47 protein-coding genes (1 of these 47 running past the window's edge) are annotated in these 57,671 nt (G+C 65.1%); 27 read left to right on the top strand and 20 right to left on the bottom strand.

What is annotated here, in order from left to right:
• Window positions 1–544: the start of an AMP-binding protein gene (locus ABIE57_RS14400; protein WP_354539729.1), read on the bottom strand. It extends 1,400 nt beyond the left edge of the window; only the first 544 of its 1,944 coding nucleotides appear in the window; its start codon is at window positions 542–544; its stop codon lies off the left edge, out of view.
• A 230-nt stretch (window positions 545–774) separates the two neighbouring features.
• On the opposite strand from ABIE57_RS14400, the gene ABIE57_RS14395 reads away from it, so the two are divergent.
• The 5 genes from ABIE57_RS14395 to ABIE57_RS14375 all read left to right on the top strand — a co-directional run bounded on the left by ABIE57_RS14395 (window position 775) and on the right by ABIE57_RS14375 (window position 7,480).
• Window positions 775–2,679: a hybrid sensor histidine kinase/response regulator gene (locus ABIE57_RS14395; RefSeq protein WP_354539728.1), complete on the top strand. Its 1,905-nt coding sequence runs from the start codon at window positions 775–777 to the stop codon at window positions 2,677–2,679.
• Window positions 2,676–3,392 (top strand): response regulator transcription factor, encoded by a 717-nt coding sequence (locus tag ABIE57_RS14390; protein ID WP_354539727.1) that lies wholly within the window; start codon window positions 2,676–2,678, stop codon window positions 3,390–3,392. The genes ABIE57_RS14395 and ABIE57_RS14390 overlap by 4 nt, the downstream gene beginning before the upstream one ends.
• Window positions 3,393–3,666: 274 nt before the next feature.
• Window positions 3,667–4,128 (top strand): (2Fe-2S)-binding protein, encoded by a 462-nt coding sequence (locus tag ABIE57_RS14385; protein ID WP_354539726.1) that lies wholly within the window; start codon window positions 3,667–3,669, stop codon window positions 4,126–4,128.
• Between the two features lies 1 nt (window position 4,129).
• The gene (locus ABIE57_RS14380) at window positions 4,130–6,367 is read left to right on the top strand and encodes a xanthine dehydrogenase family protein molybdopterin-binding subunit (protein WP_354539725.1); all 2,238 of its coding nucleotides are present in this window, start codon (window positions 4,130–4,132) and stop codon (window positions 6,365–6,367) included.
• A gap of 42 nt (window positions 6,368–6,409) precedes the next feature.
• Window positions 6,410–7,480, top strand: a complete 1,071-nt coding sequence (locus tag ABIE57_RS14375) for an AbrB family transcriptional regulator (RefSeq protein WP_354539724.1) — start codon at window positions 6,410–6,412, stop codon at window positions 7,478–7,480.
• On the opposite strand, the gene ABIE57_RS14370 is transcribed toward ABIE57_RS14375, so the two are convergent.
• The 11 genes from ABIE57_RS14370 to nrdR form a co-directional block, all read right to left on the bottom strand.
• Window positions 7,443–8,276: an ATP-binding protein gene (locus ABIE57_RS14370; RefSeq protein ID WP_354539723.1), complete on the bottom strand. Its 834-nt coding sequence runs from the start codon at window positions 8,274–8,276 to the stop codon at window positions 7,443–7,445. The two genes, ABIE57_RS14375 and ABIE57_RS14370, sit on opposite strands and share 38 nt — an antisense overlap.
• A 3-nt stretch (window positions 8,277–8,279) precedes the next feature.
• Complete coding sequence (gene tatC, locus ABIE57_RS14365) at window positions 8,280–9,197, bottom strand: twin-arginine translocase subunit TatC (protein ID WP_354539722.1); 918 nt, start codon at window positions 9,195–9,197, stop codon at window positions 8,280–8,282.
• Complete coding sequence (gene tatB / locus ABIE57_RS14360; RefSeq protein WP_354539721.1) at window positions 9,194–9,619, bottom strand: Sec-independent protein translocase protein TatB; 426 nt, start codon at window positions 9,617–9,619, stop codon at window positions 9,194–9,196. The genes tatC and tatB overlap by 4 nt, the downstream gene beginning before the upstream one ends.
• 7 nt (window positions 9,620–9,626) lie before the next feature.
• Window positions 9,627–9,848: a twin-arginine translocase TatA/TatE family subunit gene (locus ABIE57_RS14355; RefSeq protein WP_354539720.1), complete on the bottom strand. Its 222-nt coding sequence runs from the start codon at window positions 9,846–9,848 to the stop codon at window positions 9,627–9,629.
• A gap of 117 nt (window positions 9,849–9,965) precedes the next feature.
• Window positions 9,966–11,093: a peptide chain release factor 2 gene (gene prfB / locus ABIE57_RS14350; protein WP_354539719.1), complete on the bottom strand. Its 1,128-nt coding sequence runs from the start codon at window positions 11,091–11,093 to the stop codon at window positions 9,966–9,968.
• Window positions 11,094–11,161: 68 nt separating this feature from the next.
• On the bottom strand, window positions 11,162–13,666 hold the full coding sequence (locus ABIE57_RS14345; RefSeq protein WP_354539718.1) for a penicillin-binding protein 1A: 2,505 nt from the start codon (window positions 13,664–13,666) through the stop codon (window positions 11,162–11,164).
• 91 nt (window positions 13,667–13,757) lie between these two features.
• Window positions 13,758–14,984 (bottom strand): N-acetylmuramoyl-L-alanine amidase, encoded by a 1,227-nt coding sequence (locus ABIE57_RS14340; RefSeq protein WP_354539717.1) that lies wholly within the window; start codon window positions 14,982–14,984, stop codon window positions 13,758–13,760.
• Between the two features lie 106 nt (window positions 14,985–15,090).
• A complete protein-coding gene (locus tag ABIE57_RS14335; protein ID WP_354539716.1) occupies window positions 15,091–15,831 on the bottom strand; it encodes a YebC/PmpR family DNA-binding transcriptional regulator in 741 nt (246 codons plus the stop codon).
• Between the two features lie 81 nt (window positions 15,832–15,912).
• Complete coding sequence (locus tag ABIE57_RS14330; RefSeq protein ID WP_354539715.1) at window positions 15,913–16,731, bottom strand: TIGR00282 family metallophosphoesterase; 819 nt, start codon at window positions 16,729–16,731, stop codon at window positions 15,913–15,915.
• Between the two features lie 45 nt (window positions 16,732–16,776).
• The gene (ribD, locus tag ABIE57_RS14325; protein WP_354539787.1) at window positions 16,777–17,847 is read right to left on the bottom strand and encodes a bifunctional diaminohydroxyphosphoribosylaminopyrimidine deaminase/5-amino-6-(5-phosphoribosylamino)uracil reductase RibD; all 1,071 of its coding nucleotides are present in this window, start codon (window positions 17,845–17,847) and stop codon (window positions 16,777–16,779) included.
• A 28-nt stretch (window positions 17,848–17,875) separates the two neighbouring features.
• A complete protein-coding gene (gene nrdR / locus ABIE57_RS14320) occupies window positions 17,876–18,349 on the bottom strand; it encodes a transcriptional regulator NrdR (protein WP_354539714.1) in 474 nt (157 codons plus the stop codon).
• Between the two features lie 334 nt (window positions 18,350–18,683).
• Between nrdR and secG the strand changes: the two genes are divergently transcribed.
• Together secG and pyrG are read left to right on the top strand one after the other, a co-directional pair.
• Window positions 18,684–19,052: a preprotein translocase subunit SecG gene (gene secG, locus ABIE57_RS14315; protein WP_354539713.1), complete on the top strand. Its 369-nt coding sequence runs from the start codon at window positions 18,684–18,686 to the stop codon at window positions 19,050–19,052.
• Window positions 19,053–19,214: 162 nt separating this feature from the next.
• The gene (pyrG, locus tag ABIE57_RS14310; protein WP_354539712.1) at window positions 19,215–20,858 is read left to right on the top strand and encodes a CTP synthase; all 1,644 of its coding nucleotides are present in this window, start codon (window positions 19,215–19,217) and stop codon (window positions 20,856–20,858) included.
• Here the strand turns inward: pyrG and ABIE57_RS14305 are convergent.
• On the bottom strand, window positions 20,844–21,428 hold the full coding sequence (locus ABIE57_RS14305) for a hypothetical protein (RefSeq protein WP_354539711.1): 585 nt from the start codon (window positions 21,426–21,428) through the stop codon (window positions 20,844–20,846). The two genes, pyrG and ABIE57_RS14305, sit on opposite strands and share 15 nt — an antisense overlap.
• Before the next feature lie 164 nt (window positions 21,429–21,592).
• Here ABIE57_RS14305 and ABIE57_RS14300 point away from each other — a divergent pair, with 164 nt between their 5' ends.
• The 5 genes from ABIE57_RS14300 to ABIE57_RS14280 all read left to right on the top strand — a co-directional run bounded on the left by ABIE57_RS14300 (window position 21,593) and on the right by ABIE57_RS14280 (window position 29,343).
• On the top strand, window positions 21,593–22,033 hold the full coding sequence (locus ABIE57_RS14300; protein ID WP_354539710.1) for a tellurite resistance TerB family protein: 441 nt from the start codon (window positions 21,593–21,595) through the stop codon (window positions 22,031–22,033).
• A 724-nt stretch (window positions 22,034–22,757) separates the two neighbouring features.
• Complete coding sequence (locus tag ABIE57_RS14295) at window positions 22,758–26,306, top strand: Hint domain-containing protein (protein ID WP_354539709.1); 3,549 nt, start codon at window positions 22,758–22,760, stop codon at window positions 26,304–26,306.
• 298 nt (window positions 26,307–26,604) lie between these two features.
• Window positions 26,605–27,984, top strand: coding sequence for a DUF2927 domain-containing protein (locus ABIE57_RS14290; protein WP_354539708.1), 1,380 nt, complete (start codon window positions 26,605–26,607; stop codon window positions 27,982–27,984).
• Window positions 27,981–28,151, top strand: a complete 171-nt coding sequence (locus ABIE57_RS14285) for a hypothetical protein (RefSeq protein WP_354539707.1) — start codon at window positions 27,981–27,983, stop codon at window positions 28,149–28,151. The genes ABIE57_RS14290 and ABIE57_RS14285 overlap by 4 nt, the downstream gene beginning before the upstream one ends.
• Before the next feature lie 7 nt (window positions 28,152–28,158).
• Window positions 28,159–29,343 carry a vWA domain-containing protein gene (locus ABIE57_RS14280; RefSeq protein ID WP_354539706.1) on the top strand — a complete coding sequence of 395 codons (1,185 nt, stop codon included), beginning with the start codon at window positions 28,159–28,161 and terminating at the stop codon, window positions 29,341–29,343.
• A gap of 32 nt (window positions 29,344–29,375) precedes the next feature.
• Here the strand turns inward: ABIE57_RS14280 and ABIE57_RS14275 are convergent, their stop codons facing one another.
• Window positions 29,376–31,397 carry a PhoX family protein gene (locus ABIE57_RS14275; RefSeq protein ID WP_354539705.1) on the bottom strand — a complete coding sequence of 674 codons (2,022 nt, stop codon included), beginning with the start codon at window positions 31,395–31,397 and terminating at the stop codon, window positions 29,376–29,378.
• A gap of 134 nt (window positions 31,398–31,531) precedes the next feature.
• Between ABIE57_RS14275 and ABIE57_RS14270 the strand changes: the two genes are divergently transcribed.
• Window positions 31,532–33,139, top strand: a complete 1,608-nt coding sequence (locus tag ABIE57_RS14270; protein WP_354539704.1) for a peptide chain release factor 3 — start codon at window positions 31,532–31,534, stop codon at window positions 33,137–33,139.
• 26 nt (window positions 33,140–33,165) lie between these two features.
• Here the strand turns inward: ABIE57_RS14270 and ABIE57_RS14265 are convergent, their stop codons facing one another.
• From ABIE57_RS14265 to ABIE57_RS14245, 5 genes are all read right to left on the bottom strand, one after another.
• Window positions 33,166–33,759 (bottom strand): NapC/NirT family cytochrome c, encoded by a 594-nt coding sequence (locus ABIE57_RS14265; protein WP_354539703.1) that lies wholly within the window; start codon window positions 33,757–33,759, stop codon window positions 33,166–33,168.
• Between the two features lie 75 nt (window positions 33,760–33,834).
• On the bottom strand, window positions 33,835–34,551 hold the full coding sequence (locus ABIE57_RS14260; protein ID WP_354539702.1) for a c-type cytochrome: 717 nt from the start codon (window positions 34,549–34,551) through the stop codon (window positions 33,835–33,837).
• A 178-nt stretch (window positions 34,552–34,729) separates the two neighbouring features.
• Window positions 34,730–37,084: a TRAP transporter large permease gene (locus tag ABIE57_RS14255; protein WP_354539701.1), complete on the bottom strand. Its 2,355-nt coding sequence runs from the start codon at window positions 37,082–37,084 to the stop codon at window positions 34,730–34,732.
• Window positions 37,085–37,098: 14 nt separating this feature from the next.
• Complete coding sequence (locus ABIE57_RS14250) at window positions 37,099–37,989, bottom strand: TRAP transporter small permease subunit (RefSeq protein WP_354539700.1); 891 nt, start codon at window positions 37,987–37,989, stop codon at window positions 37,099–37,101.
• 87 nt (window positions 37,990–38,076) lie between these two features.
• The gene (locus tag ABIE57_RS14245) at window positions 38,077–39,159 is read right to left on the bottom strand and encodes a TRAP transporter substrate-binding protein (RefSeq protein ID WP_354539699.1); all 1,083 of its coding nucleotides are present in this window, start codon (window positions 39,157–39,159) and stop codon (window positions 38,077–38,079) included.
• Window positions 39,160–39,376: 217 nt separating this feature from the next.
• Here ABIE57_RS14245 and ABIE57_RS14240 point away from each other — a divergent pair, with 217 nt between their 5' ends.
• The 8 genes from ABIE57_RS14240 to ABIE57_RS14205 all read left to right on the top strand — a co-directional run bounded on the left by ABIE57_RS14240 (window position 39,377) and on the right by ABIE57_RS14205 (window position 52,396).
• Window positions 39,377–40,639 carry a SulP family inorganic anion transporter gene (locus tag ABIE57_RS14240; protein WP_354539698.1) on the top strand — a complete coding sequence of 421 codons (1,263 nt, stop codon included), beginning with the start codon at window positions 39,377–39,379 and terminating at the stop codon, window positions 40,637–40,639.
• A 50-nt stretch (window positions 40,640–40,689) separates the two neighbouring features.
• Window positions 40,690–42,111, top strand: coding sequence for a cache domain-containing protein (locus ABIE57_RS14235; protein WP_354539697.1), 1,422 nt, complete (start codon window positions 40,690–40,692; stop codon window positions 42,109–42,111).
• Complete coding sequence (locus ABIE57_RS14230) at window positions 42,108–42,749, top strand: response regulator transcription factor (RefSeq protein WP_354539696.1); 642 nt, start codon at window positions 42,108–42,110, stop codon at window positions 42,747–42,749. The genes ABIE57_RS14235 and ABIE57_RS14230 overlap by 4 nt, the downstream gene beginning before the upstream one ends.
• Before the next feature lie 160 nt (window positions 42,750–42,909).
• Window positions 42,910–46,755, top strand: coding sequence for a hypothetical protein (locus ABIE57_RS14225; RefSeq protein WP_354539695.1), 3,846 nt, complete (start codon window positions 42,910–42,912; stop codon window positions 46,753–46,755).
• Between the two features lie 280 nt (window positions 46,756–47,035).
• Window positions 47,036–48,172, top strand: a complete 1,137-nt coding sequence (gene dprA, locus ABIE57_RS14220) for a DNA-processing protein DprA (RefSeq protein ID WP_354539694.1) — start codon at window positions 47,036–47,038, stop codon at window positions 48,170–48,172.
• Window positions 48,173–48,255: 83 nt separating this feature from the next.
• Entirely contained in the window at window positions 48,256–50,928 is a 2,673-nt protein-coding gene (gene topA / locus ABIE57_RS14215; RefSeq protein WP_354539693.1) for a type I DNA topoisomerase, read from the top strand.
• 125 nt (window positions 50,929–51,053) lie between these two features.
• Window positions 51,054–51,767, top strand: coding sequence for a CoA transferase subunit A (locus tag ABIE57_RS14210; RefSeq protein WP_354539692.1), 714 nt, complete (start codon window positions 51,054–51,056; stop codon window positions 51,765–51,767).
• The gene (locus ABIE57_RS14205; RefSeq protein WP_354539691.1) at window positions 51,767–52,396 is read left to right on the top strand and encodes a 3-oxoacid CoA-transferase subunit B; all 630 of its coding nucleotides are present in this window, start codon (window positions 51,767–51,769) and stop codon (window positions 52,394–52,396) included. Before ABIE57_RS14210 ends, ABIE57_RS14205 begins: the two co-directional genes overlap by 1 nt.
• A gap of 46 nt (window positions 52,397–52,442) precedes the next feature.
• On the opposite strand, the gene ABIE57_RS14200 is transcribed toward ABIE57_RS14205, so the two are convergent.
• Window positions 52,443–53,258 carry a lytic transglycosylase domain-containing protein gene (locus tag ABIE57_RS14200; RefSeq protein ID WP_354539690.1) on the bottom strand — a complete coding sequence of 272 codons (816 nt, stop codon included), beginning with the start codon at window positions 53,256–53,258 and terminating at the stop codon, window positions 52,443–52,445.
• Here ABIE57_RS14200 and ABIE57_RS14195 point away from each other — a divergent pair.
• From ABIE57_RS14195 to ABIE57_RS14170, 6 genes are all read left to right on the top strand, one after another.
• Window positions 53,257–53,529: a hypothetical protein gene (locus tag ABIE57_RS14195; protein ID WP_354539689.1), complete on the top strand. Its 273-nt coding sequence runs from the start codon at window positions 53,257–53,259 to the stop codon at window positions 53,527–53,529. The two genes, ABIE57_RS14200 and ABIE57_RS14195, sit on opposite strands and share 2 nt — an antisense overlap.
• Window positions 53,530–53,625: 96 nt before the next feature.
• Complete coding sequence (locus tag ABIE57_RS14190) at window positions 53,626–53,829, top strand: Flp family type IVb pilin (protein WP_354539688.1); 204 nt, start codon at window positions 53,626–53,628, stop codon at window positions 53,827–53,829.
• Window positions 53,830–54,006: 177 nt separating this feature from the next.
• Window positions 54,007–54,198: a Flp family type IVb pilin gene (locus tag ABIE57_RS14185; protein ID WP_354539687.1), complete on the top strand. Its 192-nt coding sequence runs from the start codon at window positions 54,007–54,009 to the stop codon at window positions 54,196–54,198.
• 195 nt (window positions 54,199–54,393) lie between these two features.
• Window positions 54,394–55,263 (top strand): Flp pilus assembly protein CpaB, encoded by an 870-nt coding sequence (gene cpaB, locus ABIE57_RS14180; protein ID WP_354539686.1) that lies wholly within the window; start codon window positions 54,394–54,396, stop codon window positions 55,261–55,263.
• Between the two features lie 195 nt (window positions 55,264–55,458).
• A complete protein-coding gene (locus ABIE57_RS14175) occupies window positions 55,459–56,901 on the top strand; it encodes a type II and III secretion system protein family protein (RefSeq protein ID WP_354539685.1) in 1,443 nt (480 codons plus the stop codon).
• A 13-nt stretch (window positions 56,902–56,914) separates the two neighbouring features.
• A complete protein-coding gene (locus tag ABIE57_RS14170) occupies window positions 56,915–57,568 on the top strand; it encodes an OmpA family protein (RefSeq protein WP_354539684.1) in 654 nt (217 codons plus the stop codon).
• Window positions 57,569–57,671: the final 103 nt, after the last annotated feature.

Genomic DNA, 57,671 nt, shown 5'->3' with positions numbered 1-57,671 from the left:
CGCAGACGCTGTCATAGGTCAGCCGTTCGCGCCGCGCCTTCAGATCCTCGATCCATTCGTAATAGGCCGCGCGGCCCTGCTCCTGAATGTCGATGAAACGGTGCAGCTTGTGGTGGTCGTATTTGCGCAGGCCGCGGGGATCGACATAGATGATATGCTCAAGCTGATGCAGCCGTTCCTGCACCTCGATGAGCTTGTCGACCTGCTCCTGATCCTGCACGATGGCAAAGCGCGCGCCGCAATGCTCCATCACGTATTCCATCTCGGGGGCGGCGGCGTCCTGATAGAGCGGCACGGGGATCGCCCCCACCGATTGCGCGGCGACCATCGACCAGTAGAAATAGGGCCGGTTGCGGCCAATGATGGCGATGAAATCGCCCTCGTTCACGCCCAGATTGATCAGGCCCAGCGCCAGCGCCTCGATTTCCTTTTCCGCCTCGGCCCAGGTCCAGCTTTGCCAGATGCCGTATTCCTTTTCGCGGTAGGCGGCGCGGTTCGCAAAGCGCGTGGCGTTGCGTTGCAGAAGTGCCGGGATGGAGTCCATCCCCTCCGTCGGTTGTGACGGTTGTGCCAAATCCCATTCCTCCCTTTCGCCCGTCCCCTCCGACGGGCCGCACCCAAGGCGCGATTCTCATTGCCTCAAGGGTGCGCGTTTATGGTTGGCGGTCAACTTTTTCCTGAACATGTCGCAAAACTTACGAATTGTAACAGGCCGCGATAGGGTCTTTGCGTGCCAAGGGGGCGGTGCTAGCGAAGAAGGCGGAGGAGATGGAGATGAGCGCCAACCACGCCGACCGCGACGCCATGACCATGGCCGGGCTGAACCTCATTCAGCAGGCCCTGACCATCTATGACCGCGAGTTGCGGCTGGCCGTGTGCAACAGGCGCTTTCAGGAGATATTCGCCCTGCCCGATGCGCTGGTAACGCCGGGGGCCGATTTCGCCGACACCATCCGGTATCTCGCCACGCGCGGCGATTATGGCGACGTGGGCGACGTGGAGGGCTTCGTGGCCAGCCGCGTCGAAATATCCCGCGCGTTTGAGCCGCATTACATGGAGCGCACCCGCGCCAATGGCCGCACCATTTCCGTCGAGGGCACGCCCCTGCCGCAGGGCGGCTGGGTCACCGTCTATACCGACATCACGCCCGCCAAACGCCAGGAGGCGCTGTTGCGCGCCCGCTCCGAGGAGTTGTCGGACCAGATCCTGACCTATTCCGAGGACCTGGCCACCGCCAACCGCGAGTTGCAGGCCACCATCACCGCCCTCGAAGAGGCCAAGCGCCAGATCACCGAGGCCGAGGCGCGCACGCGCCTCACCGCCGAGATGATGCCCGCCCATATCGCCCATATCGGGCCGGACCGCCGCTATACCTATTCCAACCGGCGGCTGACCGCGATCATGCCCGGATCGCGCGCCGATCTGATCGGCGTGCACGCGGCAGAGGTTCTGGGGCCACAGACATGGGCGGTCCTCGACCCCGAACTTGACCGCGCCTATGCCGGGCAGGCCTCGGTCTTTGAATTCACCCATGAGCCAAGCTCGCGCCGTATCCGGGTGGCGCTGACGCCCGACCCCACCAGCGGCGGCGTCTATATCCTGTCGATGGACATCACCGAGGAAAGCCAGACCCGCGCCGCGCTGCAACAGACGCGGCGGCGCGAGATGGCGGCGCAACTGACCAGCGGATTGGCGCATGATTTCTCCAACCTGCTGACGATCATTCTGGGGATGCAGTCGCGCCTTGCCCGCATGGGGCCTGCCGCCGAGGCGCGCGCGCTGATCGACGCCACCATCGCGGCGGCGCGGCGCGGCGGGGGCTTGCTCAACCGTATCGCCGACATGACCGGCCCGCGCGAGCACGAACCGGTGCCCACCGACCTTGCCGCCTTTCTGGCCGATCTCGAAACCCTTGCGCGCTCGGCTCTGCCCTCGGGTGTCGCGCTCAGGGTCGAGGCCGAGACGGGCGGGCGCTACCTGCTCGATGCGGGGATGTTGCAGGATTCGCTGCTCAACCTCATCCTCAACGCCCGCGACGCCTGCGCACCCACGGGCCGGATCACGCTCTCGGTGCGCCCGCTTCAGGGGACATGGCTGGAATTCATCGTGCGCGATACCGGGCCCGGCTTCTCGGAAGAGGCGCTCGACCATGCGCTTGATCCGTTCTTCACCACCAAGGGCGGCGAGGGATCGGGCCTTGGCCTGTCGATGGTCTATGATATGACCAAGCTCGCGGGCGGGCGGATCGTGCTCGGCAACACAAGTGAGGGCGGGCAGGTGGTGCTGCGCCTGCCCCTGCGGCCTGCGGGGGACGCGCGCCCGCCCGGTCTGGTGCTGCTGGTCGAGGACAGCCCCGACCTGCGCTCCACCCTGCGCGACATGCTGCGCAGCGCGGGCCATAGCGTCATCGAGGCGGCGAGCGTCGAGGAGGCCGCCGAACTTCTGGCGGACCTGCCCGAAATTTCCGCCGTGCTCTCGGATGTGGTGCTGGAGGGCGCGCGCACCGGGATCGACCTTGCCACCCTGCCGCGCCCCGCCGCCTGCGCGCTGGTGCTCATGACCTCGCTGCCGCCCGACGACCCGCTTTACCGGGCCGCTGCCGCAGCCGCGCCGGTGCTGCGCAAACCCTTCACCGCAGCACAGCTTGACGCCGCCCTCACTGCCGGAGACCGCCCATGACCACGCCCGCCGCAACCGCCCCGCTGGTGACCATTCTGGACGACGAACCGGCCATTCGCACCATGCTGGCCGACGCGCTGAACGAGGCGGGGTTTCGCACCATGGCCTTTGGCCGCGCGACCGAGTTCGAGGCCGCGCTGCGGACCACAACGCCCGATGTCTGTCTCGTGGACCTGTCGCTGCCCGACCGCGACGGGCTCGGCCTCGTGCATCGCCTCGCGCTCGAACAGGGGGCGACGGTGATCATCATTTCAGGAAGAGCGCAGGTGCAGGACCGGGTCACGGGGCTTGAGCTTGGGGCGGATGACTACATCATCAAGCCGTTTGATCCCGCCGAGGTGGTCGCCCGCATCCGCGCCCGCCTGCGTCGGGGCACGCCCAGCACCCAGACCGGCGAGGTGGCGCGCTTCAACGGCTGGGTGGCGCATTTCGACCGCTATGTGCTGGAGGATGACAGCGGCACCGAGACACCCTTTTCCCATGCCGAGGGCGAGGTGCTGCGGCTGTTTCTGGAACGGCCCAAGCGGCTTATATCCCGGCAGGCCATGCAGGAGGCGCTTGGCGGCGCGGCGGGCGAGAGCTTTGACCGGGCCATGGACGTGCGCATCTCGCGGCTGCGCACCAAGCTGCGCGAAGACCCCAAGAACCCGCGCCTGATCAAGACGATCTACGGCGCGGGCTATATCTTTCTGGGGGATGTGGGGTGGGGGTGACGCGGCCCGCAAGGGGATCGCGGCCCGGGCGGCTTTTGACCTGAAGCGGACTTTCGGTTGCTGCTCCCGGCGCGGCATCAAGGCCAAAGGCGGCAGACTGACCGGTGGACAGTCTGAGGCAAGAACGGGCGGCGCCCGATACAGGCCGGCACATCATCTTCGCTGGCACCCATCAGGTCGGCCAGTCTGTGCCAGCGCCCGGCCACGCCGAAAATCCCGCTTTACACCTGAACCGAACGGTTTATCTTCCGCCACAGAACAGGAAGGAGCCGCCATGCCGCTGACCGTGAACGGGGCCGATTTTCCCACCGAAGGGCTTGATCCCGACATGCCGCTTCTGTGGGTGCTGCGCGATGTGCTGGGCCTGGCAGGCACGAAATACGGCTGCGGGATCGCGCAATGCGGGGCCTGCACCGTGCATGTGGACGGGGTCGCCACGCGGTCCTGTCAGGTGGCGCTTGGCGATGTCTGGGGACCGGTCACCACCATCGAGGGGCTGGGCACGCCAGCGGCCCCGCACCCGGTGCAGGCGGCCTGGATCGAGCGCCAGGTGGCGCAATGCGGCTATTGCCAGTCAGGGCAGATCATGCAGGCGGCGAGCCTTCTGGCCGAGGTGGCAGAGCCTTCGGATGCCGAGATCGACGACGCCATGTCGGGCAACCTGTGCCGGTGCGGCACCTATCCGCGCATCCGTGAGGCCGTCCGGGCCGCTGCGCGCGCGATGAAGGGGGCCTGAGATGGGGCGCGCGAAAACCATCGCCCGGCGGGCATTTCTCATCGGATCAGCGGCCATCGCGGGCGGCGTGGCCTTTGGCGTCTGGCGGTTCAGGACGCCCTATGCGAACCCGCTCCTGCGCGACCTGCCGGAGGGGGCGGCGGCGCTCACGCCTTATGTGATCATCACCGCCGAAGCGATCACACTGATCACGCCGCGCGCCGACAAGGGGCAAGGGGCCACCTCGGTGCAGGCCGCGCTCATCGCCGAGGAACTGGATGTCGACCTTGACCAGATCATGATAGATCCCGGCCCGCCGGACCGCGCCTATTGGAACACGGCGCTCTCGTCCGAGGCGGTGCCGTTCCGCGCGACCGACGAGGGCTGGCTGGCCGAGGCGGCGCGCGGCGCGATGGCCGCCCCGATGAAGTTTCTGGGGATGCAGATCACCGGCGGATCGACCACCGTGCCGGATGGCTATGAGAAACTGCGCCGCGCAGGCGCGGTGGCGCGCGAGACGCTGAAGGCGGCGGCGGCGCGCCTTCACGGGGTCGAGGTGGCAAGCCTCACGACCGAACGCGGCGCGGTGATCCTGCCGGATGGCACGCGGCTCAGCTACCGGAGCCTGGCCACCGAGGCGGCGCGGACCGAGCCGGTGACCGAGGTCACGCTGCGCGACCCGGCCGATTGGCGGCTGCTGACGAAGCCGATGCAGCGCATTGATATCGTGGCGAAATCCACCGGAACGCAAGGTTATGGCATCGACGTGACGCGGCCCGACATGCTCTATGCCGCTGTGAGGCTGGCCCCGCAGGGCGCGGCGTTGCGGGGCTATGACGCGACCCGCGCCGAGGCGATGCGCGGGGTTGAAAAGATTGTCGCGCTCCCCGCTGGCGTGGCCGTCGTCGCCACGAGCACATGGCACGCGATGCAGGGGGCGCAGGCGATCACGCTCGATCATGGCCCCACCCCGTTTCCGCCCGGCATGGCGGGGCATTGGCAGGCGCTCTCGGACAGCTTTGACAGCGCGCGACAAGACAGCCAATTCCGCGATGCCGGCGATGTGGCGGCCGCGCTGGCCGTATCAACGGATGTCGAGGCCGAATACCGCGCGCCCTATCTGGCCCATGCGCCGCTCGAGCCGCTCAATGCCACGGTGCTCCATACGCCCGGGCGTGTCGATGTCTGGACGGGCACGCAGGTGCCGCGTTTTGTCCAGACCAACGTGGCCGCGATCACCGGCCTTGGGCCCGAGGCGGTGCATGTCCACGCGCAGATGATCGGCGGCAGCTTCGGGCACCGGCTGGAGGATGAGGCGGTGCGCCATGCCGCGCGCATCGCCATGGCCGTGCCGGGGCGTCCGGTGAAGCTGACCTATTCGCGCGAAGAGGACATGGGCCATGACTTTCCCCGTCAGATCGCCATGGCGCGCGGGCGGGGCCGCGTGGCCGGGGGACGGGTCGAGGCGCTCGATCTGGGCATCGCCATGCCCTCGGTCATCGCCTCGCAGATGGGGCGGCAGAACATCCCCGCCCCCGGCCCCGATCTTCAGATCGTGGCGGGGGCCTGGGATCAGCCCTATGCCATACCGCATTACCGGGTGACGGGCTATCGCGCGCCGGAACTGGCCCCGATTTCCTCGTGGCGCTCGGTGGGGGCCTCAACCAACGGATTTTTCCACGAGAGCCTGCTGGACGAGGTGATCCACGCCGCCGGGGCCGACCCGCTGGAAGAGCGCTTGCGGCTCTGCGATCACGCGCCCTCGCGCAAGGTGCTGGAGGCGGTGGCCGAAATGTCGGACTGGGGCGCGCCCATGACGGCGGGGCGCGGGCGCGGCGTGGCGCTCTGCCTGTCGTTCGGGGTGCCCTGCGCGATGGTGGTGGCGGTGAGCGCGACCGGGGAGGGCATCCGCCTCGACCACGTCCATGTGGCCGCCGAGGTCGGGCGCGTGCTCGATCCGGTGAATTTCGACGGGCTGGTGAAGGGCGGCGTGGTCTTTGGTCTGGGGCACGCGATGCATGGCGCAATCACCTATGAGAACGGCGTGACCGAACAGACGAATTTTGACACCTTCCGCGCCATGCGCCTCTATCAGTGCCCCGAGATCACCGTGCGCGGGCTGGAAAACGGCGAGCGGATCCGTGGGGTGGGCGAACCGCCCGTGCCCCCCGCCGCGCCGGCGCTCGCCAATGCGATCTTTGCCGCGACCGGGAAACGGCTGCGCGAAATGCCGTTCGACACGCATATCGGCTTTGTCTGAGCGCCTCTTGCCCCCGCCCGCGCGCGGTGCTTCAAGAGGGTCATGCCGACGCTTGTGACCACCCTCCTGCTTCTGGCGATTGCGGGCCTTTCCGGGGTCGGGGCGCAGGCGGCAGGCTTTCCCCTGCCCTTCCTCATCGGGCCGCTTGTCGTCTCGGCGCTCATTGCCACCGTGCTGCCCGAGCGGCTGCCGGACGGCTATCGCTTTCCCGAGCCTGTGCGGCTCGCGTTCATCGCCATCATCGGGCTGATGATCGGCGCGCAGGTCACGCCCGCCCTGTTTTCCGAAGCCCACAATTATGCGCTGACGCTGGGGGCGGTGACGCTCTTTGTGGGGCTGGCCCATGGCCTCGGCTACGGGGTCTTCCGCTGGTTGGGGGGCTATGACAGGGTGACGGCGTTTTACGCCAGCACCCCCGGCGGCCTCTATGAAAGCATCGAGATGGGCACGGCGGCGGGGGCGGATGTCACGCGGCTGATGATGCAGCAATTCCTGCGCATCATCGCGGTGGTGACGCTTTTGCCCTTTGGCCTTTCGCTCTGGCTGGGTGCGCCGGTGGGAAGTGCTGCGGGCATGAGCCTTGCGCGCGCAGAGGTGCCGTGGTCGGACCTGCCGCTGATCATGCTGGCATGTCTGGGCGGGTTGGCTTTGGGCCGGGTGCTGCGCCTGCCGGCGGGGCAGATGACCGGACCGATGGCGGTGGCGGCGGCGCTGTCACTCTCGGGCTTGCTGGGGTTCGAGATTCCGCAATGGCTGGTCAATCTGGCGCAGGTGATCCTTGGCACCGCTCTGGGGATGCGGTTCACCGGGCTGAACCGGGGGCTGATGCTGCGCGGGGCGGGGCTGGCCGTCGTGTCGGTCGCGGGGATGCTGGCGGTGGGTGTAGCACTTGCCGTTGGACTGCACGCCGTGACGGGAGAGCCGGTCGATGTGCTGGTGATCAGCCTGGCACCGGGGGGTGTCACGGAAATGGCGCTGGTCGCGCTCAGCCTCTCGGCCAACCCGGCCTTTGTCACGCTGCACCACATTTACCGCATCCTGCTCACCGTGCTGGTGATCGGCACGGTGACCAGGCTCAGACGCGGACCCCGTGCCGCCCCGCCAGATCGGTGAAGAACTGCCACGCCACGCGGCCCGAACGCGCGCCGCGCGTGGCCTGCCATTCGATCGCCTCGGCGCGCAAGGCCGCGTCGTCGATCCCGACCCCGTAAGCCGCGCAATAGCCCCGGATCATGGACAGGTATTCGTCCTGATCACAGGGATGAAAGCCGAGCCAGAGCCCGAACCGGTCCGAGAGCGAGACCTTTTCCTCGACCGCCTCGGAGGGGCTGATCGCCGAGGAGCGCTCATTCTCGATCATGTCGCGGGGCATGAGGTGGCGGCGGTTGGAGGTCGCGTAGAACACCACATTATCGGGCCGCCCCTCGATCCCGCCATCGAGCACGGCCTTCAATGATTTGTAATGCTGGTCGTCATGGCTGAACGACAGGTCGTCGCAAAACAGCAGGAAGCGTGCCTGCGCGCCGCGCAACAGGTTCAGCAGGCGGCCCACCGAAGGCAGATCCTCGCGCTGCAACTCCACGATCTTGAGCGGCAGGCCCTCGGCCAGAACGGCGGCGTGCACGGCCTTCACGAGGCTCGATTTTCCCATGCCCCGCGCGCCCCACAGAAGCGCGTTGTTGGCGGGCAGGCCGCGCGCGAACTGGCGGGTATTGGCCAGGAGCGTGTCGCGCGCGCGGTCGATGCCCACGAGAAGGCCCATATCGACGCGGCTGACCTCGCGCACCGGCTCCAGCCGGTCGGGGGAGACGTGCCAGACGAACGCCTCCGCCCCGTCGAAATCGGGCGCTGTCAGCGGCGCGGGGCTCATCCGCTCCAGCGCGGCGGCGATACGGTCAATCGGGTCCATGGCCTAGCTCTTGATCTCGTCAGAAGGGTCGCTTTCGTCCTCGTCATCGAACCACAGCCCCTGCGCGCGCAACTCCTTTTCACGCTTCTTCTCGACACGCGCGACAAGCTGGATCGAGACCTCGTAGAGGCCATAGACCACCACGAAAAGGATCAGCTGGGTGATGACATCGGGCGGCGTCACCAGAGCGGCCAGCACGAGGATGCCCACCACCGCGTATTTGCGCACCGATTTGAGACCAACCGCGCTGACCAGCCCGGCCTTGCCCATGAGCGTAAGGAGAACGGGCAGTTGAAAGCACAGACCGAAGGCCACGATGAATTTCAGCGTTATATCGAGGCTCTCGTTGACCTTGCCGAAAAAGGTGATGCGAATGCCGTCGCTGGCCGCCGGGGCGTCGGGGACCGCTGGCACCGCGTCAGAGTCAACAAGCCCGCCCATCAGGTCGGCGATGATCGAGGGCACATCGGCAAAGCCAAGGAAAAACGCCATCGCCAGCGGTGTCACCACGAAATGCGCAAACGACGCGCCCAACAGGAACATCACCGGCGAGGCGATCATGAAGGGCAGGAACGCGTTCTTTTCCTGCTTATAGAGGCCGGGTGCCACGAACCGCCACATCTGGAAGCCGATCACCGGGAAGGCCAGCGCAAAGCCGAACACCATCGAGATGCGAAACAGCGTGAACAGGTATTCCTGCGGGCTGGTATACTGCATCGTCGGCGACGGGTCGCCCATTTCGCGCAACGTGGCCTCGATCGGGCCAAGCAGGAATTGCAGGATCGGCTCGGCCACGGTGAAGGCCAGAACGATACCGACGACAAAGGCCATGACCGATCGGATCAGCCGCGTGCGCAATTCCGCCAGGTGCTCGATCAGCGGGGCGCTGGACTCGTCTATGTCGTCCTCGGGCACGCTCATGCCTTGTCCCCGGTGCCCTTGTCGGCGCTTGCCGGGGCGGCGGCTGCCTCGGCGGCGCGACGCTCGGCGGCCAGTTCCTCGGCCTTCTCGCGGGTCGCGTCCGCCCGCGCCTGAACCTCGGGATCAAGCGGCGGTCGCGCCGTCTTTTCAAGGTCGCGGGTCACGTCCTCGGTGGTCTTCTTGAGTTCGTTCATCGCCGTCTTCATCGGGTTCGACGCGGCCTTGAACGATTTCTGGATGTCGCCCACGCCGGACTGGTCGGCGGCGTCATTCATCGCGCGGCTGAATTCACGCGCCATGCCCTTGGCCTTGCCGACAAACCGGCCGACGGCCCGGAACATGCCGGGCAGGTCCTTGGGGCCGACGACGATCAGCGCCACGATCCCGATGACCAGAAGCTCGGTCCAGCCAAGGTCGAACATTCAGGGTTCAGACCTTGTCTTTTTCTTGCGCGGGTGTCACGTCGCGCGCCTCTTGGGCGGTTTCGCTGGTATCCTCAAGCTCCTTGTTGCCCTCGGCGATGCCCTTCTTGAACGAGGTGATCCCCTTGCCGACCTCGCCCATGAGGGCCGAGATCTTGCCACGCCCGAAAAGGACCAGCACCACCACGGCGATCAGCAGAATGCCGGGAAGGCCGATATTGTTGAGCATCTCTTCTCTCCCTTGCTCGGGGCCGTGCCGCCCCGGACCCTTGATTGCCTTTATCTAGACATTCGTCGCGCCCGATGAAAGGACCAATCCACCCCGCATGCGCAAATCGCGCGGGCGCTATTCGTCCGACTGGGCCTCGGCGCGGCTCTTGCCGGACACGTTCTGCGCCAGCGTGGCGGCCATGAACGGATCGAGGTCGCCATCGAGCACACCCTTGGTATCGGAGGTCTCGTGCCCGGTGCGCAGGTCCTTGACCATCTGGTAGGGCTGCAACACGTAAGACCGGATCTGGTTGCCCCAACCCGCATCGCCCTTGGCGTCATGGGCCTCGTTGATGGCGGCGTTGCGGCGGTCAAGCTCCATCTGGTAGAGCCGCGATTTCAGCGCCTTCATGGCGATATCGCGGTTCTGGTGCTGCGATTTCTGGCTGGAGGTGGTGACAACCCCGGTGGGAATATGGGTGATCCGCACCGCCGAGTCGGTGGTGTTGACGTGCTGCCCCCCCGCGCCCGAGGACCGGTAGGTGTCGATGCGGATATCCGAGGGGTTGATCTCGATCTCGATATTGTCGTCAACCACCGGGTAGACCCAGACCGAGGAGAACGAAGTGTGCCTTTTGGCTGCCGAATCAAAGGGCGAAATCCGCACGAGACGGTGAACGCCCGATTCGGACTTGAGCCAGCCATAGGCGTTATGACCGGAAATCTTGTAGGCGGCGGACTTGATTCCGGTTTCCTCGCCCGGTGATTCCGATTGCAACTCGACCGTGTAGCCGCGTTTCTCGGCCCATCGGACATACATGCGCGCCAGCATCGACGCCCAGTCACAGCTCTCGGTGCCGCCGGCACCCGCGTTGATCTCGAGGAAGGTGTCGTTGGCATCGGCCTCGCCATCCAGAAGCGCCTCCAGCTCCTTGGCGGCGGCCACCTTGGCAAGCGATTTGAGCGCCGCCTCGGCCTCGGTCACGACCTCGGTGTCCCCCTCCATCTCGCCCAACTCGATCAGGCCGAGATGGTCGTCAAGCTCCTGCTTGATCCGGTCATGCGTGTCCAGCGCATCGACCAGCGCCTGACGCTCGCGCATCAGCGTCTGGGCGCGCTCGGGGTCGTCCCAGAGCGTTGGGTCCTCCACCCGCGCGTTGAATTCCTCGAGCCGGTGGCGCGCGGTCTCCCATCCCAGCCGCTGGCGCAGAAGTTCCAGCGATTTTTCGATCTCGGAAACGAGGGTCTGGGTTTCGGCGCGCATGGTCGGTCTTGTCCTCGGCTGATCAGAGCCGCCTGATACCGCAGCGCCGGGATATGGACAAGGGACCGCTAGTAGAGCCCGCCCGAACTCATCGAGCCGAAACTCGCGCGGCCCCCTACCGTCGCCTTCTGGCCGGTCGAGGTGGTCACCTCGCGCACCTGCTCGCCCTCGCCACGCGCGAAAAGGTCAAGATCGCGGCCCATGGCAAAGCCACCGTCATAGGCCACGCCAAAGAACGGCTCTTCCCCGTCGCGGAAATACTCGGCCACCACGTAATCGCCGGTGGCGTCATCGGGTAGCCGCGCGCCGGTGAACCGGTCGATCTTGATGAAATGCCCGCCCGGCGGGATCTCGAACGGGCCGCCGCCGTATTTCTGCACCGCTTCTTGCATGAATTCCTGAAACACCGGCGCGCAGAGAGAGGAGCCATAGGCCGACCGGCCAAGACCGCGCGGCTGGTCATGGCCGATATAGCAGCCAGCGGCGATATTGCTGGTAAAGCCCACGAACCACACGTCGCGCGCGTCATTGGTGGTGCCGGTCTTGCCCGCAACGGGCACCGGCAAGTTGATGGCACCTTTGGCGGTGCCGCGCTCCACCACGCCGGTCATCATCGAGGTAAGCTGATAGGCGGTGATCGCGTTCATCACCCGCTCGCGGTCCGAGACGATCCGGGGACCACGGTCGCGCGCGATGCCCGGATCGCGGCAATCGACACAGTCGCGCGTGTCCTGCCGGTAGACGGTGCGCCCATGGCGGTCCTGCACCCGGTCGACAAGGCTGGGGCGCACGCGCTCGCCGCCATTGGCGAACATCGCATAGGCCGCCACCATGTTGTAGAGCGTGGTTTCCTCGGACCCCAGCGAATTGGCCAGAAACTGCCCCATGTTCTGATAGACGCCAAAGCGTTCGGCATAGCGCCCGACAAGATCCATCCCCACCTCCTGCGCAAGGCGGATGGTCATGAGGTTGCGCGATTGCTCGATCCCGGTGCGCAGCGGCGTGGGCCCGTAGAACTTGTTCGACGAATTGCGCGGCCGCCACAGGCCCTGCGGCGTGTTGATCTCGATGGGCGCGTCGATGACGATGGTGGCGGGCGAATAGCCGCTGTCGAGGGCGGCGGCATAGACGAAGGGCTTGAAGCTCGATCCCGGCTGGCGCATCGCCTGCGTCGCGCGATTGAACACCGAATGCTGGTAGGAAAACCCGCCCTGCATCGAAATCACGCGGCCCGTGTTGACGTCCATCGCCATGAAGGCGCCCTGCACCTCGGGCACCTGCCGCAGGCTCCAGTTCTCGAAGGCGCCGTCCTTCGTGACCGCGCGCACATGCACCACCTCGCCACGGGCAAAGGTCGCGCGGAAATCGCCCGGCAGCCAGCGGATATCGCTGCGCGGCACCTCCTGCACGCCGTCGATCCCCTCGATGCCGATGCGCATGGCCTGATCGCCGGTTTCCAGAACCACGGCAGGAAACCACAGCCCGTCAAGCTCGATGTCGCGCGGCACGCGCAGGGCCGAGAGCGCCGCCTGCCAGTCGGCCTCGGACCCAAGCACCTCCTCGGGCAGGCTCTCACCGGTGCCACGCCAGCGCCCCTGCCCGCGATCATAGGCCTCGAGCTGACGGCGCAGGGCACGCGCGGCATGGGCCTGCATCTCGGGGTCGATGGTGGCGCGCACCGTCAGCCCGCCGGTAAAGAATTCGCCCTCGCCGTAGATCTCGCTCAACTGCCGGCGGATCTCGTCGGTGAAATAGTCGCGGGGCGGAAGTTCGGCGCTGAACGGCGTGAAATCACCGTTCTGCACCGACCGCAGCGGCATCTCGCGCTCGGCGCGATACCCGGCTTCGGTCAGATAGCCGTTTTCCCACATCTCGCGCAGCACGAAATTGCGCCGGTCAAGCAGGCGCTCGCGCTCGCGCACCGGATGATAATCGCTCGGTGCCTTGGGCATCGCCGCAATCGTCGCCGCCTCATGCGGGGCCAGCGCGCGCAAGGACTTGTTGAAATAGGTCTGCGCGGCAGCGGTCACACCATAGCTGTTCTGCCCGAGAAAAATCTCGTTGAGATAGAGCTCGAGGATCTGCTCCTTGCTCAGCGTCTCCTCGATCCGCGTGGCAAGGATGATCTCCTTGATCTTGCGTTCCATCTGCCGGTCGCCCGACAGCAGAAAATTCTTCATCACCTGCTGCGTGATCGTCGATGCCCCGCGCACGTTCTGCCCGCGCGATTTCACCGCGTCATAGATCGCCGAGGCGATGCCCATGGCATCATAGCCATGATGGGTATAGAAATTCTTGTCCTCGGCGCTGATGAAGGCCTGTTTCACCAGATCGGGAATGTCCTCGGCCGGGGTAAACAGCCGCCGCTCGCGGGCGAACTCGTCGATGATGCGCCCTTCGGCGGAATAGATCCGGCTGATCGTGGGGGGCGTGTAATTGGCAAGGCTCTCATGGCTCGGCAGGTCCTTGCCATAGATATGCAGCACCGCACCGATCGACAGCCCGATGATGACCACGACAAGGGTGATCAGGCTGAACAGGCTGCCCAGAAGGCTAATCACAGGGCGCAGCACGGCACTCTCCTCATCGACGCTGCGCCCGATATAAGGGCCCGTGGCGCAGCCGTCAAAACACAAACGTGATCGCGGCAGGCCGGTTTCCGCCTCATTGCCGCACCAGACCGGCGCGCACGCGATCCTCGCGCGCCCAGGTCTCCAGCGCCGCGCGCAGCGCCGCCACCAGATCGGCACGCCAGGCGGGATCGCTCAGGTGGCGGCGGTCGCGCTCGTTGGACAGAAACCCGGTCTCGATCAGCACCGACGGGATATCCGGCGCCTTGAGCACGGAAAACCCCGCATGCCGCATGGGCCGCGACAAAAGCGGGATGGCCCCGGCGCGGAAGGTCTCTATCAGCGTGCCGGCAAGCTCCTCGGCGCGCGGTTGCGTCTCCTGCCGGGCCAGATCCATCAGCACACCCGCCACCACATCGTCGGTGCCGCTCAGATCAACACCGGCAAGAATATCGGCGCGGTCGTGACGCTCGGCCAGGGCCGCACTTGCCGCGTCAGAGGCGCTGTCGGCTAGCGTATAGACCGACGCCCCCCGCGCGCGCGCATCCGAGAGCGCATCGGCATGGAGCGACAGGAACACGTCCGCCCCCACCCGATGCGCCAACGCCACGCGGCCCTCGAGGCTGACAAATTCATCCCCCTCGCGGGTGAGCCAGACCTCGAAGCCGCCCGCGCGCAAGAGCGCCTCGCGCAATTCGCGCGCCAGCATCAGCATCAGGTGCTTTTCCTGAAGCCCGTCCACCTCGGCACCCGGATCGATGCCGCCATGGCCCGGATCAATCATCACCCGAAGGGGTGCGTCAGGGTCGCGCAGGGGGGCGAGCACCGCCGCAGGTGGCGTTGCCGCCTCCCATCCCGGCCCCTCGGGCACGCCCGCCGTGGCCGAGAAGCGCGCCGCGTCCTCGGCCCCCAGACGCACCCGGAGCATCGCCGCGCCGCTCTGTCCGTCCACCTCGAGCCCGGCCCCCTCGAACACATGCGGCCCCGCCAGATCGATCACCATGCGCGACCAGCCCGGCCTTATCTGCCCCATGCGCAAGCCCCGCACCCGGTCCGTGGCAACGGCCAGTGCCCCCTCGGCCCCCTGCCAGTCCACCTCGCGGAAATCGAGCACCAGCCGTTCGGGGGCCTCCAGCGTCAGCACCCGCCACGGCACCCCCTGCGTGAGCGACAGCCGCAGCTCCACCCCGCGCCCGTGGTCGTCGATCCCGCTTGCGGCAAGATCGAGCCGCGCCAGCGCGCTGAACTCCTGCGCCGCCACCATGGGCGCGCCCCAAAGCCACAGCCCCGCCACCAGCCATTTCAGAAAGGAACTGCCCATATGCCGGTCTCCGGTCTCGTTGCCCCGAGCATAGCCCGGCGCGCGGTCCGAAAACAGACCCGGCGTTTCATCGTTCCGAAAATACTCGAAATCCCGCGCCTGCCGCTCAGAGCAACGCCATGGTCTCGTCGGAGGCCTCGAAATTGGTGGTGACGCGCTGCACGTCGTCATCATCCTCCAGCGCCTCGATGAGCTTCATGAGCTTCTGCATGCCCTCGAGGTCCATCTCCGTCGTCGTGGTGGGTCGCCAGACCAGCTTGGTGGATGCGCTCTCGCCAAGCGTGGATTCAAGCGCCGCCGCGACCTCGCCCAGATCGGTATCGCCGCACCAGATCACATGGCCGTCCTCGCCGCTTTCCACATCCTCGGCCCCCGCCTCGATCGCGGCCATCATCACCGTGTCGGCATCGCCCGCATCGGCGGGATAGGTGATCTCGCCCTTGCGCTCGAACATGAAGCCGACGCTGCCGGTCTCGCCCAGGTTGCCGCCATTCTTGGAGAAGGTCGAGCGCACGTTGGACGCGGTGCGGTTGCGGTTGTCGGTCATCGCCTCGACGATCACCGCCACGCCGTTCGGTCCATAGCCCTCATAGCGGATTTCCTCGTAATCCTCCGCATCGCCGCCCTGCGCCTTCTTGATGGCGCGTTCGATATTGTCCTTGGGCATGGATTGCGCCTTGGCCTCCTTGATCGCAAGGCGCAGGCGCGGGTTCTTGTCGGGGTCCGGGTCGCCCATCTTGGCCGCGACGGTGATCTCCTTGGAGAACTTGGAGAAAAGCTTGGCGCGAACGGCGTCCTGCCGCCCCTTGCGATGCTGGATATTCGCCCATTTTGAATGGCCGGCCATAATGTCCTCTTGTGGGATGCTTGCGATTTCCGGGCCTTTTAGCCGCTTGCTGCGCGCGGGGCAACGGCTCAGGTGGCAGCCTCAGTCACCGGGGCCTGCCTGCACCAGACGCCCGCCCTGCCGCACCATCTCGATGCGCGTGGCGCGGCCCGTCGCATCGTCGGTCTCGACATAGACGCCCGACAGCGTGACCGCCCCCATGGCGGGCGTGAACCGTTCCTTGCCCATGCCGGTCACGAAGCGGCGCATCGGCTCGGTGCGGTCCATGCCGATGACCGAGTTGTAATCGCCGCACATGCCCGCATCCCCCTGAAACGCGGTGCCGCCGGGCAGGATCTGCGCGTCCGCCGTGGGGATATGGGTATGGGTGCCCACAACCAGGCTCGCGCGCCCGTCGCAGAAATGGCCCATGGCCATCTTTTCACTGGTCGCCTCGCAATGCACATCGACCACTGCCGCCTGCACCGCGCCGCCCAGGGGGTGCGTGCGCAGCACCGTGTCGATGGCCGAGAACGGATCGTCATAGGCGCGGCGCATGAACACATTGCCCAGCACCTGCGCCACCAGCACCCGCCGCCCGCGTCCGTCGGTAAAGACACGGTGCCCGCGCCCCGGCGCCACCTTGGCAAAGTTGAGCGGGCGGATGATGCGCGGCTCGCGCTCGGCCTCTTGCAGCATGTCCTTCTGGTCAAAGGCGTGATCGCCCAGCGTCACCACATCGGCCCCGGCCTCGAACAGACCCTTGGCATGGGCCGCCGTCAGGCCCATCCCGCCCGACGCGTTTTCGCCATTGACCACCACGAAATCGAGTTTCCACGCCGCGCGCAGTTTCGGCAGCCGTTCGGCCACCGCCGCGCGCCCCGCGCGCCCCATCACATCACCAAGAAAAAGCAGCTTCATGGCGGTCTTGTTAGGCGGCAGCCGCACCAAGGGCAAGCCCGAAGCTCAGGCGCGCGCCCAGCGGTGCAGAACGTCGCCCCCGATGGCGCGCGCCTCGATCAACGCAAAGCGCGGGGCCTCGTCAAGCCGCGCAAGACCCAACGCGCCGATCCCCGGCAAGCCCTCGGCCCCGATGGCAAGGCCCGCGGTAAAGCCCACCAGCTCATCCACCAGCCCCGCCGCGAGCAGCGAGGCGGCCAGCGCCCCACCGCCTTCGCAGAACACCCGCGTCAGCCCCGCCGCGCCCAGGGCCTGCAAGAGCGAGGCCGGATCGACCTGCCCCGCCACCACGTCGCAGGGCAGGAGCCGCGCGCCAATGCCGCGCCACGCCAGGGCCAGCGCGTCGTCCACCTCGGCCCCGTGACAGAGCCAGAGCGGCACCTCGCGCGCGCTGCGGGCAAGCTGCGACATCAGCGGAATATCAAGTCGGCGCGAGACCACCACGCGCACCGGCTGGCGCGTCACGCCCATGCCGCGCGCGGTCAGCATCGGATCGTCGGCGCGCGCCGTGCCCGCGCCCACCATCACCGCGTCGTGGCGCGCGCGCATGGCATGGACCGCGCGCCGCGCCTGCGGTCCGGTGATCCACTGGCTGTGGCCCGAGGCGGTGGCGATGCGCCCGTCAAAACTTGTCGCCAGTTTCAGCGTGACAAAGGGGCGGCCCACCTCGTTGCGAATGAGAAACCCCGCATGGTCGCGCGCGGCCTCATCGGCCAGAATACCCGTGGTCACGGCGATACCCGCCGCGCGCAGCATGGCAAAGCCACGCCCCGAAACGCGCGGATCGGTATCGTCGAAGGGGGCCACGACCCGCGCCACCCCCGCGGCGATCAGCGCCTCGGCACAGGGCGGCGTTTGTCCGTGATGGGCGCAGGGCTCGAGCGTGACATAGGCTGTGGCCCCGCGCGCCAGCCCCCCGGCCTGCGCCAGCGCCTGCGGCTCGGCATGAGGACGCCCGCCCGGCGCGGTGCTGCCGCGCCCGACGATCCGGTTTCCCTGCACGATCACACAGCCCACGGCCGGGTTGGGCGCGCATTGTCCCATCCCGCGCCGCCCCAGCGACAGGGCAAGCGCCATGAAGCGGCGATCGGCCCCGGTCACGCGCTCAATCTTGGGCGGGCGCGCCCTCTTCGGGGCGCAGCTCGCTCACGAAGCGGTCGAAATCGTCGGCTTCCTGGAAATTCTTGTAGACGCTGGCAAAGCGGACATAGGCCACCGTGTCGATCCGTGCGAGCGTCTCCATCACGATCTCGCCGATCACCTTGGAGGGGATATCGGTGTCGCCCATGCTTTCGAGCCTGCGCACGATGCCGGAAATCATCTGTTCGATGCGCTCGGGGTCGATGGGGCGTTTCTGAAGCGCGATGCGCACGGACCGCTCAAGCTTGTCGCGGTCAAACTCCTCGCGGCGCCCGTTCGATTTCACCACCACCAAATCGCGCAACTGCACGCGCTCATAGGTGGTAAACCGTCCGCCACAGGCGGGGCAGAAGCGCCGCCGCCGGATCGAGACATGCTCTTCTGCCGGTCGGGAATCCTTGACCTGCGTGTCGATATTTCCGCAAAACGGGCAGCGCATGTGCCGTCCCCCTCTTTCATCTCTGCCTCTTGGACCATGGGTCTGACGCCCGGTTCTCCACACGCACTATAGGACGGCCCCAAGGTTTTGGGTAGAGGGGATTTCGCGCCCCCAGATGCAGCGACAAACCGCGTCGAAGCCGGTATGAACCATTGAAAACAAGGCGCGATGGCGCGGCCTGCCGTCCAACCCTTCGGCGGAATGGTGCTTCCGGGTCACCGGGCCTGCACACGTCCGGGCGCGTCTGTCCCCTTCCCCGTCTCTCGCCTTGCGGCCCCGCGCGGAATTGCCTAGATAGCGCGCAACACTCCGGTAAAGCAGAGGCCCTGCCCCCATGGAAAATGTCGTCCTGACCATTCATCTGCTGCTCGCCTTCGGCTTGATCGTCGTGGTGCTGATGCAGCGCTCCGAGGGGGGTGGGCTCGGCATGGGCGGAGGCGGCGGCGGCGCGATCACGGGCCGTGCAGCCGCCACGGCGCTTGGCAAGATCACATGGATCCTTGCCGCGGCCTTCATCGTGACCTCGATCACACTCACCATCATCGCAGCGCAGAACGCGGCAGGCATATCGGTGCTCGACCGGCTTGGCGACACCACGGCACCCGCGCCCGCCGCGCCGGTGGCACCGGGACTGCCGGATGTGGATTCGCTTCTGCCGCCGCCTGCGGGCGATACCGCACCACTTGCGCCGCGCGCAGACTGACCACAACTTTTTGCGGGCACTCTTGTGCCCGCACCATGATCTAGCGTCCGCCTTGCGCGGGTGCTTCGAATCCTTTATGGGTTAAATCCCGTGATCGGGTGGCTTTTGAGGGCCGTCCGGGGCTTTGACCAAGCGACAACTGCATCACGGGGGGCCAGCCGCATGGCGCGTTACATCTTCATTACCGGCGGCGTTGTGTCCTCGCTCGGCAAGGGTCTGGCCTCGGCCGCGCTCGGGGCGCTCTTGCAGGCGCGCGGGTTCTCGGTGCGGCTGCGCAAGCTTGACCCGTATCTCAACGTCGATCCCGGCACGATGTCGCCTTTCGAGCATGGCGAGGTGTTCGTGACCGATGACGGGGCCGAAACCGATCTCGATCTTGGCCATTACGAGCGTTTCACCGGCGTGCCCGCGCGGATGAGCGATTCCGTCTCGTCGGGCCGCATCTATTCCAACGTGCTGGAGCGCGAGCGGCGCGGCGATTACCTCGGCAAGACCATCCAGGTCATTCCGCATGTCACAAATGAAATCAAGGACTTCCTCGCCATCGGCGAGGACGAGGTCGATTTCATGCTGTGCGAGATTGGCGGCACGGTCGGCGATATCGAGGGGCTGCCGTTTTTCGAGGCGATCCGGCAATTCAGCCATGACCGCCCGCGCGGGCAGTGCCTTTTCATGCATCTCACGCTGCTGCCCTATCTGGCGGCAAGCGGCGAGTTGAAGACCAAGCCGACGCAGCACAGCGTCAAGGAATTGCAGAGCATCGGTATCGCGCCCGATATCCTCGTGTGCCGCTCCGAACAGCCCATTCCCGACAAGGAACGCGAAAAGATCGCGCTCTTCTGCAACGTCCGCAAGGAGCATGTGGTCGCCGCCTATGACCTCAAGTCGATCTACGAGGCGCCGCTCGCCTATCACCGCGAAGGGCTCGATCAGGCGGTGCTCGACGTGTTCCAGATCAGCCCCGCACCGCGCCCCGACCTGACCGTATGGCAGGACGTGGTGGACCGCATCCAGAACACCGATGGCGAGGTCAATATCGCCATTGTCGGCAAATACGTGCAGCTTGAGGACGCCTACAAGTCCATCAAGGAGGCGCTCATTCATGGTGGCATGGCCAACCGGGTCAAGGTCAATGTGCAATGGGTCGATGCCGAGATCTTCGAGCGCGAGGACCCTGCCCCGCATCTTGAAGGATTTCACGCGATATTGGTTCCGGGTGGCTTTGGCGAGCGCGGCACCGAGGGCAAGATCCGGGCGGCGGAATTCGCCCGCACGCGCAAGATTCCCTATCTCGGGATCTGTCTCGGGATGCAGATGGCCGTCATCGAGGCGGCGCGCAACGTGGCAGGGCTCAAGGACGCGGGGTCCGAAGAGTTCGACCATGAGGCAGGAGGAAAGCGCTTCGAACCGGTGGTCTATCATCTCAAGGAATGGGTGCAGGGCAACGAGAAGGTCACGCGCAATCTGAGCGACGACAAGGGCGGCACGATGCGCCTCGGCGCCTATGACGCCGTGCTCAAGGACGGCTCCCGCGTGGCGCGGATCTATGGCACGACGGCGATCGATGAGCGCCACCGCCACCGCTACGAGGTGGACATGAAATACCGCGAGAAGCTGGAGGCCTGCGGCCTGACGTTTTCCGGCATGTCGCCCGATGGCCGCCTGCCCGAGATCGTGGAATGGTCCGATCACCCGTGGTTCATCGGCGTGCAATATCACCCCGAGTTGAAATCCAAGCCCTTCGCGCCGCATCCGCTCTTTGCCGATTTCGTGCGCGCGGCGATCGAGACGTCACGGCTGGTCTGAGCGATCCTTGTATTTCAGAATGTCGCGGTCGATCCCGAGGCCGCGCAGCGGAGCCAGGACCGCGTGCCAGAAGCTTGCAGCCTTATCACGGCGGCGGACATGGTCGGGGGCGCTGCACCAGGACGGATCGAAAAGCGGAACGAGCACACGTTCGTCAAGGCTCCAGCGCCCCTTGCGCTTCTCTGTGGCGTCGGCGCGTTGATATCCAAGCCAGGTCTCAAGGGCCGCGCAACACGGCAGGCGCTGCCCCGGATGTGGCAGGTAGAAGCCGCTGTTGATGCGCTGGCAGATATTGTCGAGCAGGCGCACGGTGCTGCGGAACTCGGCGGGAACGTCCCGCTTGGGCATGTAGTTGAAGCGTTCCGGCTCTCCCTCGAAAAACACACGGATGGCGGTGCCGAGGTCGATATCGCGGCGGGCCATGGTCCTGCCCAGATCGTCAAGACCATCCGGCGACCAGTCAGACGCTGCCAGAACCGCCGTCAGCGGGTCAGGGATCGGGGCCCGCGCCTTGCCGTCCGGCGTTGCGACCGGCAGGGCGGGGCGTAGGTTCGTGCGGTCATCACGCATCTGGCTGGGTCCTCAAGGGCTGATGCCGCACACTCGCCGCGCAAAACGCAGTTTGTGTGGAGCAATCGTGGCGGCGTTGCGGCAAAGCCGCGCCGGAGCAGGGTCACGGTTACGTGCACGAGAATCTACTTGGGGACATGCGGGGCATTGACTAGGCTTGGGTCATGTTGTCGCGCATCCTCCACGCCTTTTCGGCACCACGGCCGATCCCCCTGCCAGAGCCGGATGAAAAGCTTGCGCTCGGCGCGCTGATGGTGCGGGTGGCGAAATCCGACCGCCACTACGACCTGGCCGAGATCAAGCGCATCGACCGGCTGTTGACGCGCCTTTTCGGGCTGGGACCGATCGAGGCGGCCAAGATGCGCGCTTTGTGCGAGCGGCTCGAACACGAGGCCCCCGACACGGCGGATTTCGGCCACGTGATTCGCGAGACAGTGCGGCGCGAGGCGCGCCTCGCGGCGCTCGAGGCGCTCTGGGAGGTGGTACTCGCCGACGGTGAAAGCGCCCCCGAGGAACTGGCCGTTCTCGACGCCGCGCGCGCGGCAATGGGACTGAGCGAAGCCGACAGCATGGCGGCACAAGCCTTGGCCAGGGGTCAGGCGTGATCGACGCCGCCTGACCAGAGGTCGCGCGATCCGGATCAGCGACGCAATTCACGAAAAAGCGATGAAGCGAATCACGTTTGCGCGGTCTCATCGGGCGCACCACCGACCAAGACGCAACAATGCGCTTGCATGTGCAGGATTGTTGCACGACCGGAAACGAACACGTTAACGATAAATTCTCGCCACAAACTTTCATGGCGCTGAGGCATCGGAAATGCCTGTCGAGAAACAATCCACAGGCAAAATGACGCAAGGAAACGCCTTTGGCGTCGAAGACAGGAGCGCAACCGCGCCCAAGACCCGATTTTGCACCCGTTCGCGGAAACAATCCGTCCTGACGATCATGGCAAGATCAGGGCAAATATGGCGAAAACCGCGCGTCCTGACCCAGGTCGCAGCCACAATGCCGCCAAATTCCCCTTGGGCAAAACGCGACCTTCACTTAAAAGAGAGGTAGCCCAACTGGGGGGTTGATGCTCATAGGTCACGGGGGCGACCGCATGTATCCGAGGCGCGACATGGTCGCGGGATTCGGGTGTGATCGCCGCGCCGTTGATCATCTGATCGACTGTGCAAGCGTAGGGGTTAGGCCTCTGCGCAACGGCAGCGCATTACACTCTCCATTCGGTCACAGCGGTCGCCTCTTGTTGCCGGCATTTTCGCTCCGGGGAAGAATTGGACCGCAGAGGGCGCGCATATCGCCTCGCAGAGTTTGGAGAATGACATGCCGATTAACAGAGTCGAAGGTGACAACGGTGCCAATCTGATCGACGAGAATTTCCTCGACGATCCCGAGGGTGACCGCATCGACAACAACGACGCGCCCGACGGCTCCAACAGTGATGTGGTTGAGGGCTTCGGCGGTGATGACACGATCCTCGCGGGGGAAGACAACGACACCGTCTACGCCGGATCGGGCAACGACTCGGTCGAGGGCGGGGCTGGCGATGATGTGATCTTCGGCGACAGCAACAACCCCGACGCCACCGGCGGGCGTGAGGTGTTCCAGTGGTCGCTCGCCCCCGATCCCAACGATGCCGACCCGATCGAGGGTGGGGATCCGATCTCCGAGGTTCTCCAGAACACCGGCTCGGTCGATGTGCGCTTCTTCCTCAACCCGGCCCTGCCCGTGGACACCGGCTTTGCCGACAATGCGCAGGACGTGGCCGGGGTGGAAACCGGCGGTGCGCCCGCGAATCCCGAAAGCTCGCTCTCGGCGGCACTTCAGGATGCCGGCACCACGGATCTCAAGTTCGAGTTTTCGGCCCCCGTCACTGCGGTCTCCTTTCAGATCAACGATCTCGACGGCACCGAGGGCGTGCAGGTCTTTGCCTTTGACGCCGATGACAATCTGCTTCCCGTCACCCTTAGCGGCGGCAGCGCCGTGTCCATCCTGAGCGGCGAGGAAGCGGCGGGCAGCGGCGACGGCACCGACGACGGCGCGGCCAACTCTCTCAGCGTCACGATCGACGGACCGGTATCGCAATTCCTGATCCGCTATTCCGATCCGGTCGACACCTCCGATGGGATCAACGTGACCGATATCTACTTCAACCCCACGACCGAGGTGATCGACACCGGCGCGCCCGGCGACGACACGCTGATCGGCGGCGACGGCGACGACACGATCTTCGGCGAGGCGGGCGATGACGTCATAACCGGCGGTGCCGGGGCTGATGCGCTCTCGGGTGGCGACGATCAGGATACTTTCATCGGTGGAACGGCGGGCGATGTGGTCGATGGCGGCAGCACCGGCGTGGACAACGACACGCTCGACCTGAGCGGCGCGGGTCCGCTGCGCGTGGCCGAGGAAACCGCCGATCCCGACGGCAACTCCACCTCCGGGCGGATCGAGTTCATCGGCACGGACGGTGCCGTGACCGGCGAGATGACCTTTGCCGAGATCGAGAACCTGATCCTGCCGGATAACGGCGCTCCGGTGACACAGCCCGACGAGGCCACGACCGATGAGGACACCACCGTCACCATCGACGTGCTCACCAACGACAGCGACCCCGACGGCGATCCCCTGACGGTGACCGACGCCACCGCGCCCAATGGCACGGTGACGGTCAACACGGACGGCACCATAACCTATACGCCCAACCCCGATTTCAACGGCACCGACACGATCACCTACACCGCCGATGACGGCAATGGCGGAACCACGCCGGGCACCGTCACGGTCACCGTGAACCCGGTGAACGACGCGCCGGTGGCCGCCCCCGACAGCAGTGCCACTGATTTCGAGACGCCTGTGACCATCGACGTTTTGGCCAATGACAGCGATGTGGACGGCGACCCGCTGACGGTTTCCTTGGCCACGCCGGGGACCAACGGCACCACCACCGTCAATCCCGACGGCACCATCACCTACACGCCCGATGACGGCTTCTCCGGCACCGACACGTTCGACTATACCGTCGATGACGGCAATGGCGGTACCGCGACCTCGACCGTTTCGGTCACCGTGGGCGTCAAGCCGCCGCCCGCGCGCGACGGGATCGTCAGCGGCACGCCGGGCGACGACCTGATCGACCTCGGCTATACCGGCGACCCGGATGGCGACCGGGTCGATGCCGAGGACGCGATCCTGCCTGGGGCCGCGCCCAATGACGACAGCATCCGCGCGGGCGACGGCGATGATACCGTGTTCGGCGGGCTTGCCGATGACGAAATCGAAGGCGGCCGCGGCAATGACAGCATCTTCGGCGAATCGGGCAACGATACGATCAATGCTGGCGCGCCGCTGTCTGACACGCCGCTGCCCGACCTGGGCTTTCCGGGCCTCTTCCCGGCGGATGCCGACCCCGAGAACGACCGCGATTTCGTCGATGGCGGCGATGGCGATGATGTCATCACGACCGGCGACGACGCCGACACGATCTTTGGCGGCGCGGGCAATGATTTCATCGACGGCGGCATTGACGCCGACGAGATCGACGGCGGCGACGGAAATGACACGATCATCGGCGGCGAAGGGTCCGACACGATCTTTGGCGGCAGGGGCGACGATCTGATCTATGGCGGGCTTGACCCGCGCTTCCCGGACGAGCTTAACATCCCCGACGACACCGACCTCGTGCCGGATAACGGGCGTGACCTGATTTTCGGTGGCGATGGCAACGACACGATCTTTGGCCAGGATGACGCTGACACGATCATCGGCGGTGCAGGCGACGATTTCATCGACGGTGGCATCGACAACGATTCGCTCGAGGGGAATTTCGGCAACGATACCATCCTTGGCGGCGATGGCGATGACACGATCCGGGGCCTCAATGGCGATGACAGCCTTGAGGGTGGTGCGGGCGATGACGTGATCAACGGCGGCGACGGGGACGATATCGTGTCCGGCGGCGACGGCGACGATGTGCTGCGCGGCAATAACGGCAATGACACGATTTCCGGCGGTGCCGGGGCCGACTTCATGGCCGGCGGCAACGACCGCGACGTGTTCCTCGACGTGGGCGCAGGCGATACCATCGACGGCGGCAGCGGCGACAGCACCGATGACGGGATCGATGACGATTTCGACACGCTCGACCTGCGCGGTCTGGGCCGGTTCGACATCGTGGATCAGACCGTCGATCCGGACGGCAACTCGACCTCGGGCACGGTGAACTTCCTCGCGCAAGACGATACCGTAACCGGCACGCTGATCTTCGGCGAGATCGAGAACCTGATCCCCTGCTTCACCCCCGGCACGCTGATTGCGACGCCGCGCGGCGAGGTGCCTGTGGAGGACCTGCGCGAAGGCGACCGGGTAATCACCCGCGACAACGGCTTGCAGGAAATCCGCTGGACCGGTGCGCGCAGCCTTGGCGCGGGCGATCTGATGGCGACCCCCAAGCTGCGACCGGTGCTGATCCGCGCCGGTGCCTTGGGCCATGGCCTGCCCGAGCGCGACATGCTGGTCAGCCCGCAACACCGCCTGCTGCTGACCTCCGAGCGCGCCGCGCTCTACTTTGGCGAGCGCGAGGTTCTGGCGGCGGCAAAGCACCTCACCGGCATGGAAGGCATCGACGAGGTGCAGGCCAGCGGCGTGACCTATATCCACTTCATGTGCGACCGGCACGAGGTGGTGCTCTCGAACGGGGCCTGGACCGAAAGCTTCCAGCCCGGTGAGCAGGTGATGGACGGCATGGGCGCGTCGTCGCGCGAAGAGATCTACACGCTCTTCCCGGAACTGCGCGACAAGGCGGGAATCGACGCCTATCAGGCCGCGCGCCGCTCGCTCAAGCGCCACGAGGCACGCCTCCTGGTGGAGTGACCCTTTGCAGCCGACCGGCCCCGCCTTTCGCGCGGCCGGTCATGAAGTCGGTTGCGGGGGCCAACCCGATTTCACGACGGGACAATCCCGGCCATCTGGCCGGGATTGTTTCGTTTTACGGCACGTTCTGCCCCATGGCGCGCAACGCATCGCGGGCGGCAACGCGGGGTTGATCGAACTTGGGGGCTGTGTCACAGTTTCGCCTTGTCGGCTCCTTAACCCCAACAGGATGTAAAGGAATAGCTGGCCCCAGACCCGGTATGCGGGTGCGAGAGAGACACACCATTTCGGGGGCACCATGCGCCGAGTCATCCTGCCGATCTGCCTGATTCTCGGGGCTTGCGTGCCCGGCAGCTTCCACAAGGAGGCGCCTGCCTCGCGCGCGGCGATGCCCGAACAGCGCATTATGCCGCCGATGAAGGGGTTTTCCGCGCCGCGCCCCATTCCGGCGCAACGCGCCAACCGTGACATCCTGCACGATTTCCTGGATCTCTCGTTCCAGATGGAATCGGGGCGGATGCTGCACCAGTTCTCGCGTTTCGAAGGGCCGATCACGGTGCGGGTAACGGGGCGGCCGCCGATCACGCTCATGTCCGATCTCAACCGCGTGATCCACCGCTTGCGCACCGAGGCGGGGATAGACATCCGGCGTGTTGGCGACGGGCCCGCCAATATCACCATCGAGGCAGTGAGCCGCGACGACATCCGCCGCAGCCTGCCGTCTGCCGCCTGTTTCGTGGTCCCCAATATCGAGAGCCTCGCGGATTATCGCGGCGCGCGCGGCTCCAAGCGCACCGACTGGACGCAGATTGCCCGGCGCGAGAAGATCGCCATTTTCGTGCCCAACGACAGCAGCCCGCAGGAAACCCGCGATTGCCTGCACGAGGAACTCGCGCAGGCACTGGGGCCGCTCAACGATCTCTACCGCCTCTCGGACAGCGTGTTCAACGATGACAATGTTCATGCGGTTCTGACCGGATTCGACATGCTGATCCTGCGCGCCTATTACGCGCCCGAACTGCGCGCGGGGATGACGCGCCGCGAGGTGGAAGAACGGTTGCCCGCAGTCCTCAGCCGCCTCAATCCAAGTGGGGACAGGCTCGCGCCACGCTTTGCCGGATCGACGCCGCGCGCCTGGATCGAGGCGATCCAGACCGCGCTTGGCCCCGGCGCGCGCGCGCCTGCCCGCCGCGCGGCGGCGGCGGACGCGGTGCGCATCGCGCAGGCGATCGGCTGGACCGATCACCGCCGCGCCTTCAGCCATTTCGCGCTTGGCCGCCTTACGCAGGCGAGCGATCCCGAATTCGCACACAACCAGTTCCGGCTGGCCGATCAGTTCTACGCGCGCACCCCCGGCACCGCGCTCCACCGCGCCTTTGTTGCGGCCCAACTGGCCAGCTTTGAGATCGCGCAGGGGCGTGGCGACGAGGCGCTGAGGCTCATCGGCCCCAACGTGGGCGTGGCCGAGCGTTACGAGAACGCAGCCCTTCTGGCGACGCTCAAGATGCTGCAATCCGAGGCACTGGTGCTGGAAGGGCGCGTGGCCGAATCGCAGGCCGTGAGGCTGGACAGTCTGGGCTGGGCGCGCTACGGCTACGGAGCGGATTGGGCGGTAGAGGCCAAACTGCGCGAGGTAGGGTCGCTGAACCCGCTGCGAAGGTCGAACGGGGCAAGATGATCGTCATTCTGGGGGCATTTGCGGGGGCCGCGACCGGCGGGCTGTTGGCCTGGCGGCGCAAGGGAAAGCCCGCCGATATCGCGCTCTATGCCTTTGTCTACATGCTGCTTTTCGCGCTTGGCGGGCTGTTTCTGACGCTCATTCTGCACCGCGCCGCGCTGCTCTGAGGCGGCGATGTTCCTGCCTTTCTTCGACACCCTCCGCAAGACCGGCGTTCCGGTCTCGTTGCGCGAATTCCTGACCTTTCTGGAGGCGATGCGCGCGGGGCTTGTGACCTATGACGTGGACGGGTTCTATTACCTCGCCCGCACCGCCATGGTGAAGGACGAGCGCCATATCGACCGCTTTGATCGTGCCTTTGCCGAAAGCTTTCGGGGTCTCGAGGCGCTCTCGGTCGAACAGGTGCTCGAGGCCGTGGACCTGCCCGCCGACTGGCTGGAAAAGATGGCCGAAAAGCACCTGACACCAGAGGAAAAGGCCGAGATCGAGGCGCTTGGCGGGTTCGACAAGCTGATGGAAACACTGCGCGAGCGGCTGCGCGACCAGCAAGGCCGCCATCAGGGCGGCTCGAAATGGATCGGCACGGCAGGCACCTCGCCCTTCGGTGCCCATGGCTACAACCCCGAAGGCGTGCGCATCGGTCAGGATGAAAGCCGCCACCGCCGCGCCGTCAAGGTCTGGGACAAGCGCGAATTCCGCAATCTCGATGACAGCGTGGAGCTTGGGACGCGCAACATCAAGGTGGCACTCAAGCGGCTGCGCCAATGGGCGCGCGACGGCGCGCATGAGGAGCTTGACCTCGACGGCACGATCCGCGCCACCGCCGAACAGGGCTGGCTCGACGTGAAAACAAGGCCCGAGCGGCGCAATGCGGTCAAGGTGCTGCTCTTTCTCGACGCGGGCGGCTCGATGGATGACCATGTGAAGGTTGTGGAAGAGCTGTTCTCGGCCGCGCGCGCCGAGTTCAAGCACATGGAGCATTTCTATTTCCACAACTGCCTTTACGAGGGCGTGTGGCGGGACAATCGCCGCCGCTGGGATGCGCAAACGCCGACATGGGAGGTGCTCAACACCTATGGCCCCGATTACAAGTGCATCTTCGTGGGCGATGCCAGCATGTCGCCTTACGAGATCGCCTATCCCGGCGGTGCCAACGAGCATTGGAATGCCGAAGCCGGGCAGGTCTGGCTGGCGCGCGCGCGGGCACAATGGCCCGCGCATCTGTGGATCAATCCGGTCCCGGAAAAACACTGGGGCCACACGCAATCCATCGGCATGATCCATGAGATTTTCGAAGGGCGCATGGTGCCGATGACGCTGGAAGGGATCGACCGGGGGATGCGCGAGCTGGTGCGGTAAGGGGCGCGGCGCGCGCGCCCCCCCCCGCCCGATCAGGCCCCGATCTTGCCGCCATCCTCACGCGTGATCACCACAAGCGCCGAGCGCGGCACCGCATCGCCGCCATCGGGCCAATGCGACACGAGATTGCCGCCTGCGTGATCCTCGGGCGTGGTGGTGGCACCGGGGTGCTGGATGCCCACAAACATGGTGCGCTGATCGGGCGTCATGCAGACTCCGGTGATCTCCTGGCCCACCGGCCCGGTCAGGAAGCGGCGGATTTCACCGCTGCGCGGATCGGCGGCCAGCATCTGGTTATTGCCGAATTGCGCGAAATCGCCGGTATTCTGGGACGATTCGCCAATATCGGTCTGGATCCAGAGCCGCCCGTCAGGATCGAACCAGAGCCCGTCGGGCGCGGCAAAGATGTTGTCCTCGCCCAAGGCTGCCCCGTCGAAACTGCGGCTGCGCGCAGCATCGCCCGCGATGACGAAGAGATCCCAGTCGAACGTGGTCGAGGCGGCATCGCCGCGCGCCTCTTGCCAGCGGATGATATGGCCGAACTGGTTGTTGCTGCGCGGGTTCATCGGATCGACCTGCGCCTCGGTGCGGCGGGTGTTGTTGGTAAGGGTGAAATAGACAGCCCCCGTCACCGGGTCGACCGCGCCCCATTCGGGGCGGTCCATCTTGGTCGCGCCCGCCACATCCGCCGCCGCGCGCGTGTTCACCAGAATATCGGCCAGATCGCCAAAACCCGCATCCGCCGTCAGCCCGTTCCGTCCCGGTGCCAGCGCCAGCCACTCGCCGCTGCCATCGGGGTTGAACCGCGCCACGTAAAGCGTGCCCGCGTCGAGGATGCTGCCATCGGTTTCGCCGGGTTGAAAGACATCGCGCGAGACGAACTTGTAGATATATTCGAACCGCGCATCGTCGCCCGAATAGCAGACCACCGGCTTGCCCGCCTCGGCCCGGTTGAAGATCACCCCCTCATGGGCAAACCGGCCCAGATGGGCGCGCTTGACCGGGGCCTTGTCGGGGTCGAACGGGTCGATCTCGACCATCCAGCCAAAGCAGTTGGGCTCGTTGCGATAGTCCTGCGTGGCCTCCGCCCCCGTGGCGCGCGCATCGAACCGGATGCAGTCATCCGCGCGCCCCTTGGCCAGATGCCAGCCATAGCGCCCGCCCTCGGGCTTGTCCGAGACGCCGTAACGCGCCTGCTCGCGCGGTTGTTCGCCGGTGTTGGAAAAATACCCCGCCCAGTTCTCTTCCGCCGCCAGATAGGTGTTCCACGGCGTCACGCCATACGCGCAGTTATTGAGCGTGCCGCGCGTGGCGGTGCCCTCGGGGCTGTATTTCGTCACCACATGGGCCGTGCCGCGCACCGGCCCGGCAATCTCCATCGGAGTCAGCGCGGTGATCCGGCGGTTGCGCGGATCGGCCACGATCTCCCAGCCGTCGGCCCCTTTGCGCACCCGGAAAACCGAGACGCCATGCGCGTTCATTTCCTTGAGCACCTCGTCATCGTCGCGCGCGCCGTCGTGCCAGATCGTGTCGCTGCTCGACAGCGCCTTGCCCGTGCTGGCCTCGGCATGAAGGAAACGCGGCTCGATATATTCGTGGTTGAGCACGTAAATCCCGTCCTCGGACGAGCCGTCGATGGCAAAGAAATGTTGCCCGTCATGGTTCTGGCCGATCTGGTGGCCTTGCTCCGCGCCCGTATTGGCACCGTGAAAGGCAGGCATGTCGCCGCTGATTGCGTCGCCCCAGCGGGCGAAGACTTGCGCGCGGTAGCCTTCGGGCACGGTGACCGTGTCGGCCTCGCTCACCGGCACCGCCGCGAAGCCCAGAAGCGGCGAGGTCGCGCTCGCCAGCGCCCCGCGCGCCGACAGGCCCGCGCCGAGCATCCCGGTCACGGCCGCCGCCAGACCGCCCGCGAGAAAACCGCGCCGCGAGGCGCGCGCCTCGATCACGTCAAAGAACGTAGGGTTGGCGGAGGTGTTGGAGGGGCGTTCGTCGCCATGCTCCCAATCGGGGCTTTGGGTCGGATCGGTGTAATCTTTTTCATGGTCGCGCATAGTCGCTCTCCTGTCAGATCGCAGCCTCGTAATGCTAGCCGCGCCAGTCAACAGAGTGACAACAGAATTGTTGCGCCTGCATGACGGCGCGCGGCTTATTGCGCCGCGCGCGCGGCCCCACTATACGCGGCCTCATGCTGGACCAGACCCCAAACCGCCCCGCCCTGCCGCCCGAAATCGCGCGGCGGCGCACCTTTGCGATCATCTCCCACCCCGACGCGGGCAAGACCACGCTGACCGAGAAATTCCTGCTCTACGGCGGCGCGATCCAGATGGCCGGACAGGTCCGCGCCAAGGGCGAGGCGCGGCGCACGCGCTCGGATTTCATGCAGATGGAAAAGGATCGGGGCATCTCGGTTTCCGCCTCGGCCATGTCCTTTGACTACCGGCACTACCGCTTCAACCTCGTGGACACGCCCGGCCACTCGGATTTTTCCGAGGACACGTATCGCACGCTGACGGCGGTCGATGCCGCCGTGATGGTGATCGACGGGGCCAAGGGGGTGGAGAGCCAGACGCAAAAGCTCTTCGAGGTCTGCCGGATGCGCGACCTGCCGATCCTGACCTTCTGCAACAAGATGGACCGCGAGGCGCGCGACACGTTCGAGATCATCGACGAGATCCAGGAAATGCTGGCGATCCACGTCACGCCGGCAAGCTGGCCCATCGGCATGGGGCGTGATTTCCTTGGCTGCTACGACATGATCCACGACCGGCTGGAACTGATGGACCGCGCCGACCGCAACCGCGTGGCGGAATCGATCAGCATCGACGGGCTGGACGACCCAAGAATGGCCGAGCATGTGCCCCCTGCCCTGCTGGAGACGCTGCGCGAGGAGGTGGGCATGGCGCGCGAGCTTTTGCCCGCGCTCGACGTGGACGCGGTGCGCGAGGGGCACATGACGCCCATATGGTTCGGCTCGGCGATCAATTCCTTCGGCGTGCGCGAATTGATGGAGGGGATCGGTGCTTATGGCCCCGAGCCACAGCCGCAGCGCGCCGAACCGCGCCAGATATTGCCGGAGGAGGAGCAGGTCGCGGGCTTTGTCTTCAAGGTGCAGGCCAACATGGACCCCAAGCACCGCGACCGGGTGGCCTTTGTGCGCCTCGCCTCGGGGCATTTCCGGCGCGGCATGAAGCTTACCCATGTGCGGGCGAAGAAACCGATCACCGTCTCGGCCCCGGTGCTTTTCCTCGCCGCCGACCGGGAACTGGCGGAAGAGGCCTGGGCGGGCGACATCATCGGCATCCCCAACCACGGGCAATTGCGCATCGGCGACACGCTGACGGAAGGCGAGGCGCTGCGCGTGACCGGCATCCCGTCCTTCGCGCCGGAACTCTTGCAGACCGCGCGGGCGGGCGATCCGATGAAGGCCAAGCACCTGGAAAAGGCGCTGATGCAATTCGCCGAGGAAGGGGCCGCCAAGGTGTTCAAACCCGCTTTCGGCTCGGGCTTTATCGTCGGCGTGGTAGGGCAATTGCAATTTGACGTGCTGGGCAGCCGGATCGAGCTGGAATATGGCCTGCCCGTGCGCTTCGAGCCATCGCAATTCACCTCCGCCCGCTGGGTCAGCGGGCCAAAGGACAAGGTCGAGGCCTTCATCGCCGCCAACAAGGCGCATATCGCCCATGACAATGACGGCGACGTTGTTTATCTCACGCGGCTGCAATGGGACATCGACCGCGTGGCGCGCGACTACCCCGATGTGACGCTGACCGCGACCAAGGAGATGATGGTCTGAGACCCGCGCGGTCGGGTCCCGGCCTGTCAGTCGTCGCGTTCCACCTTGGGTAGCTTGTGGGCAATGCCCTTGTGGCAGTCGATGCAGGTGCTGCCCTCGGGGGAATGGCCGGTCTGCGCGACCACTTCCATCTTCTCGCGCGCGCGGCGGCCCTGCTTGTCGAAATCCATCGCCTCGAAGCTGTGGCAGTTGCGGCATTCGCGCGAATCCGTGCGTTTCATGGAATCCCAGACATGCTGGGCCAGAACGGCACGCTTCGCCTCGAATTTCTCCGGCGTGTTGATCGACCCCAGAACCTTGTGCCACACCTCGTTGGATGCCTGAATCTTGCGCACCATCTTCGGCCCCCAGGCATGGGGCACATGGCAGTCCGAACACACGGCGCGCACGCCCGAGGCGTTCTTGTAATGCACGCTGGTCTTGTATTCCTCATAGACCGTGTCGCGCATCTCGTGGCAGGAGATGCAGAAATCCATCGTGTTGGTGGCTTCCATGGCGGTGTTGAACCCGCCCCAGAAGATGATCCCGACGCCAAATCCGATCGCAAGAAGAACGCCCTGCCCGATCAGCACCGCCGGACGTGTGATCCAGGACCACAGCGCTTTTATCGCTCGTATCATGCGACCCGTTTCCTTCCATGAGGCGTATGAGATGGGGGCGCCGCGCCTTGGCTGGCACCCCCCCTTGTTGGTGCCCTATTCGGACGGAAATTCCGCCGCAATATAGGCGATCACATCCGCCGCCGCCTGATGGTCAAAGGCGCGCAGCGCCGGCATGGCCTCTTTCGGCTGGCCATTGAGGACCTTGTGCATCAATTCCCAGGGGTTCCCCACCAGCGAGCCTAACGGGTCCATGTCCTTGGGCAGCTTGCCCTCGGCCCCGTGGCAGCCTGCGCAGACGGTGCGATAGACCTGCCCGCCCCGCTCGGCATCGCCCACGATCTTGCCATCCGCGACATAGGCGTCATAGCCATACCCGCCGAACACCACGAAATTCGCCAGATCGCCCAGGTCGGCCTCCGACAGCAGCCCCTCGAACCCGTGCGCGGGTGCCTTGAGAAGGGCCACGACCGCCGCCGGGTCGCCGCCCTGCATCCCGATGATGCCCTTGATGCCCGTGAAATGCTTGCCACTGGAATAGGCCCCTTCGGCCCCCTTGCCATCCCAGCCGTGACACTCCTTGCAGCGCCAGTTGGTTCCCGGCTTGTCGGCGTATTGCCCGTCCTTCGGATAGAGCGGATGCGAGACCGCAGGTGCCTCCTGCCCGGTTTCGGCATACCACTTGTCATAAAGCTGTCCGCCCCGCGCAATCGACCCTTCGTCCTGCGCCGACGCCATCGGTGCTGCAAGGACGGCCAAGGCGGAAAGCGCCGCTGTCGCCCACATTGAAGGTGCGCCCTGTCTGATGTTCATGTTCAGCCTCCTGTTGCCATGCGCGCGGATATCCCGTTCGCGCCCCTCAATTGTGCGCTTATGCGGGATCCGCGCCATGACACAGATCATTTCTTGACTATTTTCGGAGGCTCGGACTCGACTTTGGAATCCAAAGCGGCGCGACGGACACAGTCGCGCCGCACCGCTCGGCTGCATCTTATCCCATCAGATCCGGCAAGATGGTCACGATATCCGGGAAGAACCACAGGATCGCCAGCCCCGCCACCTGAATGAGAACGAAGGGAATGACACCCCGGTAGATGTGGCCGGTCGTCACCTCGGGCGGTGCAACCCCGCGCAGGTAGAAGAGCGCAAAGCCGAAGGGCGGGGTCAGGAACGAGGTTTGCAGATTGACCGCAATCATGATCGTGACCCATTTCGGATCGAAACTGCCGCCATAAATGACCGGCCCCACGATCGGGATCACGATATAGATGATTTCAAGAAAATCGAGCACGAAGCCAAGGATGAAGAGCACCAGCATCACGATCAGGAAGACCTTGAACTCGTTATCAAACGATTTCAGGAAATCCTGGATGTAATGCTCACCGCCGAAGGAGATCACCACGAGGTTGAGAAGCTGTGAGCCGATGAGGATGGTAAAGACCATGCTCGTGACCTTGGCCGTCTCGCGCACCACCGGGCTGAGCACGCCGCCCGCGTAAAGCACCCAGCAGGCAAAGAGCAGCCCGAAAAGCGCGTAGAGATAGGCGGCATAGGCAAAGAAGAACGCGACCCAGGATTCGAAACTCACCTCCTGGTTATTGATCCTGAGATCGAAATTGATGCCGATCAGGATCGCCAGCACAACGGCCAGCGTCGAAAACAGGATCACCTTGGGCGAGCGGTCCTGATCGCGCAGTTTGCGATACGCCGCCAGCATGATCGCCCCGCCCGCGCCAAGCGCCGCGGCGGGTGTCGGGTTGGTGATCCCGCCAAGGATCGAGCCCAGAACCGCCACGATCAGCACAAGCGGCGGAAAGACCACGCGGATAAGATCGTTTTTCGCCATGCGCAACGCTGCGTGCATCACCCCGTAACAGGCCAGCGCGAAGGGGATCGCCAGAATGAGCCATGTCACCCCCGAGGAGGTCGAGGGCCGGATGAACGCGATATCGGCCAGAAGCCCCAGCACGATCCCCACAGCACCGATCAGCAGCGGGCGCGGATCGGCCGAGGGGGCCACGCCGCGCGCCATCGCGAGGGTTAGACCCAGCATAACCATGAGCGTGGCGACACCGGTGCCGATGGGGGCCGCATCCGCTTCTTTCTGGAGGCGCAACTCGGCGATCTCCTCAGGGCTGAGGCGGACGCTTGCGGCAACGCCACCGGCGGCGTCGATCTCCTGTTGCTGCACCACCGCGGCGTCCCAGGCCGCTTGCCCGTGCAACTCGATCATCGCGGCCTTGCAGTCGGGTCCGACATTGGTGCGCAGCGACGCGGACTGGCCCTGATCGGTAAAGCTGTCGACAATGAGGCTTTGCGAGCCGACGACATTGATCTGCCCCAGCAGCATCACCCCCGCGATGAGCGCGACCGGCACACCGAGGAACCAGGTAAAGCTGTCGCGCCGCGTGATGATTTCGCCACCCGTCACCTCGTCAAAAGTGACTGCCGGTGCCTTGGACGGGTTCAGCAGCGCGTAGACGAACGCATAAAGCGCATAGAGCAGCGCCAGAAGGATACCGGGCAGAAGCGCCGCCTGAAAGAGCGTGCCGACCGACACGACCGCAGGCGTGCCCAGATAGGTCAGCGCATCGGAGCAGCCCGCCGCAATCGCGCGGTTTTCCTGCGCGACGGAATAGAGGTCGCCCGCCAGCGTGCCCAGGAGCACGATCACGATCGAGGGCGGGATGATCTGACCCAGCGTGCCGCTCGCCGCGATCACCCCGGTGGCGAGTTGCGGCGAATAGCCGTTGCGCAGCATGGTGGGCAGGCTCAGAAGGCCCATGGTCACCACCGTTGCGCCGACGATGCCGGTGGAGGCGGCCAGGAACGTGCCCACCACCACGACCGACACGGCAAGCCCGCCCGGCAACGGGCCGAACACCCGCGCCATGGTGGTCAGCAGGTCATTGGCGATCTTGGAGCGTTCCAGCGTGATGCCCATCATCACGAACATCAGCACCGCCAGCAGCGTCTCGATGGCGGCCCCCGCCAGAACCCTCTCGTTGATGCGGTTGACGATGAACGACACGTTGCGGTCAAGCGCCGTCTCCCAGCCCTGCGGAAAGACCGGCACGCCGGTGCGTGGCAGGTCAGGATATCGGAAGATGGTGACGGAATCCGCCCGCACCCCGGTTGCCAGCACCGCGTTATAGGCCTCGGAGGATCGGTCGATGGCCTGATGGATCAGCAGTCCCGCACTATCGAGCCCTGCGATGATCCCGAACGAGACCACCCCCGCCCCGCCGATGGCGAAGGCCACCGGAAAACCCGAGAGAATACCCCCGAAAAGGCACAGAAAGACGATGATCAGGCCGATCTCGACCCCGTCAAGTCCGAACAGCATGGAAACCCGCCCCCTTAATGCGTGCCTTCATAGGCTTCTTCGCCCTCGCCCAGCGTGTCGCGGTCGAGGTATTTGCCGGCACTTTCCGGCCCTTCCTTCCATTCAAGCCAGGAGCGCCAGAAAAACGCCATCGCGTGAAGGAAAACCATTCCCGCGAAGAGCACCAGCAGCACCTTGAAGAGGAAGTAGGCGTTGAACCCGTTCGGGCTGAAGCCGATGGTCTCGATATTCCAGCGCAGCGCGCGCGACTTCATCAAAAGCTGATCGAGCTTGTCCGAGGCCGAGGGCTTGGGCACGATGAGATGCCGCCACAGGAAATACCAGCCATACATCCAGGTGATCACCGCCATGGGCATCATGAAGATCAGGCTGCCTGCCATGTCGATCATGCGTTTCGCGCGGTGGCTGACCTGCGCATAGACAAGGTCCACCCGGACATGCCCACCCTGAACAAACGTGTAGGTGCAGCACAGCGCAACCACCATGGCGTTGTAAAGCTTGAGTTCTTCCGCCCACCAGCTGATGTCGAACTGCAGCGGGATCCCGAAACCGATGACAATGTCAGGCCGGGCGAAGATGCGCTGGATGAAAACGATGACGATCTGTTGCAGCACCATGATCAGCCCCGCCCAGGCAGCGAAGCGCCCGACCGTGTTGGCAAACCCCTCGAGCACCCGCACGCACCCCCAGAGGAACGCCGTGCGCCACATACCCACGCCGGTGAGCACCAAAAACGCCGTGAACACCACGAAGAAGAACTCGACCGACCCGCCGTAATAGACGACCCGCATGACCGCCTGATTGTCCGACCAGTCGAGCCAGAGCGAAGGATGGGTGATCGCATAGGCGAAATGATAAAAGGCCAGTCCTATGTTCTGGAACAGCCAAAGCACGGCGTCGAGCATGGTTTCCCCTCACGCGGCTGGTAAATCCCCGAACGGCGTCAAGCCCCGGAGACCGGGGCCTGAGCCAGTATCGGCGTCGCGGTGGCCTTAGCCCAGCACGCGGTCGCGCTGCGCGGTATAGGCACCGTCAGACAATGCGATCCACGCCGAGGAGGACTTCATCGATGCCATGTAGCTGTCATAGACGCGCTTGTAGATGTCGTCGCCCATGTTCTCCTGGTGCACCGCATCGGCGGCCTGACCGAAGGCGTCCCAGACGCTGTCCGGGAATTCCATCGTCTTGACGCCCGCCGACTGCAGACGCTGGAGAGCGGCCGAGTTGTTGGAGAGAAACTGCGCGAGGTTCCACTGGTGGGCCTCGGCGCAACCGATCTCGACCATCTTCTGCTGCTGCGGCGTGAGGCTGTCGAAAACGTCGCGGTTCATGCCGATCGAAAGGCCCGCGCCCGGCTCGTGGAAACCGGCGGTGTAATAGATCTTGGTGATCTCCTGGAAACCGGCCTTTTCATCGGCCCAGGGGCCGATCCACTCGGTGCCGTCGATCGCCCCCGAGGCAAGCGCCTGATACACTTCGGAGCCGGGCAGGTTCTGCACCGACGCACCCAGCTTGCCCAGCGCGAGGCCGCCAAGACCGGGCATCCGGAACTTGAGACCGTTGAAATCTTCGGGACCCGTGATCTCCTTGTGGAACCAGCCACCCGCCTGCGCGCCGGTATTGCCGGCAAGGAAGGACTTGAGGCCGAAGATCTGCCCAAGCTCGTCGTGGAACGCGGCACCGCCATCGTGATAATACCAGTTCACCAGTTCCTGCGCGGTCATGCCGAAGGGCACCGAGGTGAAGAAGCCGTAGGCCGGATGCTGGCCGACGAAATAGTAATCGGCCCCGTGATAAAGATCGGCCTGACCGGCGGTCACGGCATCGAAAACCTCGAACGCACCGACAAGCTCGCCCGCGCCCTTGACGTCGATCGTCAGGCTGCCATCGGTCATGCCGTTGATGTTGTCGGCCACGCGCTGTGCGGCGTCGAACACGCCGGCAAGACCACGACCCCATGTGGTGACCATGGTCAGCGTGCGGTTGCCCTGGGCATAGAGCGGCGCGGCCAGCGTGCTGGCTGCGGCTGCCCCGCCACCGAGTGCGGATTTCTTCAGAAACGAACGGCGATCCATTAAGGTTCCTCCCCATTTGGTGCGGCGCGCCTCTCCGGGGCGCCTGCGGATCGTTGAAGTGCGCGGACCTTAGCCCGCGATTCGCAACCTGAGAATACCGATAACTGCGTAGTCGGGTCATTTTGTCGTGCGGATGCCATCACCGGTGCGCTCCTGACCAGAACGCCGGGGTGCAGGGCCTCTTGCATGTCGCGCGGCGCGGGTGTTCAACCTTGTCATGAAACCGAAGTTGCTGACCACACTGCCCGGCTATACCGCCACCCTGTTCCGCGCCGATCTTTTGGCCGGGATCACCGTGGCCATGGTGGCACTGCCGCTCAGCATTGCCATTGCCATTGCCTCCGGTGCGCCCCCGGTCACCGGGCTGATCACCGCGATTATCGGCGGCTTTCTCATCTCGGCGCTTGGCGGCAGCCGGGTGCAGATTGGCGGCCCCACCGGGGCCTTCATCGTCGTGGTCTATGGCATCATCGCCGAACATGGCCATGACGGGCTGGTGCTGGCGACGCTGATGGCGGGGGTCATTCTCGTGATCGCGGGCCGGTTCAGGGCCGGAAGTCTTGTGAAACACATCCCCGAAGCCGTCATCAACGGCTTTACCATCGGCATTGCCATCATCATTGCCGCCAGCCAGTTGCGTGACCTCTTCGGGCTGGCCGTGGCCGATCTGCCCGCCGATTTCCTGCCCAAGATCGCCGTCCTCTGGGAGGCGCGGGGCACGTTCAATCCGCGCGCGCTCTTGCTCGGGATTGCGACCGTGGTCCTCATCGTGATCCTGCGTCGCCTCTTGCCCCGCTTTCCGGGCCTGATCGTGGCCATCGCGCTCTGTTCGGCGGCGGTTGCGCTGCTGAGCCTGCCGGTGGATACGATCCAGTCGCGCTTTGGCGCGTTGCCCAACACGCTGCCCTTGCCGCAGCTACCTGAAATCAGCGTCGCGCGGATGCTCGACCTGCTGCCCTCGGCGCTCATCATCGCCTTTCTCGCCGGGGTGGAATCGCTGCTGTCGGCAAAGGTCGCTGACCGGATGATCGGCGGCAACACCCGTCCCAATGCCGAGGTGATCGCCAACGGCGCGGCCAATATCGGCTCGGCGCTTTTCGGCGGGTTGCCCGCAACCGGTGCCATCGCGCGCACCGCCACCAATGTGCACGCAGGCGGGCGCACGCCGGTGGCGGGGATGGTGCACGCCCTGACCATCCTTGTCGTCATGCTGCTTGCGGCACCGCTGGCGGGATATCTCGCCATGCCCGCACTTGCCGGTCTGTTGCTCATCACCGCGTGGAACATGTCCGAGGTGCAGCACTGGAAGAGGCATCTGGCGGCGTCGCGCCCGGATCAGGTGCTGCTTGTGATCACGCTGGTGCTGACGGTGCTGACCGATCTGACGCTGGCCATCGGCGTGGGCGTGGCACTTGGCCTTGCGCTGCGGTGGCGGCGGCGCGCGGTGCCCGAGGCCCGCCGGCACGACCCCGAGCACTGAGCCGCGCGAAACGCTGGATTTCGATCGCATGCGGGCGTATCCCATGGGTCATGTTCGCGCGCCTGAGGCTCAATTATGGCCAGAAGCTCTTTCTGGTGGCGACACTGCCCCTGATCCTGACGGCGGCGGCGGTGGCGGTCGTGGTGACACTGCAATCGCGGCACCTGGCAGAGCGCGAGATCGAGACGCTGGAGGTTCAGCTGATCAACGCCAAACGCGAGGAGCTGAAGAATTACCTCTCGCTTGCGCGGACCGCCTTCGTCAACATCTATGGCCGCGCCGCCCCGGACGACAACCGGGCGATGGAGCAGGTGAGCCAGATCCTTGCCGCGATGCTCTACGGTCAGGACGGCTATTTCTTCGTGTTCGACTATGACGGCACCAATCTTGTGAGCCCGCGCCGGACCGAACTTATCGGGCGCAACTGGACCGGGCTCGAGGATCCGTCGGGCGTGCCCGTTACCGACGAGCTGATCCGTCTGGCGCGGTTCGGCGGCGGCTATCACAGCTTTGCCTGGCCCCGCCCGTCCACGGGCGAGCGCTCGCAGATGGTGGCCTATGTGATCGGGCTTCAGGACTGGAAATGGGCCATCGGCACGGGCGTTTTCATCGACGATGTGCTCGCTGCCGTCGCCGCCTCGCGCCAGCAGGTCGAGGCGCGCGTGCAGCGCACGTTTCTCTTTATCGGGGGTGCGATGCTGGCGGCGCTGCTCTTTGTCTTCGTCACCGGCCTTTTCATCACCATCCGCGAACGGCGGCTGGCCGATGCCAAGCTCAAACGGCTTACGCAGCGCGTGTTCGACGCCCAGGAAGAGGAACGCGGGCGCGTGGCGCGCGAATTGCACGACGGGATCAGCCAGATCCTGGTCGGCGCGCGCTATGCGCTCGATACCGCGCAGCGACGGCTGGCGGCGGGTGACGCGCGCGCGCCCGAAATGCTCGAACGCGGAGCGGCGCATCTGACCACCGCCATTCAGGAAGTGCGCCGCATCAGCCGCGACCTGCGCCCCGGCGCGCTTGACGATCTGGGCCTTGGTCCCGCGCTCAAGGCGCTGGCGGAGGAGTTCGGCAAGCGAACGGGCATCGAGACCGTCTTTGCCACCGTGGTGTTCCGCAACCGGCTCGACGACGAGGCCAAGATCGCGCTCTACCGCGTGGCGCAGGAGGCGCTCACCAATATCGAGCGCCATTCGGGGGCCACCCGTGTCGAGATCGACTTGCGCGGCCACGCGCGCGGCGGCACGCTGCGCATCACCGACAATGGCTGCGGTATCGACGCCGCGCGCACCGGCACGGGGGGCGGGCTGGGCCTGCGCAACATGCAGGAGCGCATCGACCAGATCGACGGACGGCTCGTCATCCGCTCGTCGGTCGGCGGCACCGAGATCGAAGCCAACGTGCCGCTCACGCACCTCCTCAAACCGCAGGGCCAGACCGAGACGGTCCCCGAGAAAAGAAGGGCCCGCGCATGACCCCCATTCGCGTCGTCATCGTCGACGATCATCCGATGGTCGTCGAAGGCATCCAGTCCATCCTCGAAAGCTATGACGATGTCGAGGTGATCGCCGCGTTCTGCAACGGTCAGGACATCATCGACCGGGTCGCGGAGCTTGCCCCCGACGTGATCCTGCTCGACCTCAACATGCCGGGGCTGGGCGGGCTCTCGACCACCGAGATCCTGCTCGAACGCCGCCCCGGCACGCGGATTCTCATCCTGTCGATGCATGACAGCCCGGAATATATCGCCTCGGCGCTCAGCCACGGTGCCTTGGGCTATGTCCTCAAGGACGTGCCCACCGAAGAGATCAAGTGCGCCATCGACGCGGTGATGACGGGCGAGCGCTATCTCTGCACCGGCGCGCAAGGCTCGCTTGCGCCCTTCACCCCGCCCGATCGCGAGCAACTCACCAACCGCGAACAGACGATCCTTCTGCAACTGGCGCAGGGCAAGTCCAACAAGGAGGTGGCGCTGGCGCTGGATATCTCGGTGCGCACGGTCGAGACGCATCGCAAGAACATCAAGCGAAAACTGGGGATTTCCTCAACCGCCGGACTGACGCGATATGCGATGGAGCACGGGGTCTTGCAAGGAACGGGCGTGCGCCCATAGGGTATATCAATCAAAGGTTGCTAATTCGTAACAACTTTTACACAATATCTTGATCGAATCGGAATTATGCTCTCCAACTTTCATGCAGTGTGGACCTTCACTTTGGCACTCGGCTTGAGCGGTGGGTCCAACATTACTCAAAACTGATAAGGAATACCCCATGACAACCCTGACCCTCACCGGCATTTTCGTTGTATTCGACGACGTTAACGACACGACATCATCGGTTGGAACGGCCACGTTCACCGTTCAATTCCCGAATGCCGGTGCGGTGCTCAACTACACGCTCCTGCCGGGCACCGAGCCAGACGACCTTCCCCTTGTCGATATCGGGGGCACCGAGCCGCTCAGTGCCACGGTGAACGGTTTCGATGTGCTTAACAATGACGATATCGAAACCTCGCTCGGCTTCATCCAGACCCCCGAGGGAACCCATGTCCTGCTTGCCTTTTTCGACCCGGTTCAGGGCGTTGACGCGATTTTCCAGATCGGCGGCGATCCCCTGACCCTGCCGACGACCGTCGAGGGATTCAACGCGCTCGACGATTCCATCACGAATGTCGGTGTCGCATCGGGTGCCTTTGCCCCGGGCGTCAACATCCCCATCACCAGTCTCGGCGGCGAAATCACCGGTGGCGACGTGAACCCCATCGAAGGCACGGATGGCGATGACGTGCTTGTCGGCACGGCGGGGGATGACCTGATCACCACCGGCAACGCGACCCCGAACGGCGATCTCGTGGTCGGCTCCGCGGGCAATGACACGATCGACATGTCGGGCAATGACGGCCTCAATGCATTTGTCGTGCTCGACTATCGTGGGCTGAACGGTCCGCTTGATGCGACCATCGACGGGGCGGCCAATACCGGCAGCGTCGACAAGGGCGCGGACGGCACCGACACGCTTCTGGACGTAAGACAGCCGCTGGAGGCGGGTGCAAACAATGGCGGGCTCAGCATTCTCGGCTCTCTTTCGGGCGCGAACAGCTTCACCGTTGCACCCGACGCGGGGCAGTGGATCAGTGTGCGCGGCGGCGCGGGCACCGACAGCTACGAGATCAATGGCGAAGGTTTCGTGCGGCTTGATTTCGCCTTCACCGGCGCGACCGTCGGGGCGCAGGTGAACCTTGCCACCGGTGTGATCGCCGATGACGGCTCCGGCAATGCCGAGACGATCACCGGCACCAACAACATCTGGGAGGTGCGCGGCACCGACAATGCCGATGTGCTTATCGGTAGCGACGCGAATGAAAGCTTCATCTCGCGCGGCGGCAATGACACGATCGACGGCGGCGACGGGTTCGACCGGCTGCGCTATGACCGCTTTGGTGTGAGCGGCATCAATGCCGATCTCGCGGCGGGCACGGTCACCGGCGTGTGGGACGGCAACGCCTTCGCCGACACGGTCAGCAATATCGAATGGCTGCGCGGCTCGAACGGCAATGACGTGATCATGGCCAACGACAGCGGCATCCGCATGGAAGGGCGCAACGGCGACGACACCCTTGTGGGCGGGCTGGGCAATGACACCTTCGTCGGCGGATCGGGGGCCAATACTTTCGTGTTCCGGGGCGGCTTCGACTCGATCAGTGATTTCACGGTCGGTGTGGATTCGCTGGTCATCGACATCGCAGGCCTGACGCAGGCCGATGTCGATGCGGCGATGCAGGACGTGCTGTTCTTCGAGGGGCAGTATTTCGTGACCTTCGGCGAGGCGCAGAACATCGGCTTCAACGGGCTGAATGAAGAACAGATACAGTCGATCCAGGCCACGCTCGACATTTCCGATCCGGGTCCGAGTGTGATCAACGGCACGGATGGCGATGATTTCCTCGAGGGCACGGCGGGGGATGACCTGATCATCACCGGCAACGCCACGCCGAACGGCGATTTCGTGGTCGGCTCCGCGGGTAATGACACGATCGACATGTCGGGCAATGACGGCGTCGACGGCTTCGTGACGCTTGGCTACAACTCGCTGGGCAGTGGCATCGCCGTGACCATCGACGGGGCGGCCAATACCGGCACGGTGGACAAGGGCGCGAACGGCACCGACACGCTGATCGGGGTGGAGCAGCCACTTTTCGCGGGCTTTGGCAATGGCGGGCTGGGTGTGATCGGCACGGCGGGCGACGACGTGTTCAATCTCTCTCCCGGTGCAAACCAGTGGATGCAGGTTCGCGGCGGCGACGGCGCGGACAGCTACGAGATCAATGGCGAAGGTTTCGTGCGGCTCGATTTCGCGTTCACCGGCGCGACCGGCGGGGCGCAGGTGAACCTCGCCACCGGCGTGATCGCCGATGACGGCTTCGGCAATGCCGAGACGATCACCGGCACCAACAGCATCTGGGAGGTGCGCGGCACCGACAATGACGATCTGATCATCGGCAGCGCGGCGGATGAGAGCTTCATCTCGCGCGGCGGCAATGACACGATCGACGGTGGCGACGGGTTCGACCGGATGCGCTATGACCGCGCGGGCGTGAGCGGCATCAATGCCGATCTCGCGGCGGGCACGGTCACCGGCACCTGGGATGGCAACGCCTTCACCGACACGGTCAGCAATATCGAATGGCTGCGCGGCTCCAACAGCGCCGACACGCTGGCGGGCGACACCAACGACAACCGCCTCGACGGCCGCGGCGGCACCGACACCTTCATCCACGTGGGCGGCAACGACACCATCGGCGATTTCGACGCCGACAATGAAAGCCTTGTGCTGCGCATCGCCGGAAGCTCCTTCCTCGCGCTTCAGGCGGCGATGGCCAATGCGACCGACACGGACGCGGGCGCGGTGGTCGATTTCGGCGGCGGCAACTCGATCACCTTCGCAGGCCTCACAGCCGCGCAGGTGGCCGGCATCACCGTCGATACCGGCGGGCCGACCGAAGGCGATGACACGCTCATCGGCACGGCGGGCGATGATTTCATCAACGGTCTTGGCGGCGACGACCTGATCGAGGGTGGCGACGGGGCCGACGATCTCTTTGGCGGCACCGGCAATGACACGCTCATCGGCGGGACCGGGCCCAACGGCCTCTTCGGCGGCGCGGGCGATGACAGCCTGATCGGCGGCATCGGCTGGGAGGATCTCTTTGGCGGCGACGGCAACGACACGATTGTCGGGGATGCCGGCAACGACAATATCGGTGGTGGCGCGGGCCTTGATCTGATCTTTGCGGGTGACGGCGATGACACAATCTTTGGCGGCGACGACAATGACACCATCTGGGGCGGTCTTGGCGACGACCAGATCGGCGGCGGCAACGGCGATGACCAGATAAATGCTGGCGGTGGGAATGACGAGGTCTGGGGCGGCGCGGGCAACGATCAGATTGATGGTGGCGCGGGCAACGACACGCTGAGCGGCAGCAACGGCAACGACAGCATCGACGGCGGCGACGGCGCCGACGAGCTTTGGGGCGGGCTCGGCAACGACTCGCTCTCGGGCGGGGAAGGCAACGACACAATCGGCGGCTTTGACGGTGCCGATTTCCTCGACGGCGGCGCGGGCGACGACGAGCTCTGGGGCGGTGCTGGCAACGACACCATGCTCGGCGGCGACGGCGCGGATCAGATCGGCGGCGACATCGGGGCCGACTCGGTCGACGGCGGGGCCGGAAACGACACGGTTTTCGCGGGCGATGGCAACGACACGGTTCTGGGCGGCGACGGCGACGACCTGATCTTTGGCGGCGCGGGCAATGACCGTCTTGAGGGCGGCGCGGGCAATGACACGGTCTGGGGCGGTCCCGGCGCGGATGTCTTCGTGTTCGGCGCAGGCGACGGGGCGGACGTGTTCGAGTTCTTCAACATCGGCGCGGGTGACCGGATCGAATTGTCCAGCGACCTTCTTGGGGGGGCTGCGGACGGGGCCGCCGTGGTCACCGCCTTCGGGTCGATTGTGGGAGGCAATGCCGTGCTCGATTTCGGCGGAGGCACCAGCATCACGCTGACGGGCCTGACAACGCTCGACGGGCTCGACACGGTGTTCGACATCGTCTGAGTCCCATAGCCAACCTGGAGACCCGTGTCGGGCGACGCTCTGGACCCTGAGCGTCGCCCGATACGTTCGAATCGGAGCAAGGTTTCGCGGGTGCGCCGAGGAAGCAAACGCGGCACCTGCCTGACCGCGACCGAAAGCCGCCAATACAATAATAATTCAAGCGTATTTTCATTACCTTACCGGAAGTCCGCGAAAAATCTGCGGTCCACCCGGTTTCGGTTTACCGCCCGTTAACCCTTCCGGCGGTATCCATGATCCTGCAAGCAGGCGAGGTCACGGGATGCCCAAGGTCACACATCCTTCCACTCACCCCCCACTCCCACCCACCACGGAAGATGAGCGGGTCTCGTGGCTTCGTCTCTTGCGCTCGCGCCGGGTTGGTCCGGTGACATTTCACCGGCTTTTGTCCGAACACGGCAGCGTGGCGGCGGCGCTCGATGCCCTGCCGGAGGTTGCCCGCGCCGCCGGTGTGACCGATTACGCCCCCTGCCCCGAGGGCGTGGCCATCGCCGAATTGCGCGCCGCGCAAAAGGCCGGTGCGCGCCTTCTTGCCTGTCCCGACCCTGCCTATCCGGCGGCGCTGCGCGACCTGCCCGACGCGCCCCCCGTTCTTTGGGTGATGGGCGACATCGCCACGCTCAGCCGTCCCATGATCGCCCTTGTCGGTGCGCGCAACGCCTCCTCTCTCGGGATGCGCATGGCAAAATCGCTGGCGGCGGACCTCTCGGAGCAGGGCTTTGTCGTGGTCTCCGGCCTTGCGCGCGGGATCGACACCGCCGCGCATCTGGCCAGCGTCAAAGCGGGCACGCTCGCCGTCATGGCGGGCGGGGTCGATGTGATCTACCCGGCGGAAAACACGCGGCTGTCGCAGGATATCCTGCGCAACGGGCTGCGCCTGTCGGAACAGCCCATGGGCCTTGTGCCGCAGGCGCGGCACTTTCCCACGCGCAACCGATTGATCAGCGGCCTCGCGCGCGCCGTCATCGTGGTCGAGGCCGCGGCGAAATCCGGCTCGCTCATCACCGCGCGCACGGCGCTCGATCAAGGGCGCGAGGTGATGGCCGTGCCGGGCCACCCGTTCGACGCGCGCGCCAGCGGCTGCAACATGCTGATCCGCGACGGGGCCGTATTGGTGCGCAGCGCCGTCGACGTGATCGAGGCCCTGCCGCGCGACGAGGCCCCCGTTCAGGCCGAGATCCCCCTGCCCGACCCTGCGCCGCCCCCGCGCCCCCTGCGCGAGACCGCCGCGCTGCATACCGAGATACTCGCCCGCCTTGGCCCCTCACCGCTGGCCGAGGATCAACTGATCCGCGATCTGGCCAGTCCCGCGCAGGCCGTGGCCCCCGCGCTCGTCGCGCTCGAGCTTGACGGGCGCATCACGCGCCATCCCGGTGGCCTTGTCTCGCTCAGCGCCTGATCGCGGGCCTTCATTGACAATTCCCCTTGCCAGCCCACATGGTGCGCCGCCATAAGCGGCCCGCAAAGCCGGAAGGAGTGTCCATGCCCGTCGTCGTTGTCGAATCGCCCGCCAAAGCAAAGACCATCAACAAGTATCTGGGCGACGGCTACACGGTTCTGGCAAGCTATGGCCATGTGCGCGACCTGCCTGCCAAGGATGGCTCGGTCGATCCCGAGAACGGCTTTGACATGACATGGGAGGTGGGTGCCGACAGCCGCAAGCATGTCAAGGCCATCGCCGACGCGCTCAAGGATGACAACGCCCTCATCCTCGCCACCGACCCCGACCGCGAGGGCGAGGCGATCAGCTGGCACCTCGAGGAAACGCTGCGCAAGCGCAAGGCGATCAACAAGGACACGCCCGTCAGCCGCGTCGTCTTCAACGCCATCACCAAGGCCGCCGTTACCGAGGCAATGAAAAACCCCCGTCAGGTCGATGCGCCGCTGGTCGAGGCCTATCTGGCGCGCCGGGCGCTCGATTACCTCGTGGGCTTCAACCTCAGCCCCGTGCTCTGGCGCAAGCTGCCCGGCGCGCGCTCGGCGGGGCGGGTGCAATCCGTGTGCCTGCGTCTCATCGTCGAGCGCGAGATGGAGATCGAGGCGTTCACCGCCCGCGAATACTGGTCCGTCAAGGCGGCTCTGGCCACGCCGCGCGGACAGGAGTTCGAGGCGCGGCTGGTCACGCTTGCGGGAAAGAAACTCGACAAATACGATCTGGAAAACGCGACACAGGCCGAACTGGCGGTGCAGGCCGTGGCCGCGCGCGCGCTCTCGGTGACGGGCGTCGAGGCGAAACCGGCCAGCCGCAATCCCTCCGCCCCGTTCATGACATCGACCCTGCAACAGGAGGCCAGCCGCAAGTTCGGCATGGGCGCCAAACAATGCATGAGCGCCGCGCAACGCCTCTACGAGGCCGGGCACATCACCTACATGCGCACCGACGGCATCGACATGGCCCCAGAGGCGGTGATGGCCGCCCGCGACGCGATCCGCGACCGCTTTGGCGAGGCGTATCTGCCGAAATCGCCCCGCATGTATAAAAACAAGGCCAAGAACGCGCAGGAAGCGCATGAGTGCATCCGGCCCACCGACATGACCCGCGACGCGGCCAAGCTGAGGCTCACCGACACCGACCAGCGCCGCCTTTATGACCTGATCTGGAAACGCACCCTTGCCTGCCAGATGGAGGCTGCGCGGCTGGAGCGCACCACCGTCGATATCGGCAGCGCGGACGGACAGGTTGGCCTGCGCGCCACCGGGCAGGTGATGCTCTTTGACGGGTTCCTCAAGGTCTACGAGGAAGGGCGCGACGACGTGACCGACGAGGAAGACCGCCGCCTGCCGCAGATCATGCAGGGCGACAAGGCGGCCTTCGCCAAATCCTCGCTGCGCGCGGAGTTCGCCAAGGCACAGGACGGCAAGGACAGCCCCGCCGCGATGCTCTCGCAAAACGAGGCCGTGCTGGGGCTCCAGCATTTCACCCAAGCCCCGCCGCGCTACACCGAGGCGACGCTGGTCAAGAAGATGGAAGAGCTGGGCATCGGCCGCCCCTCGACCTATGCCAGCGTGCTGGGCACGATTCAGGACCGCGAATATGTCCGCAAGGAACAGAACCGCCTCTACCCCGAGGACAAGGGGCGGATCGTCACCGTCTTCCTGATCAACTTCTTCCGCAAATACGTGGGCTACGAATTCACCGCCAATCTGGAAGAGGATCTCGACCGCGTCAGCGCGGGCGAGGCGGATTACAAGGATATCCTCTCGCGCTTCTGGCGCGATTTCTCGGCGGCCATCGCCGAGACATCCGAGTTGCGCATCACCGAGGTGCTCGACGTGCTCGACGCAGCGCTTGCCCCCACGCTCTATCCCCCCCGCGAGGATGGCGGCGATCCGCGCCAATGCCCGCTTTGTGGAACGGGGCAGTTGCATCTCAAGACCTCGCGTTCGGGCGGTTTTGTCGGCTGCGGCAATTACCCCGACTGCCGCTATACGCGCCCCATCGGCGGCGATGCGGCCGAAAACGGCGACCGGATCCTTGGCGAGGATGAGAATGGCAACGAAATCTCGCTCCGTTCGGGGCGCTTTGGCCCTTACGTGCAGCGCGGAGAGGCCACCGAGGAAAACAAGAAGCCTGAGCGCGCCAGCCTGCCCAAGGGGTGGAAAGCCGAGGACATGACGCTGGAAAAGGCGCTGACGCTCCTGAGCCTGCCGCGCGAGGTGGGCGCGCATCCCGAGGGCGGCGCGATCAAGGCGAATTTCGGCCGCTTCGGCCCCTACCTCATGCACCAGTTGCCCGACGAGGCGAAACCCGTTTACGCCAACCTCCGGGACCCAGCCGACGTGTTCGAAATCGGCATGAACCGCGCGGTGGAGCTTCTGGCCGAAAAGCGCGCCAATCCCGGCGGGCGCGGGCGCGCGGCGGCGAAATCCTTGCGCGATCTGGGCGAACATCCCGACGGTGGTCCGGTTCAGGTGTTCGAGGGGCGGTATGGTCCTTATGTCAAATGGGGCAAGGTCAACGCGACCCTGCCCAAGGACACTCCCCCCGACGCGATGACGCTGGAGGCGGCGCTGGAACTGATCACGGCCAAGGCGGCGAAGGGCGGCAAGAAGAAGGCCGCCCCGAAAACGGCTGCCGCGAAGAAACCTGCCGCAAAAAAGCCCGCCGCGAAGAAGGCGGCGGCCAAGCCCGCCACGCGCAAGAAGGCCGTCTGAGCCGCGCGGCTTGAGGCCCCTTACGTAGTAATCCGTAAACCGTGTCGATGCGGGCGCGCCTTGCGTTGACTCGCGCCGTCGCCATGATCATACCGGGCCCGACAGGCTTCAAAGGGAGTTTTGCAATGTCCAAGGTTTACGGTTCGGCAGCGGAGGCGCTCGACGGGCTCTTGCGCGACGACATGCTGATTGCCGCAGGCGGGTTCGGCCTCTGCGGTATCCCCGAACTCCTGCTCGCGGCGATCCGCGACGCGGGCGTGAAAAATCTCACCTTCGCCAGCAACAATGCGGGCGTCGACGATTTCGGCATCGGCATCCTGCTTCAGACCCGGCAGGTCAGCAAGATGATCTCCTCCTATGTGGGGGAGAACGCGGAATTCATGCGCCAATACCTGAGCGGCGAGTTGGAGCTTGAATTCAATCCGCAAGGCACCCTGGCCGAGCGGATGCGCGCGGGCGGCGCGGGCATTCCCGGTTTCTACACCAAGACCGGCGTCGGCACGGTCATCGCCGAGGGCAAGGAGCACAAGGACTTTCCCACCGGCGCGGACGGCCAACCCGAGACCTATATCATGGAAAGCGGCATCTTCGCTGACCTCTCGATCGTCAAGGCGTGGAAGGCCGACACCACCGGCAACGCCATCTTCCGCAAGACCGCGCGCAACTTCAACCCGCCGGCGGCCATGTGCGGGCGCATCTGCGTGATGGAGGTGGAAGAGATCGTGGAGCCGGGCACACTCGACCCCGATTGCATTCACCTGCCGGGCATCTATGTGCACCGCCTTGTTCAGGGCACGCATGAGAAACGCATCGAACAACGCACGGTGAGGGCAGCATAATGGCTTGGGATCGCAATCAGATGGCGGCACGCGCCGCGCAGGAGCTTGAGGACGGCACCTATGTCAATCTCGGCATCGGGATTCCGACGCTGGTGTCGAACTACATCCCCGAGGGGGTGACGGTGACGCTGCAATCGGAAAACGGGATGCTCGGCATGGGGCCCTTCCCGCTTGAGGGTGACGAAGACCCTGACCTCATCAACGCCGGCAAGCAGACCATCACCGAACTGCCCCACACCGCCTATTTCGACAGCGCCACCTCGTTCGGCATGATCCGGGGCGGCAAGATCGCCATGGCGATCCTGGGCGCGATGGAAGTGGCCGAGAACGGGGATCTGGCCAACTGGATGATCCCCGGCAAGCTCGTCAAGGGCATGGGCGGCGCGATGGATCTGGTGGCGGGCGTGCGCCGCGTGGTGGTGGTGATGGATCACACCAACAAGCACGGCGAGTCCAAAGTGCTGCGCGACTGCACGCTGCCGCTGACCGGCAAGGGGGTGGTCAATCGCATCATCACCAATCTCGGCGTGCTCGATGTGGTCGAGGGCGGGCTGAAGATCGTCGAGACCGCCGAGGGCGTGACCGAGGACGAGCTGCGCGCCGCGACCGAGGCGACCATCGTCAACTGAGACCATCGTCAACCGATGTGAGGGGCCGGGCGGGTCGCGCCCGGTCCTAATTCATCGCCAGATCAAACGCACAGGCATCGGTCAGGAGTTCGGGCCGCGTCTTGCAGAGCGCGCGCGCCACCTCGAAGGCGGCCAGAACCTTGGGGATATAATCGCGGGTCTCGGCATAGGGCGGCACGCCGTCATTCCTGTGAACCGCGTTTTCGCCCGCATTGTAGCCCGCGAGCGCCAGAATCACATCGCCGCCGAACTCTCCGATCAGCCAGTCGAGATAGGCCGCGCCGCCACGGATGTTCTCGGCGGGTGCGAACACGTCACGCACGCCGAACCGCAGGGCGGTGTCGGGCATGAGCTGCATGAGGCCCTGCGCGCCCGCATGGCTCACCGCCGCCTCGCGCCCCGAGGATTCCACCGCGATCACCGCCAGCACGAGCGCGGGCGAGACGCGCGTGCCGATGGTGGCGCGCAGGATTTCGGCACCATGGGCGCGTAGCAGGGCCTGTATCGCCTCCAGCCGGGGGGCGGCCACGCCTGCCGCCCCTGCGGGCGGTTGAGAGAGCCGCGCCATCGCGGCGCGAAGCCGCTCGGGACCGGACGCGTCAAGGCCTGCGGGCACGTCCTCCCAGAACCAGCCATGGCGAGAGACCACCCCGCTTGGGGCCGCATCGGGGTCGGGGGCCGAGTCTTCGGCGGGGCGGCGCGGCGGCGGCCAGACCGCCTGCGGGTCGATCTGCACCAGCGGGCGGCGTTCCCCGGGTTTCGGGGCCGTCTCGCGCTTGAAGGTGAATTCGGGAAAGGGCGGCGGATCGCCCGCGCGCGCAGGTGTGAAAAGGGCCTGAGTCGCAGCAAGACCCAAAACCATGAAGATTCTCTTGACGGGCACCGCTCGGCCTCTGGATGTTTTGCGACACTATGCCGACAATCGCCGCAAAAGGCCAGAACTGTCGCTTTTTGCCCCGGTTCGCGGACAGAATTTTTACCAAATTCTTCCCGTAAAAGCTGTATTTTCAAAAACATCGCTGTTTTCTTTTGTTTATTTTCATATGGTTGACAAAATACTCCATAAAATTATCCAAGACGCGGAAATCGCTTCAAAGCCGCCCAAATCCCGCCCGAATTCAGGGGCCATATAGGGTCACACCACGACGGCAACGGGCCATAAAAACGTTGGGTCCAGAACCGGGGTGGATGTGAAACCTGAACCACTGATCCTTTGGAGGGACCAAACAATGACCAACTTTTTCCAGAACTTCCTGAAAGACGAAGACGGCGCAGTCACGGTTGACTGGGTTGTGCTGACCGCCGCCGTGGTGGCACTCGGCATCGGCGCCGTGACGGTTGTCGGCAGCAGCATGGACGGTCTTGCCAGCAAGATCGGCACCGAGATCGACACCCGCGAAGCGACCTCGGCCCCCGCGCCGGCCGGCGGCTGATCAGTTCGGCTGACCGCGTGATCAACGGGCCGCGAACCTCCGGGTTCGCGGCCTTTTGGCTAACGGCCAGGAAAATGTGTAAAATTTGCATGACTCCATACGACGTCACGAGGCACATTTAACGGGCCCCAAACAGTCATGTGTTGTAACGACACGTGCTAACGGACGGGCACAGACATGAAGCTTCTTATCATCCGCAATCGGCTGCTGCGGCTATGGAAGCAGGACTCGGGCGCAGTGACGGTTGATTTCGTCGTCTTGACGGCCCTTGTCGCGCTTATCTCTCTGAGTGTCGTGACGGCCATTCTCGGCGACGTCACGAGCGTTTCCGAACGTGTGTCCGATGTCGGAACACAGTTCTACGACTGACGCGCCCGGACATCAGAGCGAGGAGGCCGGACCTGAGGATCTGCGCGCACAGGACGCGCCGGTTTCGTGTTCGGCCTCTTTCCATCCAGGTTCCCGAAAACCTCCATTCTTTTGCCACGATCTGCCTGCACAAACACTGCTGATCCCGTGGGTTGTTGTCCACTGGAACGCATCAACGATATGGAAGGGTAAACCATGCGCCTGATATTCGGACTGGTCCTGATCGCCGGTATCGGCCTTGCCGGCTTTGCCACCTACATGGCGAAAAACTACATCGATCAATATCAGCAGGAACTGGCGCTCGAGCGTCAACAGCGCGGGCCGCAGATCGAAACGGTCGATGTGGTGGTCGCGGCACGGGACATGAAATACGGTGAAAAGATCGCGCAAGCGGATATCCGCCTCGTTCCCTTTCCCAAAGCGTCTATTCCCAACGGGTATTTTGACAAGATCGAGTCTCTCACCCCCGTGACCGGCCTTGGTGCGCGCGAGGTTCTGCGCGGCATGAGCGCGAACGAGATCATTCTCGAGACGAAAGTGACCAAGCCGGGGGAACCGGCCGGCATTTCAACCGGCCTCGCCCCCGGCATGCGCGCCTTTGCCATCCAGGTGGACGCGGCCAGCGGGGTTTCGGGCTTTCTGCGACCGGGCGACTCGGTGGATGTCTACTGGACCGGTCGCATTCAGGGCCAGAACCTGCGCACCGAGGGGGATTCCACCGGCGATGTCACCAAGCTGATCGAATCCCAGATGCAGCTTGTCGCTATCGACCAGAGCGCCGATGTGGACCGGTCCGAAACGCGCGTCGCCCGCACCGTCACCGTCGCAGCCACACCGCAACAGGTTGCCGCCCTTGCGCAGGCGCAGGCGACCGGGCGGCTTGCGCTCTCGCTCGTCGGGGCCATGGATGAAAGCATCGCAGAGGTGATCGAGGTCGATCAATCGCGCCTTCTGGGACTTCAGGCGCGGGTCGAGGCCGCCCCGGAGGTGAAGGAAGAAACCTGTGCCATCCGCACCCGGCGCGGCGCAGAGGTGATCGTGACGCCGATCCCCTGCACCAATTGATCACCCGAAACAGCAAGCATCAGGCCGCCCGACCGGGCGGCCTTTGTGGCTATTGCGCCCCATATTCACGGCATCAGTCGTCATCTGAAGTTCAAAACATATTGATTCCTTGCAAGATTCAGAAAATTCGCGCATGATCAAATCAAATCGGACAAAAGATCCGGCAAATGAGGCGTGATCGGAGAGGCAGGTCACATGATCCTGAAAAGATTTATCACGGCGGCTTTTGCTGCATGTGTTGTCAATGCGATGACCGCGCCGATGGCAGCGCAGGCTGAAACCGTGCGCGTCCTGCAAAACGGTGCAGCAAGCAATCTGAGCGTGTCGATGAACCGCGCCATCGTGGTTGAAAGCGATGTGCCCTTCGCCGAACTGAGCATCGCAAACCCGGCCATCGCCGATTTCTCGACGCTCTCGGACCGCACGATCTATGTGCTGGGCAAGACGCCGGGGCGCACCACGCTGACGCTTTTCGACGGCACCGGGCAACTTATCACCAATATCGACGTGCATGTGAGCACCGATGTGGCCGAGTTCAAGGAACGGCTGCGCCAGATCCTTCCCGGAGAAAGCATCGAGGTGCGCACCGCCAATGACGGCATCGTGCTGTCGGGCACCGTGTCCAGCCCGGCGCGGCTGCAACGCGCGCTCGATCTGGCCGAACGCTACGCGCCTGAACGTGTCTCGAACCTCATGTCGGTCTCGGGCAAGCAGCAGGTCATGCTCAAGGTCCGCTTTGCCGAGATGCAGCGCAGCGTGTCCAAGGCGCTTTCGACATCCTTATCCTTTGGTGCCCTGTCAAACCGAAATGGGCAAACCGTCAACCAAATCGGTGGCGTCGGCTCGCGACCCGGGACAGGACCAATTGGCAGCGGTATCGGCCCCCAGACCGTTGTCCCTGGCACGGTCGGCGGCCAGACCGCCGCCGGCACCGCCTTCATCGGGTTTGACATAGGCGCGACCGAAATCGGCATCCTCCTCGAGGCGCTCGAGACCAAGGGCGTCGTGCGCACGCTGGCCGAGCCGAACCTGACCGCGCTGTCGGGGCAGGAGGCGTCCTTCCTTGCGGGAGGCGAATTCCCGATCCCGGTGGCGCAGGATACCGACACGCTCACCGTCGAGTTCAAGAGATTCGGCGTCGAATTGAAATTCGTGCCGCGCGTTGTGGATGACGGCATCATCAATCTCGAACTGGTGGCGGCCGTATCCTCGGTCGATCCCGCGAATTCCATTGTCACCAACGGCCTGACGCTGCCCGGCTTCCGGCGCCGCGACACCTCGACCACGGTGGCGATGCGCGACGGCGAGAGCTTTGCCATCGCGGGGCTCTTGCAGGACGATTTCCGCGACAACGCCTCGCAGGTGCCTTGGCTGGGTGACATTCCGGTTCTGGGCGCGCTCTTCCGCAGCGCCGATTTCCAGCGCGACCAGAGCGAGTTGGTGATCATCGTTTCGGCGCATCTTGTCTCGCCGACGCGGGGCGAGGCGCTGGTGCTGCCCACCGATCGCGTGCGCCTGCCCTCCGAGGCCGATCTCTTCCTCAGGGGGCGCGTCGCCAAGGGTGCTCCGACCAGAGGGGCCGCCGGCGAAGTTGCAAAACAGGATTTCACGGGGTCCTACGGCTACGTGATGGAATGAGCGGGGTTGCCTCATGAAACATTATCTCGCGATTACCGGTCTGATTGCCGCGGTGGCCTGCACAGCACCCGACGGCGAAGTCTACCGCTCCTATTTCGGAGAAGTGGGCGGGCTGGCCGATAACGGCACGTTCGGCCAGGCGACGATGAGCAATCACCTCGTGATGACCGGCGAGCGCAGCTATGTATTCGACCTTGCCAACAGATTTTCCAACGAGGTCATGAGCACCGTGAATTTTGCCTTCGATTCCGCCGCTCTGGACGCCGGTGCGCGCGATACGCTGCGCGAACAGGCCCGCTGGATCAGGCAGTTCCCGGAGGTGCGCTTCCGCGTCTATGGCCATACCGACGCGGTGGGAACGTCTGCCTACAACAAGGCGCTCGGGATGCGGCGGGCGCAGGCGGTGGTCAATTTCCTGACAAGCCAGGGCATAAGCCGCGCGCGGCTGGAGGCGGTGGCCTCGTTTGGCGACACGCAACCCCTTATCGTCACGCAGGGCCGCGAACGGCGCAACCGGCGCACGGTGACCGAGGTATCGGGTTTTGTTCAGTCGAACCCGATCATCATGGATGGCAGATATGCCGAGGTCGTCTATCGCGGCTATATCGACAGCGCCAAGGCAACACCGGATGTCCGACTGTCGGGGGACGTCACAGACCAGGAATAAGCCCCTGCGGGAGTGTCATGAACTCTGTGTAACTGGTCCGGGCCATGCGGGTTTCAGTTACGGTCACGCGTTGAAGCGTTCGTCGAACATGATAGCGAATTGA

This window comes from Roseovarius sp. MBR-6, assembly GCF_040547525.1.
Lineage (GTDB): Bacteria > Pseudomonadota > Alphaproteobacteria > Rhodobacterales > Rhodobacteraceae > Roseovarius.
This window is presented reverse-complemented; position numbering and strand designations above follow the sequence as displayed.

Coding starts and splice junctions, on each gene's coding strand:
- ABIE57_RS14395 (WP_354539728.1), top strand. CDS start 775: ATGAGCGCCAACCACGCCGACCGCGACGCCATGACCATGGCCGGGCTG.
- ABIE57_RS14390 (WP_354539727.1), top strand. CDS start 2,676: ATGACCACGCCCGCCGCAACCGCCCCGCTGGTGACCATTCTGGACGAC.
- ABIE57_RS14385 (WP_354539726.1), top strand. CDS start 3,667: ATGCCGCTGACCGTGAACGGGGCCGATTTTCCCACCGAAGGGCTTGAT.
- ABIE57_RS14380 (WP_354539725.1), top strand. CDS start 4,130: ATGGGGCGCGCGAAAACCATCGCCCGGCGGGCATTTCTCATCGGATCA.
- ABIE57_RS14375 (WP_354539724.1), top strand. CDS start 6,410: ATGCCGACGCTTGTGACCACCCTCCTGCTTCTGGCGATTGCGGGCCTT.
- ABIE57_RS14370 (WP_354539723.1), bottom strand. CDS start 8,276: ATGGACCCGATTGACCGTATCGCCGCCGCGCTGGAGCGGATGAGCCCC.
- tatC (WP_354539722.1), bottom strand. CDS start 9,197: ATGAGCGTGCCCGAGGACGACATAGACGAGTCCAGCGCCCCGCTGATC.
- tatB (WP_354539721.1), bottom strand. CDS start 9,619: ATGTTCGACCTTGGCTGGACCGAGCTTCTGGTCATCGGGATCGTGGCG.
- ABIE57_RS14355 (WP_354539720.1), bottom strand. CDS start 9,848: ATGCTCAACAATATCGGCCTTCCCGGCATTCTGCTGATCGCCGTGGTG.
- prfB (WP_354539719.1), bottom strand. CDS start 11,093: ATGCGCGCCGAAACCCAGACCCTCGTTTCCGAGATCGAAAAATCGCTG.
- ABIE57_RS14340 (WP_354539717.1), bottom strand. CDS start 14,984: ATGGGCAGTTCCTTTCTGAAATGGCTGGTGGCGGGGCTGTGGCTTTGG.
- ABIE57_RS14335 (WP_354539716.1), bottom strand. CDS start 15,831: ATGGCCGGCCATTCAAAATGGGCGAATATCCAGCATCGCAAGGGGCGG.
- ABIE57_RS14330 (WP_354539715.1), bottom strand. CDS start 16,731: ATGAAGCTGCTTTTTCTTGGTGATGTGATGGGGCGCGCGGGGCGCGCG.
- ribD (WP_354539787.1), bottom strand. CDS start 17,847: ATGGCGCTTGCCCTGTCGCTGGGGCGGCGCGGGATGGGACAATGCGCG.
- nrdR (WP_354539714.1), bottom strand. CDS start 18,349: ATGCGCTGCCCGTTTTGCGGAAATATCGACACGCAGGTCAAGGATTCC.
- secG (WP_354539713.1), top strand. CDS start 18,684: ATGGAAAATGTCGTCCTGACCATTCATCTGCTGCTCGCCTTCGGCTTG.
- pyrG (WP_354539712.1), top strand. CDS start 19,215: ATGGCGCGTTACATCTTCATTACCGGCGGCGTTGTGTCCTCGCTCGGC.
- ABIE57_RS14305 (WP_354539711.1), bottom strand. CDS start 21,428: ATGCGTGATGACCGCACGAACCTACGCCCCGCCCTGCCGGTCGCAACG.
- ABIE57_RS14300 (WP_354539710.1), top strand. CDS start 21,593: ATGTTGTCGCGCATCCTCCACGCCTTTTCGGCACCACGGCCGATCCCC.
- ABIE57_RS14295 (WP_354539709.1), top strand. CDS start 22,758: ATGCCGATTAACAGAGTCGAAGGTGACAACGGTGCCAATCTGATCGAC.
- ABIE57_RS14290 (WP_354539708.1), top strand. CDS start 26,605: ATGCGCCGAGTCATCCTGCCGATCTGCCTGATTCTCGGGGCTTGCGTG.
- ABIE57_RS14285 (WP_354539707.1), top strand. CDS start 27,981: ATGATCGTCATTCTGGGGGCATTTGCGGGGGCCGCGACCGGCGGGCTG.
- ABIE57_RS14280 (WP_354539706.1), top strand. CDS start 28,159: ATGTTCCTGCCTTTCTTCGACACCCTCCGCAAGACCGGCGTTCCGGTC.
- ABIE57_RS14275 (WP_354539705.1), bottom strand. CDS start 31,397: ATGCGCGACCATGAAAAAGATTACACCGATCCGACCCAAAGCCCCGAT.
- ABIE57_RS14270 (WP_354539704.1), top strand. CDS start 31,532: ATGCTGGACCAGACCCCAAACCGCCCCGCCCTGCCGCCCGAAATCGCG.
- ABIE57_RS14265 (WP_354539703.1), bottom strand. CDS start 33,759: ATGATACGAGCGATAAAAGCGCTGTGGTCCTGGATCACACGTCCGGCG.
- ABIE57_RS14260 (WP_354539702.1), bottom strand. CDS start 34,551: ATGAACATCAGACAGGGCGCACCTTCAATGTGGGCGACAGCGGCGCTT.
- ABIE57_RS14255 (WP_354539701.1), bottom strand. CDS start 37,084: ATGCTGTTCGGACTTGACGGGGTCGAGATCGGCCTGATCATCGTCTTT.
- ABIE57_RS14250 (WP_354539700.1), bottom strand. CDS start 37,989: ATGCTCGACGCCGTGCTTTGGCTGTTCCAGAACATAGGACTGGCCTTT.
- ABIE57_RS14245 (WP_354539699.1), bottom strand. CDS start 39,159: ATGGATCGCCGTTCGTTTCTGAAGAAATCCGCACTCGGTGGCGGGGCA.
- ABIE57_RS14240 (WP_354539698.1), top strand. CDS start 39,377: ATGAAACCGAAGTTGCTGACCACACTGCCCGGCTATACCGCCACCCTG.
- ABIE57_RS14235 (WP_354539697.1), top strand. CDS start 40,690: ATGTTCGCGCGCCTGAGGCTCAATTATGGCCAGAAGCTCTTTCTGGTG.
- ABIE57_RS14230 (WP_354539696.1), top strand. CDS start 42,108: ATGACCCCCATTCGCGTCGTCATCGTCGACGATCATCCGATGGTCGTC.
- ABIE57_RS14225 (WP_354539695.1), top strand. CDS start 42,910: ATGACAACCCTGACCCTCACCGGCATTTTCGTTGTATTCGACGACGTT.
- dprA (WP_354539694.1), top strand. CDS start 47,036: ATGCCCAAGGTCACACATCCTTCCACTCACCCCCCACTCCCACCCACC.
- topA (WP_354539693.1), top strand. CDS start 48,256: ATGCCCGTCGTCGTTGTCGAATCGCCCGCCAAAGCAAAGACCATCAAC.
- ABIE57_RS14210 (WP_354539692.1), top strand. CDS start 51,054: ATGTCCAAGGTTTACGGTTCGGCAGCGGAGGCGCTCGACGGGCTCTTG.
- ABIE57_RS14205 (WP_354539691.1), top strand. CDS start 51,767: ATGGCTTGGGATCGCAATCAGATGGCGGCACGCGCCGCGCAGGAGCTT.
- ABIE57_RS14195 (WP_354539689.1), top strand. CDS start 53,257: ATGAAGATTCTCTTGACGGGCACCGCTCGGCCTCTGGATGTTTTGCGA.
- ABIE57_RS14200 (WP_354539690.1), bottom strand. CDS start 53,258: ATGGTTTTGGGTCTTGCTGCGACTCAGGCCCTTTTCACACCTGCGCGC.
- ABIE57_RS14190 (WP_354539688.1), top strand. CDS start 53,626: ATGACCAACTTTTTCCAGAACTTCCTGAAAGACGAAGACGGCGCAGTC.
- ABIE57_RS14185 (WP_354539687.1), top strand. CDS start 54,007: ATGAAGCTTCTTATCATCCGCAATCGGCTGCTGCGGCTATGGAAGCAG.
- cpaB (WP_354539686.1), top strand. CDS start 54,394: ATGCGCCTGATATTCGGACTGGTCCTGATCGCCGGTATCGGCCTTGCC.
- ABIE57_RS14175 (WP_354539685.1), top strand. CDS start 55,459: ATGATCCTGAAAAGATTTATCACGGCGGCTTTTGCTGCATGTGTTGTC.
- ABIE57_RS14170 (WP_354539684.1), top strand. CDS start 56,915: ATGAAACATTATCTCGCGATTACCGGTCTGATTGCCGCGGTGGCCTGC.